We start from the raw sequence: 56,653 nt of genomic DNA on the forward strand, positions 1-56,653 counted from the left end.
CGCAGCGTACGGACCGCCGTCACGCGCGATCTCGCGCATGCACGCAACAACATCGTCATGGTCATCGGCCCCACGCCGTCCGCCGGCAAGAGCTTCGTCGCCGCGAATCTGGCGATCCTGCACGCGGAAGTCGGTCAGCGTGTGGTGCTGATCGATGCCGATATGCGGCGTGGCCATCTCGCCTCGCTATTCAACGAGAGCAATCGTGGAGGCCTATCCGAAGTGCTGGCCGAACGCTTGCCGTTGCGCAATGCGTTGCGCTCCACCCGCATCGAAGGATTGACGTTCCTGTCGTGCGGCGCGCGCCCGGAGAATCCCGCCGCGCTGCTGATGAAGCCGCGCCTGAAGGATGTTCTTGAGCGGCTGTCGAGCCAGTTCGATCTGGTGATCATCGATACGCCGCCTTTCCTCGCGGTCACCGACGCCTCGATCGTCGCGAACGAGGCGGGCGCATCCCTGCTCGTGCTGCGCTCTGGTATGCAGAGCGAGGAGGAGATCGCCGACACGATCAGAAAGGTGGAACGCGCGGAAGGGCGCATCGCGGGCGCTGTGTTCAACGGCATACCGCTGCGTCGAAGCACGAAGAATTACGGCTACGAAACGAACTATGCCAGCGATTTCGGCGAAAACGACGCCGGGCAGCAAGCGCCGCGAGGCGCCTGAGCGTGTGGGGACCTCAACGCGGTAACGCGCGTTCGCGATGGCGTAAAACGGAGAACCAGATGGCCTTTGCAATCAACGGAAAGTTTACTTCGCAGTCCATCACGGGGGTTCAACGCGTGGCGTATGAGCTGACGCGGGCCATGCAGATGCGCGCCGCGCCCGGCGACGAACCGGAATTGTTCGTGCCACAAAACGCGGTCGAGCCCGGGGCGCTGCTCAGACCGCAGCGGCGCTTTCCGTGGCTGCGTGGCACGTTGTGGGAGCAGATCACGCTGCCGATCGCTGCTCGCGGGATCCCGCTGCTCAGTCTGTGCAATACGAATCCGCTGTTCAAGCACAGTCAGGTCGTGATGGTTCACGACATGGCCGTCTTCGACGTGCCGGAAGGCTTTTCGAGGAAATTCCGGCTCTGGTATCGGATCGTCTTCACGCTACTGCCGCGCACGCATCCGATCGTTCTGACGGTGTCGACGTATTCGAAAAGGCGGATCTGCCATCACCTGAAGATCGACGAATCGCGTGTGAAAGTGGTGGCGCCCGGCGCGGATCATCTCGACCGGATCGTGGCTGACACGTCGGTGCTGCAACGGCTCGAATTGAACAAGGACGCGTATTGCGTGATCGTCGGCAGTCTCGACCCGCGCAAGAATCTGCGCGGCGTGCTGGACGCAATCGCGCGGCTCGGGCATCTGCGCGACGTGAAATTCGTCATCGTGGGAAAACAGTATCCGCGCATCTTCAGCAGTGCCGGCGTCGAGCATCCGCTGCAGTCGCGGCAGGTGGTGTGGGCCGGATTCGTGTCCGACGAGGAACTGAAGGGACTCTACGAGAACGCTGGATGCCTCGTGTTTCCGTCGTTGTACGAAGGCTTCGGCCTGCCGCCTCTGGAAGCGATGTATTGCGGCTGTCCGGTGATCGCGTCGGCGCGTACGTCGATACCGGAAGCGTGCGGGAATGCCGCGATGTACTGCGACGCGGCCTCCGCGGACGACATCGCCGCAAAGATCGAGCAGATGATGAGCGATGCCGATCTTCGCCAGCAATACCGCAGCGCTGGGCTGCTGCATGCGCGCGAGTTTCGCTGGGAGCGCGCGGCGCAACAGGTGCTCGAAATCCTCGATGTAAAGACCGGCGAGCGGCTGCCTGAACTGGCACCGCGCGCGTCAGCGAGCTAGCGATGGATGGCCACGAACATGGATCGCATGAAGACCCGTGCTGGCAGAAGACGTGCATTGCGCACACTCGCCGCGTTGGCGGCGGGCGCGGCCGCGCCATTGTCGGATATCAGGCCCGCTCTCGCGTTGGTACAGGACCCTGCGCACGCGCGCGCGCGCGGCCGCATGATGAGCGATCTGATCGGCGTGAACGGCTGGGCCGGATCGGTTGCCGACATCGAGATGTGGCGAGCGATGGGCATCACCTGGGGGCGTGACACGGTCGGCCCGGGCCAACCTGATCGGCGCGGCGAGCCGATGCGCATCGACAAAACCAGCTCGGCGTACGATGTCGACCTGCCGTCCAGACTGTTGCGAAATGAACGCAATGGAATCGGTTCGCTGCTGATGCTCGGCTTTACGCCGAGATGGAATGCGAGCGTGCCGGGCGAAAACAATTCGGCACCCGTCGACGTGGATGCATGGAAGCAGTACGTCGACGCGGTGGTCCGCAAGTATTCCGCGCCGCCTTATAACCTGCGCTATTTCCAGATCTGGAACGAGGCGGCTGGAAAATTGTCCGGCGGCTTGCAGCAGTCGGTGTTCTGGCGCGGCCCGGGGTTCAGCAAGGACGAAAAACGCTCGAAACCGTATGAACGCGCGATGCAGGATTACGTCGAGCGGGTTCATATTCCGGCCGCCCGCATCATTCGCAGTTATCACGCGTACGTGGTGTATGGCGGCTGGCCCGACCAGGGCGGCCTCGATAACTTCTACCGCTGGCTCGAATATCGCAGTCCGGAATTGAAAGAGCGCATGCTCGATTGGGTCGACTATATCGACACGCACTATTTGCCGGTTGCCGACATGGAACCGCTGTACCAGAGGTACGTGAAGAACGGTCCCGCGCGCGGCATCTGGCAAACCGAGATCGGCAACGAGTACATCAAAGACCCGCACTATTTGCCGCGCTATTTCTTCGACTTCGCGGTGTGGGCGCTCGGCAGGAATTGGGACGATCCGAACAAGTACGTCTCGATGATCTATCACTGGGAGGGCTATGAACCGTATCGTCTCACGCACCCCGGTCCGCCTGAACGAACCTACAACGTTTCCGGTCGAAGCTTGGTCGTGTTGCGACAAACCGTGGGTGGGCATCTGGCGAGTTTTTCGAAACCGCTGCAATGCGGTCCGGGTGTTGCTGCAAATGCTTTGGTTTCCGGCAACGACCTGGTGATGCAGGTGAGCAGCAGCCCGGGCTGGCAGAACATTTCCATCGGCGGGCTGCAGGCGCTGCGCTCGCATGCGATAAAGGCCGATTTCATCGACGCGGTGAGTGGCGAGGCGAGCGCACCGGACAATGTTGCATTGAGTTGGGACAACGATTTGATGAACGTGCGATTCAAGGTACCCGACAAGGTGAATGGTGCTGGCAACAATCCGCCCAAACATCTGGCTTATCTGGTGGTTCGGAGTGCGGCGCAGGCAGTGGCATAGCGAGATTTCGCGAACTTTACGGCCGCCGGGAGCCGGCGGACCGAACCTGATGGATAGTGTTGACACATCATGAGACAGGTCACCATTGCGATTTGCAATTACAACTACGAGCACTATCTGGCGGCGGCGATCGACTCGGCGCTCGCGCAGGACTATCCGGCGACCACGGTCATGATCGTCGATGATGGATCGACCGACGGGTCACGCGCGATCATCGAAGGCTACGGCGACCGCGTCGTGTCGATGTGCAAGAAAAATGGCGGACAGGTGTCCGCCTACAACTGCGCAATCGCGTCGCTCACCACCGAGTTTGTGATCTTTCTCGATTCGGATGACGTGCTGTACCCATCCGCAGTCACCGAGGTCATGCGCTTTTTCGAGGACGGCGAGTGGGCCAAGGTGCAATTCCGCCTCGACGTGATGGACAGCAATGGAGAATTGACGGGTGCCTACGTGCCGAATAGCGAGCCGCCCCCCGACTGCAGCGGTCTGCTGCGCGGCGGTTGGCTCTATCCGTCGCCGCCCGCGTCTGGCAACGCTTACCGGGTGAGTGCGCTCAAGCAGATCTTCCCGGTCCCCGAAGAGGGCGTGAATCGCTATGGCGCGGACTTTTACGCGATCTATGGCGTCGCGCTGGCTGGACCGATTGCGACCTTGTCGAAGTCGCTAGGCGGCTACCGTGTGCATAACGCGGGCAGTGATACGGTGTCGTTCGCAAACTCGGAACAACTGACGAAAGCGCCGCGCGCGTTCAACATGCGCTGGGCCATTCTGCGCAATATTGCAAAAGACCGCCTCGACATTGAATTACCGGCCACATTTCTCGACTTTTCACACGAGAAAGCGACATTCTGCTCTTCCGTTTATCGCGCGACGTTTTTCAGGCGTTGGCACTGGATGCTCCGCGATTCGCGCAACTACCTGCACACGATCATTGCAAATCCGTTCTGGAGCCTGAAGAAGAAGCTCGGCACCCTCGTACTGTCGAGCCTGTGTCTCGTGCCGTACTCGCCGCTGTCGGATTTCGCGGTGCGTTATATCGCGAACCCGCTTGCGCGCCGTCGCATCGCCGGACGCTAGGCGAAGGAGGACGGCATGGATAGACGAACGAGCACCAACCTGATCGTATTTGTGTACGCCGGCTATTTCATGAGGTACGTGTACCTCATGATCGTGGTGCCGTTCTATGGCAGGGTGCTTGGCGTGGCCGAATACGGGCGGGTACTCGCGTCGATGTCGCTGATGAACGTGATATGGATGTTCGTCAGCTTCGGCTTCACCTTCGTCGGCATGCGCGAGGTGGCGAAAGCGCAGTCGACCCAGGAATGCAATGCGATCTATTCGCTGCATGTCAGCGCGCGGCTCGCACTCGCCGTGATTGGCGCGGGCATAGGAATCGTTGCGACGTTCTGCTCACCGTTGTTGGCGGAGCAGCCTCTGATCGGCATGCTCGCAACCCTGCTAGGGATCGTGTCGGCGTGCAATCTCGGCTGGCTGTTTCAGGGGCGGCAGCAGATTCGCACGCCGATCATGATCGAAGTGTTCGGCTTCGCGCTGAGTCTCGTGCTGGTACTGGCGCTCGTCAAAGGTCCGAACGACGCCGTATGGGTGTTGGCGAGCCTGCTGATTGCGGGCGTCGCGTCGCTGCTCATTGCGTATGGTTTGACGACGTGGCAACTCGGTTGGCCGCGTCTGGCGTTTTCCGGCGTCCTGCCGCTCGTGCGCAGGTCGACGATGCTGTTCTGCTTTTCGTCCGGCTCCGTCGTGCTGACGGCATCGTCGACGTATTTGCTGACCTTGTTCTCGACGCCCGCGGAGGTCGGCTATTTCGGCGCGGCCGAGCGTTTCGCGACGATCGGTCTGAGCCTGATGGCCCCCGCCGCGCAAGTCTTTATTCCGACGATAACCCGGCAACTCGCGCAAGGCGACAAGGCGGGCGCGCATGTAACGACGCGGCGCGGCGCCTTGTTGCTGCTCGGCTATGGCGTGCTCGTGCTCTGCGGCGCATTGACGCTTTCGCCTTTCGTGTTGCCGCTGATTCTCGGCGCCGCGTTCGAGCCGAGTGTGCACGTATTGCAGGTATTTGCATGGATGTTCCCGTTCGCGGCCTTCAATGAGTTCGTCGCGTTCTATGTATTCGTACCGCGCAGGAAAGACCGGGTACTCGCGATTGCAGGCGTCGCCTCAGCGCTGGTCAATCTCGCGGCGGCGCTCGTTCTCGCGCCGCGTTTCGGCGCGATTGGCATGGCCTCTGCTCGGGTGATCGGCGAAGCAGCGCTCTCGGTCACGCTGCTCAGCGTGCTGATTCGCCTCGAGCTGGTCGGGCTGTTGCCCGGCGCCGAGCGGGCGCTCGCGCGGGTGCGGGTGGTGTGTGGGCTTCGTACGCAGGCGGGCGGCGCAAAAGACGATTGAAGTGGCGCGTGGGTGTGCGGGAGTTTGGGTGGATTGTCACAGGAGGTCGAAGTGAAAGTCGCTATTGTTCACGATTGGCTGGTAGTGTCCGGCGGCGCCGAGAAAGTGTTGAAGAACATCATCGAGTGCTTCCCGGATGCGGACGTCTTTTCGATTGTCGATTTTCTCGAAGACCGCGATTGCGTGAAGGGGAAGTCCGTCAATACGTCCTTCATCCAGAAGATGCCATTTGCGCGAAGACGATACCGCGCCTATTTGCCGTTGATGCCGATTGCTATCGAGCAGGTGGATCTGTCCGGCTACGATCTCGTCATTTCGAGCTCCCACGCGGTCGCCAAAGGCGTGCTGACCGGGCCGAACCAGGTGCACATCAGCTACATTCATTCGCCGATCCGCTATGCGTGGGATCTGCAACATCAATACCTGCGCGAATCCCATCTCGACAGAGGACTGCGCTCCGCGTTGGCGCGAGTGCTGCTTCATTACATTCGCGGCTGGGATTCGCGTTCTGCGAACGGCGTCGATCATCTGCTTGCTAATTCCCAGTTCATTGCACGGCGAATCAGAAAGGCCTATCAGCGTGAAGCGACCGTGATCTATCCGCCTGTCGATCTGGCGAATATGTCCATTGGTACGGAGAAAGAGGATTTCTACGTGACGGCGTCGCGGATGGTGCCTTATAAGCGTATTGATCTGATCGTTCAGGCTTTTTCGCAAACGCCCGAGCGCAAGCTGGTCGTGATCGGCGACGGTCCCGATATGAAGAAAATCAAAGCGGTGGCCGGCGACAACGTCAAGATCCTCGGGCATCAGCCGTCCGACGTGCTGGTCGATCATTTGCGGCGCGCGCGTGCATTCGTGTTTGCGGCGGAAGAGGATTTCGGCATTTCCGTGGTCGAAGCGCAGGCATGCGGTACACCGGTGATTGCCTTCGGCCGCGGCGGCGCGCTTGAATCGGTAGTGGGATTGCCGCTCGAGCGGCCCACCGGGGTCTTCTTCGGCGAGCAAAGCACCGCGTCCTTGCTCGAAGCAGTTACCCGTTTCGAGAGCAACGCCGCCTTATTCGATGCACGTGTGTGCCGCAAGAATGCCGAGCGTTTTTCGTCTGAGAACTTCAAGAAGGCGCTGATGGGCTTCGTCGATGCCCGGCTCCCCTATGCGTGCGTCGAGCAGTTCCTTCCCTATGCGCCGAGTCAGTCGCTGCCGGCCGAAGAGCGTCATCTTGCCGACGTTGCGCCGTGAGTCGGGCGCCGCGGCACGGGCTGTGTAGCTCGCGCACCCACGACGCCCGCCTTGCGCGCACCGCGCGGGCCGGGCCTGAATGCAGTGACCGCCAGCGGACGCGCGGCTAGCAGCAGCGAGATTACAAGAGAAAGAATCAATACATTCGACGGCGTGACCAGCCGATGTTCGGTTGCCGACATCACCAGCAGGCATACCGACGAAATCTCGACGAAGCGGAACGCCGCGAAGTGGCGGCCCCCCTCGACCAACGCGGCATACGCCGCCCCCTGCTTGCTCCATTCCACCAGTTTCCAGAAGAACGCGAGGATCAGCGTCAAGCCCACGACGCCGAGCTCGGCGAGGATATTCAGGTACGAGTTGTGAGCGTGTGAGTCGCTGTGCTCGATCACGATGTCGGACGGTACCGCGAACAGATGAAAGTACGAGGTGAGGCTGCCGATATGGTCGTCGAACGAGCCGAAGCCGAGACCGACGAGCGGGCTTTGCACGAAATACGCGAGCGCTCGTGGCCATAGCCACTCGTAGCGGATGTTGAGGTTGTTGACCTTGGCGTCGTTGGCGTGAATCGCGAACGTATAGCCCATGTAGTCGACGTTCGGCTGGGTATGGTAGATCGCGATGGCGGCCGAGGCGATCAGCAGCACGGCGATCAGCGTACCGAGAATCCAGCGCTTGCGGCCAAAGTACAGGTAGGGCAGAACGGCCACCGCGCCGAGCAGCGAGCCGCGGCTGTAGGTCGAAAACAGCATCAGCACCGTGCAGAAGAGCAGCGCGATTATCAGCTTGCTGCGCTTTTGCAGGTAGCACGCCACACCCAGACAGAACAGCATCGCCAGGAAGCCGCCGGCCGCATTACGGGCAATGAAATAGCTGCCGAAGGTGTCGTTAGGGTGAATAAAGATGCTGAACAGCCCGTTCGTGGCGATGTAGTACGCGTACATCGGCAGATTGATGACGACTGCGAAGATGAACAACGAACGCAGCACCTTATTCAGATCCCAGCGGTGCGCATACACGCAACCGGCAAAAATGGGCAGATAGGAGATGAAGAAATTGCCGTCGCGCCGATAGAAGTCGAATTCGAGGAACGACTGCGGATCATAGAGCAGCGTCGAGATGAACGCGAGCACCGTGAAAGCGGTGAGCGGCGTGATGAACGCGGGATAAGTGCGACCGTAGAAGCGCCATGCCAGCAATACCAGCGGGACGAAGCCTATCGCACTGATGGGCACGAAGTTCGTGACTGTCATAAAAAGTGCGAGTAGCGAAAGATAGGCCATTGCAACTCCAGAAAAACGGATGGCGCGCCGGTTGGGGTTGTGCCCATGCGCTGGATGATGGCGAGATTGGGAACAGCGAAAGACTTACAGTGTGGCCGTGCGGGATCACACAGCTGTTTGTCTTTGACAGGAATGCCACGGGACGTTCATTAAACGGTAGCACGTGTCGCTGCTTATTTCCATCGTGCACACTGCAATAGAAGTGCAAGCTCGTTCGCAAGCTTGCGAAATACGGTCCGCGAGCGCCGCCAAAACTTCCGCGCTTCGCGCCAGATGCCCTGTGTCGCAAGGCGCTCTCACTATGATGAATTCATCGGGGCACGGCGTCGACCAGATCCGATGTACGTCGTTGCCACATTCGTTCTTTCGTTTTCAAATCGTTTTCCGGTCGTCGTTGTCGAGCAGACCACTGCGATTCGGCCAGTCAGTTTCCGTACTTCCAGCTCGCGCCGGATTTGCCGTCGGCGCGTGCCTCTATCACTGTGAACTGAACTACTGGTCTGGTCCGTTTGACGCGGACGCCCTGTCGATAAATCAAATCAGACGGTATTTGCGTGGATCGCGGCACACCGCGTTGTTCGGTGTCGTCGAGGAAAACGCGTTCCCGAGCCGGTTTCAATGCGAAGGAGTTTGCGATGGGTAAGGTTAACGCGGCAGCAGCCGCAGTGGATGTCGAAACGATTCGACAGGATGCCGCCGAGTCGGAGTTCCCGACGCTCGTGCAGGTGATTCTCGCCGGTGGTTCCGGCACCCGGTTGTGGCCGGTGTCGCGCGAACAGTTTCCCAAGCAACTGATCGACGTGATCGGTAAGCAGACTTTGCTGCAAGCGACCATGGGGCGCATGGCGGGCTTCGATGCCGCATGGAACGTCGCGGCCGATCCGGTGATCGTCTGCGGCACCGAGCATTATTTCGCCACTTACGAACAGGCGCGCGAGATCGGCGTGAACGCGCGGATCGTGGTCGAGCCTGCGCGTCGCGATACGGCGCCGGCACTGACGCTTGCCGCGCTGACGGCATGCACTGAAGACGGAGATGCGATTCTCGTCGCGATGCCAGCCGACCATGCGATCGCGAATCTGGAAGCGCTGCATCACTCGCTCCAAATCGCCGCAACGCATGCGCGCAACGGCGCGATCGTTACGCTAGGCGTGCCGCCCGAACGGGCCGATACGGGCTTCGGTTATATCCGGCTCGGCGATGCATTGCCCGACGGCGCGCGTCGCATCGAGCGCTTCGTGGAGAAGCCCGCGGCGGAACTCGCGGCCCAGTACGTCGCGTCGGGCAATTACTGGTGGAATAGCGGCATCTTCGTCGTGCGGGCGTCGGTGTGGCTTTCGGTCATCCAGCAGTTTCAGCCGGACATGCACACGGCCTGCATTCAGGCGTATCGCGACGCGAAGAAGACTGAAGAATGCATCATGCCGGACGCCGACGGGTTTCTCGGTTCGCCGTCCGACTCGATCGACTATGCGGTGATGGAACAGCTAGGCAAACCTGAGTCGGCGTTTTCGGGCGTGGTGGTGCCGCTCGAAGCGGGGTGGTCCGATCTCGGCTCGTGGGATGCCGTGTGGCAAGCGATGGAGAAGGACGAGTGCGGTAACGCGGCCAGCGGCCGCGTGCTGTTCGAAGGAGCCACCGCGACCTACGCACGCTCGCAAGGAGGCAGGCTTCTCGCTTGCGTCGGCACCGACAACATGATCGTGATCGAAACCGACGACGCGGTGCTCGTCGCGGATCGCTCGCATGTGCAGGACATCAAGGGACTCGTGTCGCGGATCAGGGCCGAGAAGTCACCGGAAGCCGATGCTCACAGAAAAGTCCGTCGCCCGTGGGGTTTCTATGACTCGATCGATCATGGCGAGCGCTTTCAGGTGAAGCGCATCGTCGTGATGCCGGGTGGCCGTCTGTCGTTGCAGATGCATCATCATCGCGCCGAGCATTGGGTGGTGGTGTGCGGCACTGCGCTCGTCACGCGTGGAGAAGAGCAGTTTCTCCTCGGCGAAAACGAATCGACCTACATCCCGCTAGGTGTTCGCCATCGGCTCGAAAATCCGGGCCGCGTACCGCTGCAGATCATCGAAGTACAGTCCGGCACTTATCTCGGCGAAGACGACATCGTGCGTTTCGACGACAAGTACGGGCGTTGTGGCTGATGCGACGAAGTCGACCTGATACGTCCTATGAGGGGGCTGTGATGCGATTGCTGACTGGTCTGCTGGCGAGAGCGTTCGACGTCGCGATGATCGTGGCTGGGGCCTTCGCGGCCTCACAGGTGCGCTTCGACGGCGGCTCGCAACGGAGCTTCGATTTCGCGTTCGTCGCTTTTGCCGCCGCGTTTGCTCTCGCGGTCTTTCCGGCGCTCGGCGTATATCAGTCCTGGCGGGGCCGCTCGAAAAGAGTGCTGGCGAGCCAGGTGGCGCTCGGCTGGCTCGTCGTGCAGGCGTGCGCGATGGTGCTGATGTTCTCGCTGCACCGGATCGACATCGTGTCGCGGCTCTGGTTCGTGTACTGGACCGGCATTTCGGGCGCCGCGATGATGTCCGGCCGGCTGGTCACGCATGCGCTGCTCGGCCGCATGCGCCATGCGGGGATGAACTTGCAGCAGGTCGCGGTGGCGGCGTGCGGCGATCATTGCGACGAGATCATTCGCAAGATCGAGACCTCGCCCGCTGCCGGCTTTCGCGCGAATGCGTTGTATAACCTGCACCCCGACTGTTGTGTGCCGCCGCACCCGTCGGTGCAGATGTTCGAAGAACAGTCCGCGTTCGCTCGCTACGTGCGCGAGCAGCAGATCGGCGAAGTGTGGCTGGCACTGCCGCTCACCGAGGAGCGCGCGATTCTCAAGCTGGTGGCGGAGTTTCGCAACGACCTGATCAATGTGCGCTTCATGCCCGACGTGCGCTCGCTTGCGCTGTTCGAAGGCAGCATGACCGAGTTGCTCGGCTTGCCGACGATCAATCTCGCCGCGTCGCCGCTGCCGCCCAACGCGTTGGTGCAGAAAGACCTGTTCGACCGTCTGTTCGCGCTCGTCGCTTTGATCGCGATCTCGCCGATCCTGCTGGGCTGCGCGATAGCCGTCAAACTGAGTTCGCGCGGGCCGGTGTTCTTCAAGCAGCGCCGCAAAGGCGCCGACGGCCGAGTATTTACGATCTACAAGTTCCGCACGATGCGCTTGCACGAGCAGAAGCCGGGCATTCTCGAACAGGCGACGCGCGGCGATCCACGCATCACCAGCGTCGGTGCGTTCCTGCGCCGCACGAGTCTCGACGAACTGCCGCAGTTCTTCAACGTGCTGCGCGGCGATATGTCGGTGGTAGGGCCGCGTCCGCATGCGCTCGAACATGACGATCTCTATCAGAACATCGTGTCGGGCTATATTCAGCGTTATCGGATCAAACCCGGCATTACCGGCTGGGCGCAGATCAACGGATATCGCGGCGAGACCGATCGCCTCGAAAAAATGGAAGGCCGTGTTGCACACGATCTGTACTACCTGCGCAACTGGTCATTCTGGCTCGACATGAAGATCATTCTGGCCACGATTTTCAAGGGGCTTCATCATCCAAACGCGTACTAAGCATGATGCTATCCGGAGTTGAAAACGTAGTGAGACGATCAGCAAAGCGGGTCTCGCTTTACCGCTTTCACCACGATCACGGCATGCAGGCGAGAAGAATATTGGAGCGACTGGAAAGCAGATATGGCAAGGCCGACCCGAACAACCTGCGGCTCGCGGACGCCTATGCGCGGGACGTGTTCGGCGACCCGGTCTACGCGCCCTGGCTGCGCGTTTATACCGCGTTTTGCGGCACATTCAAGGAAGGCTGGATTCCGGACAACTACTATGGGATCGTCGTCGTGCCGCATCTGAAAGGCTGGTACGGCAAGATTTCGAGCCTTAAGCCGATTTCACGGCTAATCTTCGACGGCGACGAATTGCCGGACCTGGCGTACTTTGCCAACGGGCTGTTCTTTACGGACAAAAGCGTCGTGGTACCCGAGCGCGATCTGAAGGACGTCGTGTTCGAGCATACCGAGCGCGTCGCCTTCAAGCTCGACGGTTCCGGACAGGGCAATGGTGTCTACTTCTTCGACCGTGCCCACTTCGACCCCGCGGTCATCAGGTCGCTCGGCAATGGCGTGATTCAGACTTTCATCGACCAGCACAGTTTGTTCACTGCGTTTGCTTCGAAACCGGTGGCGACGTTGCGCTTCACGACTGTGGTGGACGACGCCGGCCGCATTTCCGTTCGAGCCTGCTACTTGCGGCTCGGCAGAGCCGAAGATACGCATGTGCTGGCGAATCGCGAAATATGCGTGTCGGTCAATCTGGAGACGGGCGAACTGTGCGACCTGGGGTATATGAGCGACTGGGGCGCGGTGGACGCGCATCCGGACTCGGGCGTGCACTTTGCGGGCGTGAAGATTCCGTGTTTCGACAAGTGCATGGCGACGGTCCTGCGCCTGCACAGGAAGATTCCGTTTGCGCGCTGCATCGGCTGGGATCTCACGGTCGACGCGAACGACCAGGTCAAGTTGATGGAGTGGAACGGCAAGCACAACGACGTCAAATTCAGCGAGGCGACGCAAGGCCCGTGCTTCGCGGATCTGAACTGGGAACGGCTCAGGGCCGAACCTGACTTGGGACGACTGCCACCGGTCTGACCGGGCAGGACAATAAACGCAGCGGGAGACGCGACGTGAGCGAACAGTTATGGTGCGTCCACATCGAAGGGCTGAACGACTTCATTGCCGTCGATTCGGAGGAATCGGCGCGGCACGAGGCGTCGGCGATCAATGCGTATATCGATCGCGCCGACAGAAGGTCGCGTGCCGCGCGTTTGCGCGCGGTGGTGGTCGAATGGCCGTTCAGCGCCGACGGTCACGCCAGAGCGCTCGACACCGACTGGCACGATCTGCAGCATATGCCGCATAGACAGCAGGCTGCGGCGCGCCCCGACAGCGTGCTGTCGAATCTCGCGCGGCGCGTCAAGGAACTGCTGGGTGTCGCACGCGCGGACAGGGACGATGCCTGAACCGTGGCGATGGCAAACCGCGTTATGCGGGCAGCAGCACGTCCTCGATCAGATCCGCGTTCACCGCGCGAATCCTGCGGTCGACAAAGTAACCGCCGCCTTCGACGTAGCGCAAGTACAGTCGCCCGCACGTCGAGCATTGCCATACGCCGCAGCGGTTGTACGGGAAATAGCGCGGCGCGATCGGCGCATCGGCCGACCAGTAGCTCGTTTTATTGGGCAGATATTCGCTGAAGGTCGGCTCGGGATCGTCTTCCGGCATCAACGTGCCGATCTCCTCCAGCAAGGTTTCGTCGAGTGAAAGCGGTTGCGATTGCCAGCCGTCGAGGGGAGTGCGCGTGCATTCGCAAGGCGCGGCGGCGGGTTGTTGTTCCTGGCGCCGCTGCGCCGCGCGCGCGAGGTCGAGAAGGGTTGCAGTGTTCAGGTAGTGCGCCATGTGGCTAGTAGCAAGGGGTTCATGAGCCGTTCATCATCCGGTCGCGCTGCGTCGCGAATCGCACCGTCGATCACGAGCAGGTCGCTGGGGTGGCAGAATTCGAACGCGCGATGAATCGCGAGATTGTCGCCGGGGCGTGTATGGGTCGTCAATGTGGTGCCGGCCAACGGCTTGGGCCGATGATACGGCCGCAAGCCGATCGCGCCGCTTGCGCTCGCTACGTTGCCGCTGAGCAGCGACACCGCGAGCTCGCGCAACGCTTCGAGCGTGGCTGGGCTCGCTTGCGACGCGCATGGAAGTTTACGCGTTGCATTGATCCTGCCCGTTCTCAGGGTCTCGATGCTCGTCAGCTAACCGCTGCGATCAGGAAGGGTTCACGGTGCCGGCTCATGTAGCCGCTCTGGGACGCGGCTGGAGATCGGTTTCTCCGCGAGAATGACGAAGCACTGCCATGAGACACCGTGCGCTCCCGCCAACGCAGTGATGGCGGGAGCGGTGTTAGGGTTTGCGCGGAAGCGGGGCGAAATGTTCGCCGTCACGTCGGTTGGTGACGACATAGCCATCTCGCTTGCGTATCTTCAGAAAGAAGAGCACTGGCGCCGTATTCGGATCGCCACCGCATTCGAGCGTATGGTTCTCGTGAACCCCGACGATGAAATAGTTCTTCTCATCCGAGACGTCGAATAGCAGGCATTGGGTTCGGTTGGAGGAGAGGTGATGCGTTTGGGTGACTTTCGCTGCCCGCTCCGCGGCCTGATCCGCGGTGGAGATCGCTTGCGCCGATGCCGCTGCATGCGCGCTGGCGAGCAGCAAGGCGAAGGTCACCATTCTTGCCCGCATGGTTTTTGCCGGTTCAACGAACGTCATATTGATCAAGTTTGCGTGATTGAATGATACTGATCAATTTAGAGCCGTACTGAGGGTCGGTCGCGTAATGGTTGCGGGCTATTTCAGTAGCGAATCCAATGCTGTCAACATGCAGGAAAGCGGAGCGGAAGCGGGCGTTGTGTTTGAGCATGGCGGCGTAATCGTCCGCGGCCTCGGCATAACTACTATAGGCCCTGAAGGTGCCCGTGGTTGCGACGGATACGCCGTTTACGGTTTCATGTGTACTGAACGTTGTACTTTTTCCATTTGGTGAGCGGCCTTTGATACCGAAGTATGCATTGCCGCTGACGGTCCTCCCCCAGTTACTTTCCAGCGCGGATTGCGCAAGGACTACACCTGCTGGTATTCCGTATTTGCGCTGTATATTCTGCGCGGTGGAAAGGTGGTCATGAATGAAGTTGGAAACATAGGTATCGCCTACGTTCGCGTTGTTCCGACGGTGTTTGGGCATATATGGCTCCTGAATCCCCACAACGGGAACCCCCGAAGCTAACGTGATACTTGACTGTTGGCTATGGGCGAAGGATGAAAGTGACAACCCGCAGTGATCGCTGTATCCAAGCCGGCTCCCTCGCCCGAATCTGGTAGGCCTGAATGCGAGCGGCGAATTGCGTTTCACAGAAGCCCTCACCCCGCGCGAATCGAATCGATGACCAGTTGCATCGCCGGCGTGACGCGCCGGTTTCTGCGCAGAATCAGCCCATACGGTGCGAGCCGGCCGCGCAACGGCGTCGCGACCGCGGCGATCGCATCGAGCGCGACGTAGTACTGCGCGACCGAACTCGGCAGCACGGCGAGCATGTCCGAATCGCGCAGCAACGACAGCGTGGTCAGGATCGACGACGTCTCGACCGTGCTGACCGGCGGCGCGACCCGCGACTCGCGAAACGTTTGATCGATGACCTGGCGCATCGGGCTCGGATGCGGCTGGATGATCCACGGATAGCGTGCAAGGTCCGCCAGCTTCGGCGGCGTCCGAGCTTGTTTGCCTGTTTTCACGGCTGGATGATCGGGCCGCACGACGATCGACAGCGCCTCTTCCGCCAACGTCTCGAAGCTCAGGTCGAGTGCCGGAAAACCATCGGGAATCCGACCGATCACTATATCGAGCTGATCCTGTTGCAGCGACTGCACCAGCACGTCGCTGGTGTCGATCGTGACCGCCATCTGCAGGCGCGGATGCGCCTCCTTCAGCTTGACGATCGTGTGCGTCAGCAATTCGGGCGACGGCGCCATCACCGCGCCGATGCGTACCTTGCCGATGTCGCCGGCCTCGATGCCGGCCAACTCCTCGCGCAGTTCGTCGAGATCCTCGAACACGACACGCGCATAGCGCATCACGGCCTCGCCGAAGATCGTCGGCTCCATGCCGCGCGCATGTCGCACGAATAGGGATACGCCGAGCGTGTCTTCGAGTTCCTGCAAGGCCTTGGTCGCTGCGGGCTGGGTCATCGCGAGATCGTCCGCGGCGCGCCGCAGCGATTCGGTTTCCGACAGCGCGACCATCAGTTGCAGATGACGTAGGCGCAGACGCTTGCGGATGGTAGAGGCGGGCGGGATCATGAGCGATAACTTTAAGGAATCGGCCGATACGAATTATTCAGTGGTCAGTTATCGGATAGTTTCGCACACTAGCGCTTATCGCAGAACGGCGATCGCGACGCCGTTCGCGTTGACAAGACCAAACTGGAGACGACGCATGACGATGACCGCGAGCCCCGCGCTCGACAGCGCGATTACCAAAGCGCGCACGAGGCTGCTGCCTTTTCTGATCCTGATGTACGTACTGGCGTTCATCGACCGCGCGAACGTCGGCTTCGCGAAGAACGTGCTACAGGCCGACACCGGCTTGAGCGACGCGGCGTTCGCCTTCGGCGCCGGCATTTTCTTCGTCGGCTATGCGGTGTTCGAAGTGCCGAGCAATCTGCTGATGTACCGCTTCGGCGCGCGCGTCTGGATGAGCCGCATCATGGTCACGTGGGGCATCGTGTCCGCGTGCACCGCCATCGTCGACAGCGCCACGAGCTTCTATGTGCTGCGCACGCTGCTCGGCATCGCCGAAGCCGGTTTCTTCCCCGGCATCATTCTGTTCCTGTCGAACTGGTTTCCCGCGAAAACGCGCTCGCAGACGATGGGGATGTTCTATTTCGGCTTCCCGCTCGCGCTGTTGCTCGGCAGCCCGATATCGGGTCTGCTGCTCGATGCGGGCAATCCGTTTGGCATGCATCCGTGGCAGTGGCTCTTTGTCGTCGAAGGGCTGGCGGCGTCGGTGGTAGGGGTCGTCGCATACTTCTATCTGACCGACCGGCCCGTCGAGGCGCGCTGGCTCGATCCCGATGAGCGTGATGCGCTCGATCACGCGTTGCGCCAGGAAGACCGCCAGAAGCTCGCGCATGGTCCGGCTTCGGTGCTGGCGGCGCTGCGCGATTCGCGCGTGCTGTTCTGCGGCCTGATCTACTTCGCGGTGCAGATGAGCGTGTACGGTGTCGTGTTCTATCTGCCGACGCGCATCGCCGGGCTTGCGAGCGGTGGCCATGTCGGCGTCGAGGTCGGACTGCTGACCGCGATTCCGTGGATCGCCGCGATCATCGGCACGTTCTGTGTGACGCGCTACGCCGACCGTCACGGTCATCACCGTATCTGGGCCGCGGCGATGCTCGCGCTCGCGGCGTTCGGCATTGCCGCTTCGGCGATGACGTCGTCGGTGACGCTGGCGATTGCCGCGTACTGTTTCGCCGCGATCGGTTTCGTCTGCGTGCAGCCGCTGTTCTGGACGCTACCCACCGGTTACCTGGGCGGCGCCGCGGCCGCGGGCGGCATCGCGTTGATCAATTCGATCGGCAATCTCGGCGGCTTCGTCGCACCGAACCTGAAGGGGCTAGCCGAGCGCGCGATCGGCTCGTCGCAGGCGGGGATGTTCTCGCTCGCGGTGGTCGGCCTGATCGGCGCATTGCTGCTGCTGACGTTCCGCTTCACGTCCGCTGCCGCTTCCAGTTCCATCTCTCATCGCAATGGCCCGCTCGGCGAACGCACGGGCCACTGACTCACCGACTCTCAGAAGGAAATCGTCGAACATGAAGATCAAGCATATCCGTACACGTGTTTTCGAGTGGAAAGGCAAAGTCGTCCCGCCGCAAGCGCATTTCTGCACGAACGCGGTCGATATTCTGTACGAGCGCGGCGACGCGATGGGTTCATTCCGCTTTCACGGCTGGCTCGTCGTCGAAATCGAATGCGACGACGGCACGGTGGGCATCGGCAATTGCGCGCTCGCGCCGCGCATCGCGAAGCAGATCATCGACGAATACCTTGCGCCGATCGCGATCGGCGAAGATCCGTTCGACAACGAGTACATCTGGCAGAAGATGTATCGCCGCACGCTCGCCTGGGGCCGCAAAGGCATCGGCATGGCGGCGATCTCCGCGATCGATATCGCGCTGTGGGACATCATGGGCAAGGCCGTGAAAAAGCCGGTGTTCAAGCTGCTCGGCGGCCGCACGAAAGAAAAGATCTGGTGTTACGCGTCGAAGCTCTATAACAACGACGACCGCGATGCGTTCCTCGGCGAAGCACAAGGCTACCTGGACAGCGGCTTCACCGCGATGAAGATGCGCTTCGGCTACGGCCCGAAAGACGGCCCGAAAGGCATGGCGAAAAACATCGAACAGGTGCGTCTGTTGCGTGAACTGGCCGGCGACGAAGTCGACATCATGCTCGAATGCTATATGGGCTGGACGCTCGAATACGCGCGCAGAATGCTGCCGCGCCTCGCCGAATTCAATCCGCGCTGGATCGAGGAGCCGGTGATCGGCGACGACATCGAAGGCTATCAGGAGCTGAAGAAGATGAACCTGATGCCGGTGTCGGGCGGCGAGCACGAGTTCACGAGCTACGGCTTCAAGGATCTGCTCGAACGCCGCGCGATCGACGTGATCCAGTACGACACGAATCGCGTGGGCGGCATCACGGCCGCGCGCAAGATCAATGCGATGGCCGAAGCGTGGTCGGTGCCGGTTATCCCTCACGCGGGACAGATGCACAACTATCACCTGACGATGTCGAGCACCGCGAGTCCGATGTCGGAGTTCTTCCCCGTGTTCGACGTCGAAGTGGGCAACGAATTGTTCTACTACATCTTCGAAGGCGAGCCGCAACCGGAAAATGGCTATCTGCAACTGTCGGACGACGTGCCGGGCCTGGGCATCCAGTTGAGCGACAAGCATCTTGCCGATTTCAACATCGTCGAATGAATCGACAGACCCGAGGAAAGTATCGTCACGCTGATGGCGATGGAGCGAGCTACCTAAGGCGCGTCAGCGTTTCCTGCGCGGCCCGGTCGAAGCACGCACCACCAGCTCGGGCGGCGGCCCGAGCACCATCGACGGCTGCCGCTCCGGCGTCTGGATCAAACGGATCAGACTCTGGATCGACAACTCCGCGACAGCCGCGGTTTGAATCGCGACCGTGGTCAGCGCCGGATGCACCTGATGCGCGAGCTGAATGTCGGTGATGCCGATCACCGACACGTCGCCGGGAACCGAACGGCCGAGCGTGATCAACGCCTGGATCGCGCCGATCGCGAGCAGGTCGTTGGTCGCGAAGATCGCGCTAAGTTGCGGGCGATTCGCCATCAGCGCCATGCAGGCGGCGAAGCCGGCGTCGATCGAGTCGCGAATTTGCAGCACCGCGGCCGCGTCGGCTTCGATGCCGGCCGCGCGCATCGCCGCCCGAAAACCGTTCGAGCGCGCGTCCTGCAAGCCGCCGCAGCCGTCGCCGATCAGCAAGCCGATCTCGCGATGGCCTAGTCCGAGCAGATGCCGCGCGGCCAATTCGCCCGCGCGCGCGAAGTCGACCGCGATGCACGGTAGCGCGGGCGGCGACTCTGGGTGCTCCCACATCGCGAGCAGAATCGGCGCGCTATTATGATCGCTGGTCTCGAGGACCTCAGCGAAGGCGAGCTGCATATCGGCGGGCGACTCGTCAACGACGTGCCGGCCGCCGAGCGCGGCGTCGCGATGGTGTTCCAAAGCTATGCGCTGTTTCCGCACATGACCGTGTTCGACAACATGGCGTTCGGATTGAAGCTCGCGAAGCAGCCGAAGGACGTGATCGAGCGCAAGGTGCGCGAAGCCGCGCGGATTCTGGAACTGGACAGCCTGCTCGACCGGCATCCGAAAGCGCTGTCGGGCGGCCAGCGGCAGCGCGTCGCGATTGGCCGCGCGATCGTGCGCGAGCCGGGCGTGTTTCTGTTCGACGAGCCGCTGTCGAATCTCGATGCCGCGCTGCGCGGTCAGACGCGCGTCGAGATCGCGCGTCTGCATCAGAGGTTCGCGAACGCGAGCGTGGTGTACGTCACGCACGATCAGATCGAAGCGATGACGCTCGCCGATCGCATCGTGCTGCTGCATGCGGGCGCGGATGCCGAGCGCTTCGGCAGCATCGCGCAGAGCGGTGCGCCGCTCGAGCTGTATCACCGGCCGAAGTCGCGCTTCGTCGCGGGCTTTATCGGCTCGCCGCGCATGAACTTCATCGATGCAGCGGTCGAATCGATCGAGCCGGGCCGCGTGACGGTGGCGCTGGCGGCGGGCGCGCAAAAGCTCGTCGCGGACGTCGATGGAGAACGGTTGCAACGCGGCCAGCCCGTCACGCTCGGCGTGCGCCCGGAGCATCTGCGGCTCGACGGCGACGAACAGTTCATTCAGTGCGCGACCGTGGTGTCGGAGCGGCTCGGCGAGCACAGCTATATCCACGCGGACCATGCAGGCGGCACGCTGATCGCGAAAGCGCCCGGCGATACGCCGCTCGTCGCTGGCGAACGCATCCGCGTTCACGTGCCGCCCGCTGCTTGCCATCTGTTCGACGAACAGGGACTCGCGCTGCGGCGTAGCACGTTCGAACCGGAACGCGCGGCCGCCTGATCGAATTCCGCCATAGAGCGGGTTACATCGCCGGCCACGCTGCGTAGCCGGTCAACAAGGTAGACAAGGAGACATAGATGATTGCTCTTCGCCTTCGCCGTCTTGCCCAGGTGTCGATCGCCGCCGCCGTGGTGGCCGGCGCGCTCGGCAGTGCCGTGGTCGACGCGGCTACGCTGAACGTCAACGTATCGGCGCGCGGTAATCAGCGCTCGACCTGGCAGGACGCATTCGATCAGTTCAAGAAAGCCAATCCCGACATCGACCTGAAAATCACCTACGTGACCGAGGAAGCGTACAAGGTGCAGATGGGCGGTTGGCTCGCGACCGATCCGCCCGATGTCGTGTCGTGGCACGACGGCGAGCGGATGGCCTATTACGCGCAACGTGGTCTGCTCGAAGATCTGAGCTCGGACTGGGCGAAGAACGGCTGGGCGCAGCAGTATGCGTCGGTCAAGGACGCATCGACGTACAAGGGCAAGCAGTATGCGGCGCCGCTCGGCTATGACGCGTACGGCTTCTTCTATCGCAAGGATCTGTTCGAGAAGGCCGGCATCAAGAGCGAGCCGAAAACGTGGGACGAACTGCTCGAAGCCAACAAGAAGTTGAAGGCGATCGGTGTCGCGCCGATCGCGGTGGCCGCACGTGATAGCTGGACGCTGGCCGCGTGGTTCGATTATCTGAATCTGCGCATCAACGGCAACGAGTTCCATCAGAAGCTGATGGCCGGCGAAATTCCGTACACCGATCCGCGCGTGAAGAAGGTCTACACGACGTGGAAGACGCTGCTCGACAACAAAGACTTCATCGACAACGCGCTGTCGTACGACGTCGATTCGATCGGCCCGATCCTGAACAACGGCAAGGCCGCGATGATGCTGATGGGCACGTTCTTCTCGGCGAGCTTCCCGCCGTCCGTCAAGGATCAGATCGGCTTCTTCCGCTTTCCGGTGATCGACGCAAACGTGCCGATGGCAGAAGACGGTCCCGTCAACGTGCTGCTGATTCCGGCGAAGGCAAAGAACAAGGCCGACGCGCGCAAGCTGCTCGCGTTCATGGAAACGCCGAAGATCAACGCGGAACTCGCAAAGGGCTGGGGACAGTTGCCGTCGAACAGCCAGGCCGCTCCGCCTGAAGATGCGATTTCGAAGGTCGGCTTCCAGACGCTCGCGAACACGAAGGGCGGCATCGCGCAGTTCTACGATCGCGACATGCAGAAGGAAATGGCCGACGAAGGCATGAAGGCCATGCAGCAGTTCTACAGCGATCCGTCGCAACTCGACAGCGTGCTCGCTCATCTCGAAGCGACCCGCAAGCGCATCTACCAGAAGTAAGTCCCACGGCGCCGGCCGCTTGAGTGCGGCCGGCTTGCGGGTCCCGCTTCTGGGTCCTGCTTCCGGATCAACTCCGCCTTCGATTTCCGACGAGGCCGTTCCATGTCTCATACCGCAGCGCGCCGCCTGCCCGCGGCGCGGCACCGTCGCGTCTCGACGACGCGTCGTCATCAGCATCGCGCCGCGTTTTTCTTTCTGCTGCCCGGCTGTGCGTTGTTCACGCTGTGCGTGATCTATCCGATCATCAGCAGTATTTCGCTGAGCTTCTACAACTGGGACGGCATGACGCCGAAGACCTTCGCGGGTCTTGCCAACTACGTCGAGCTGTTCCAGTCCGATACGTTCTACACGGCGCTGAAGAACAACCTGATCTGGCTTGCGCTGTTTCTGCTCGCGCCGCCTCTCGGTCTGCTGTTCGCGCTGTATCTGAACCAGCATGTGCGCGGCATGCGCGTCGTGAAATCGCTGTTTTTCGCGCCGTTCGTGCTGTCGGGCGTCGTAGTTGGCCTTGTGTTCAGCTGGTTCTACGATCCGACATTCGGGCTGCTGCGCTTGATCGTCGGTCGCGGCATTCCGGTGCTCGGCGATCCTCACACGGTCACGTTCGGCATCATCTTCGCCGCGCTGTGGCCGCAGGCACCGTTCTGCATGATCCTGTATCTGACCGGACTCACCGGCATCAATCCCGAGGTGGTCGAAGCGGCGCGCATGGAAGGCGCAAAAGGGCTGCGACTGCTGTGGCACGTGATCCTGCCGCAACTGCGGCCCGCCACCTTCATGGCGGTGGTGCTGACCGTGATCGGCGCACTGCGCAGCTTCGATCTGATCGCGGTGATGAGCGGCGGCGGTCCGTTCGACAGTTCCACCGTGCTCGCCTATTTCATGTACGACGAGGCGATCAAGTATTACCGCGAAGGCTATTCCGCCGCGATTGCGGTCGTGCTGTTCGCGATCATGCTCGTCTATATCGTGTTCCATTTGCGCCGCATGCTGCGCGAGGAACGCTGATTCTGTGTACGTCAGGAGTACCAGCTCATGTATCCGCTTCCCGTCGAACGCTGGAAACCGCTGAATCGCACGCTCTACAAGGCCTCGCTGCCGCTTGCGCTGTTTATCTGGCTGCTGCCGATGCTCGCCGTTTTGCTGACCTCGATCCGCTCGACGGACGAGTTGTCGCAGGGCGACTACTGGACATGGCCGAAACACTTCGCGCTGCTGGAGAACTACGGCACCGCGCTCACGCAAACGCCGATGCTGCATTACTTCGCCAATAGCGTGCTGATCACGGTGCCTTCGGTGATCGGCGCGATCGTGCTCGCGTCGATGGCGGGTTTCGCGTTGGCGACGTATCGCTTTCCGGGCAACACGGCCGTGCTGTTGGCGTTCGTCGCCGGCAATTTCGTGCCGATCCAGATCCTGATGATTCCCGTGCGCGACATGGCGCTGAAGTTCGGCCTGTTCAACACCGTGTGGGCGCTGGTGATCTTTCATGTGTCGTTCCAGACCGGCTTTTGCACCTTGTTTCTGCGCAATTTCATCAAGCAGCTGCCGTTCGAGATGATCGAGGCCGCGCGCGTCGAAGGGGCGAGCGAGTGGACGATCTACCTGCGCATCGTGCTGCCTTTGATCCGCCCCGCGCTCGCCGCGCTCGCGATCCTCGTGTTCACGTTCGTGTGGAACGACTACTTCTGGGCGCTGTGTCTCACGCAAGGCGACGACGCCGCGCCGATCACAGTCGGCGTCGCCGCGCTGAAAGGGCAATGGACGACCGCGTGGAACCTGGTCGCGGCGGGCTCGGTGCTGGCCGCATTGCCTTCGGTGCTGATGTTCTTCGGGATGCAAAGGCATTTCGTCGCCGGACTCACGTTCGGCGCGAGCAAGGGCTAACCGGCGCCTGAAACACGATTGAAACGACGGCTCGACGTCAACTCACCACGAGACTTTCACATGCAACTTGGTGTCTGCTACTACCCGGAACAATGGCCGCGCGCGATGTGGGCCGACGACGCGCAACGTATGGTCGAACTCGGCATCACGCATGCGCGGATCGCCGAATTCGCGTGGAGCCGCATGGAGCCGCGCGCCGGCGAATACGACTGGCAATGGCTCGACGAAGCCGTCGACACGCTGGCCAAAGCGGGCCTGCAACTCGTGCTCGGCACGCCGACCGCTTCGCCGCCGAAATGGCTCGTCGACGCGCATCCGGACGTGCTGCCGGTGCGCGCGGACGGCACGCGCTGGAATTTCGGCTCGCGGCGTCACTACGATATTTCGAGCGACACGTACCGGCGCGAATGCGTGCGCATCGTCACCGCGATGGCGCAGCGCTACGGACGGCACCCGTCGATCGTCGCGTGGCAGACTGATAACGAACTCGGCTGCCACGATACGGTGCCGAGCTATTCGGCCGCGGCTTTGCAGCGCTTTCACGCGTGGCTGCAACGGCGCTATGCAGCGATCGGCGCGTTGAACGACGCGTGGGGCAACGTGTTCTGGAGCATGGAGTACCCGTCGTTCGACGCGATCGGTCTGCCGACGCTGACGCCTACCGACGCCAATCCGATCCATCTGCTCGACTTCCGCCGCTTCATGTCCGACGAGGTCGCGAGCTTCCATCGCGAACAGATCGACGTGTTGCGCGAGCATGCGCCGAACGCGGATCTGCTGCACAACTTCATGGGCTTTTTCACGACCTTCGATCACTATCGCTTCGCCGCCGACAACGCGATCGACATCGCCGCATGGGATAGTTATCCGATCGCGCGCACCGAATCGATCGCATTGCCGGAGGAGCAGAAGGCGCGCTTCGCGCGTACCGGACATCCCGACGTGTCCGCGTTCGATCACGACCGCTACCGCGGCATTGGCGGCGGGCGCTTCTGGGTGATGGAGCAGCAGGCCGGTCCGGTGAACTGGGCGTCGTGGAATCCGGTGCCGGCGTCGGGCATGGTGCGGCTGTGGGCTTACGAGGCGTTCGCGCATGGCGCGGAGCTGGTGTCGTATTTCCGTTGGCGCCAGTGCCCATATGCGCAGGAGCAGATGCATTCCGGGCTCAACCTGCCGAACAACGAACTGTCGCCGGGCGGTCTCGAGGTGCAACGGGCCGCGCGTGAAATCGCGGGCAGTACGGCGCTGTCGACGCTCGCCGCGCCCGCACGAGCGGCCACCGCGCTGGTATTCGACTACGAGACGCAGTGGATATTCGACATCCAGCGTCACGGCAACGGCTTCGACTATCAGACGCTCGCTTTCGACTACTACGAGTCGCTGCGCGAACTCGGGCTCGATGTCGATATCGTGTCGGGCCGGGCAGATCTTTCAGGCTACCAGCTAGTCGTGGTGCCGAGTCTCGCGGTGGTCGACGCCGCACTCCTCGAGCAGATCGCGCGTTCGAACGCGCAATGGGTGTTCGGCCCGCGCAGCGGCTCGAAAACCGACGCGTTCGCGATTCCGGGCAATCTGCCGCCCGGCGCATTGCAGCGCGTGCTGCCGATCCAGGTGCTCGAAGTGGAAACACTGCGCTCGACGCTCGCGCCCGCGCTGTCGCTCGACGGCACGACGGGTCACGCGCTGCACTGGCGCGAGCATGTGCGCGCCAATGGCGAGACACGCATTGCCGCGCGCTTCGACGATGCGTGGCCCGCGCTGCTGATGCACGGCAACGTTCGCTACGTGGCCGGCTGGCTGTCGCATGAACTGCATCGCACGGTGTTGCGGCAGGCGGCGCGCGACGCGGGACTCGATACGCAGATGCTCGCCGACGGACTGCGGCTGCGCCGCCGTGGCGGCCTGACCTTCGCATTCAATTTCGGCGCGCAACCGGTGCAGGTGCCGGCGCCGCGCCATGCGACGTTCGTGCTCGGCGAGCCGCGCCTGAATTCCTGCGACGTTTGCGTGTGGAAAGACGCGTGACGTGGTGCGTGCAGCATGACGCAGCGCGGCGTCACGTTCGACGTGATCTGCCTGTCGTAGTACCCGGAGTGGCAGGGCTCATTCAGCGACCTGCAGGCGTGTTCTGGTAGGAGCCGGAGTGGATTCCGACGCTGAACGTCGGCTGGAAAGTCGGCGCCGGCGATCAGTGGGACAACAACACGCTGTTCGATTTCCACGGCAATGCGTTGTCGTCGCTGGAGGCGTTCCGGCGGCGTTAGCGCATCGCGGGCGACACACCGGCATTACTGTGCCGGCGCTGCCTGCCCCTTGTGCTGGTTCACGCACTCCGACGTGATCGCCATGCTCGCCTGATCGGGCGTCATGTGGGGCGCGTCGGGGCGGTAGATCTTTTCGATGATCGCATCGACGGCCGCGCGGTCGGACGGGTCCTTGTAGTAGCGGGCGGCCTGGTCGAGCGCCTGAGCTTTGGTCTTCTTGTGGGCGCGCCACGACGCGACCTGGCCGGCGATGTCGCCGAGCGCGAAACATTGATTGCTGATGGTCTGCGCAACGGCCTGAGTGGCCGGCTGCGCGACGCACAGCGCGACGAGCGCGGATACGACGACGCGTTTCATTACCGGAATCCTGAGATGAGACGGCGGCGGCGCGGAAGCGGCGGTGGTCGCCGCGCCGGGCCGCGCGCGGAAAAATTGTTGCGTAGTGTATCGGGAAGTGGGCCGGGGCGCTTTTTGCCGCGGTGGATCACAACGCCGCAGGCGAACGGGCGTGACGTCGTTGCGTCACAACGGCAGCGGCCGATCCTCGAAAATGCTCTTCATGACCAGCGTCGACGACAGTCGCAGCACGCAGGGCAGCGTCAACAGATAGCGGTCGTAAAGCACCTGGAACGCCTTCAGATCGCGGGTGACGACGTGCAGCATGTAATCCGGATCGCCAAACAGGCGCTCCGCCCGGGTGATCTCCGGGATGTCCGACAGCGCGCGTTCGAAAGACTCGATGTTTTGGCTACTGCCTTCCCGTAACGTCGCGAACACGATTGCCGAGAAGTTCAAACCGATCGTTGCCGGATCGATAACCGCGCGATAGCCGCTGATGACCCGGGCTTTCTCCAAAGCCCGCAGGCGCCGCTGGCACGGCGAAAGACTCAGACCGATCCGCTCACTGAGTTCAGTGACGGTAAGTCGTCCATCTTGCTGCAATTCAGCAAGAATCTTGCGGTCAATCTCGTCCATATGAAAAATTCTAGCGCAGAGCGCTTTGTAGCGGCAAGAAAGAGGGAGCACCTTCGACAGCCAAAGCCGTAACATTCCCTCCGTTCAAAAATGCTCGTCGGGGAGAAGAAGGCTGTGGAAGTGAGCTTGTTGACGGCCTTTTGGCTCGTGTCCTTTTCGTTGGTGCTGGTACCCGGCGCGGACTGGGCCTACGCGATCTCGGCTGGATTGCGCGAGCGGGCGATTGCGCCCGCCATCGCCGGCATGTTGTCCGGCTATCTGGCGATCACTGCAGTGGTGGCGGCCGGTGTCGGCGCGCTGGTCGCCAAGGCGCCAGCGGTGCTGGCCGTGTTGACGTTCGTCGGGGCGGGCTATCTGCTGTGGGTCGGCGGCAATATTCTTGCTCGCCCCGCGGTGCCGACGGTAGCGGCCGAGCGCGCACCCGGCGCGGCGTTGGACTGGTCCATCCGCGGCTTCGCGGTGAGCGGCCTCAATCCGAAAGCGCTGCTGCTGTTTCTCGCGCTGCTGCCGCAATTCACGCGTGCGACCGACGCGTGGTCGATTCCGGTGCAGATCGGCGCGTTGGGCCTGCTGCACATGGCCAATTGCGCGGTGGTTTATTCGGTCGTCGGACTCGGCTCGAAGGCGGTTTTGCGCACGCGTCCGAGCGTCGCGCGCAGGGTTAGCCAGGTTTCGGGCGCGGCGATGGTTCTGATTGCCGTGCTGCTGTTTGTCGAGCAGCTCCTCGCGTTCAAATAGGCGCGAGATTCCATGCGTTCAGCCAGATAAAAAGCCGCCCTGCGGATCGCAGGGCGGCTTCTGGGTCACCACTCGATCGAACCGTTACCGGTCCGCTAGTGGACGCATTTCATTGCACGCTCAATGGCCGAACGATTGCGTCTTCGGCGCACCCGCTTCCGACGCATGCGGGCGTGCCGCCTGCTTGATCAGCAGCGCGACGCACGACAGCGCACCCGCGGCCGCGATCGTCGTGAAGATGCCGCCGAACGAGAAGTGGCGGCGCGTCAGCTCGGCCACGAGGAACGAGCCCGCGATGCCGCCGAAGCGGCCGACGCCGAGCATCCACGCGACGCCCGTGCCGCGGCCCGCGGTCGGGTAGAACGCGGCGGCGAGCGCCGGCATCGACGATTGCGCGGTGTTCATTAGCACGCCGGCGATGAACACGATCAGCACGAGCGCGCCGACGTTGCCGGCCGCCTGACCGATGAAGTACACGCTAATGGCGGTCAGCGCATAGCAGACCGCGATGACGCGGTTCGCGTTGAAGCGGTCCATCAGCACGCCGGCCAGCACCGCGCCGACGCCGCCGAGCGGGAACAGCGCGGAGATCAGCGTCGCGCGTTGCGGCGTGAGGCCGGCGTCCTTCAGCAGGATCGGCATCCAGTTGATCGACGCGTAGAAGATCACGAGGCCCATGAAGTACGCGAGCCACAGCATCACCGAGCCGACGATGTACGAGCGCGACAGCACGACGCCGAGACCCTTGCCGCCGGTTTGCGGCGCGGTTTCGGTCATCGTGAAGCCGACGGCCTGCACCGCGTCGCCGGAAATGCGAGCAAGCGCCGCGCGAATCCGGTCGGCCGGCTTGTTGTTCGCGACCATGTAGCGGACCGACTCCGGCATCTTGGCGAGCAGCAGCACCAACAGGAGCAGCGGCGTGACGCCGCCGAGGATCAGCACGCTGCGCCAGCCCAGATGCGGAATCATCCACGCGGCGAGGAAACCGCCGAACGCGGCTCCGAGCGGGAAGCCGCAGAACATCAGGTTGATCACGGTGGCGCGGCGGTTGTCCGGACAGTATTCGCCCATCATCGTGACCGCGTTCGGCATCGCGGCGCCGAGGCCGACGCCGGTGATGAAGCGCAGCACGGTCAGCTGGTCGATGCTGGCCGAGAACGCCGACGCGAGACAGGCAAGGCCGAACAGCAGCACCGAGCCGACCAGCATCGAGCGACGCCCGAGGCGGTCGGACAGCGGGCCCGAGCCGAGCGCGCCGCACGCGAGGCCGAACAGCGCGGCGCTCAGCACCGGCGCGAGCGCGGGCTTCTGGATGCCCCATTCGGTGACCAGCGAAGGCGCGATGAAGCCGATCGCAGCAGTGTCGAAACCGTCCAGCAGGACGATGACGAAGCACATGAAAAAGATCAGCCACTGGAACGGCGAAAACGGATGCTCGTTAATGAAGGTTTGAACGTTCACAGCGGGGCTGCGGTTCATGATGGTCTCCTGACAGCGAAAGGCCCGACACGACGAGCGATTCTTCTCAAACTGTACGCCGTCTGGCAACGGCGCACGCTGCCTGCAGCGGCCGAATTGGCCATGCATCGGCAATGAATCATACCCGGACGGATCGGCTTGACGGAATCGCGCCGGGCGAGGAATGTTGTTCGTATACAGAACGCTGATTCTCTACGCGAACGCGCGCCACTGTAAGGAATGAAATCAATCCGGTCAACGGGGGAATACCCGAGTTTTCGCGCTGTCGATGCGTGGCAGGGCGCCGCGCTGCAAACGGGCCGGAGAAAGGGCCAGGCGCGCCAAGCTCAGCGCCGAAACAAGCGGCAAACGGCTTCGAGAGACCCGCCGGTCAGCTCGTCACCGCTGGATGAGCCACCGTCCGCTCGATTCGTCCCAGCCGCACGACGGTCACACCGGGGCGCAACTGCCGCAGCGAAGGCATTACGAGCATGCAGTTGTCGTAGGGGGTGCGCACCTCTTCGCCGTTGGACCAGCCGATCACGGCGCCTGCCTTGGCGAAAACCTCGAGGCCGGTGTACGCCGCCGCGAAGCTGAAGTCCATGCTGGTCGCGACGACCGGCTGTGTCACGCGCACGATGCTCTGCTCGGGCGGCAACGGCGCGAGCCACCCCGGCGGCAGATCCGTCTCGTCCACCATGCCGGCCAGCAACAGGAAACGCGCGGTCGTGTCGCGTGCGACCGCCACCGCACCGCGCTCCCAATGCTGGCCGCATTCGATCAGCAGCGCGTTCTTCGGGCTCGCGGCATCGCCGAACCCTTCGTAGTCGCGCATGCGGCGGCCTTCGGGATGCCCTTCGTCGCAGATCACTGTGGCTGGCGTACGGAGCCGCACCGCGAGGTCGATGCCTTTTTGCAGCGGTCCCGCGACCATCAGCGGCTTGCACCGCTCGTGCATCGAATGCAGGTCGAGCAGCGCGTCGACCGTGTCGATCACCGGGCGCATCGCACGCGCGCGCTTCAGTTCGCTCGACGTGCGCGACGTGTCGTCGAGCACCGCCGCCGTCCACACGCGGTTCAAGTCCTGATCGACGAAGCGCGCGGCGTCCGGATTCGCGGGATCGAAACGCCGGTACGCGGCGACGTTCGCGAACGACAGCGTGAGCCGCCCGCGTCGCGGCCGCAGCGCGCGGCGCAGCAACTCATCGATGACGATCGCACCGCACACTTCATTGCCATGTGTGAGCGCGTTGATCATCACGTGCGGGCCGGGCACGCCCGAATCGAACGTGTGAACGTATGCGATGCCCGACGACGACTGCTCGTGCTGCGCAATATCGGGGAATTCGACTTCGATCGGATAGGCTTCTCGGCTCATAGCGGCGTCCCTGGTGAATGGCATGGGTAATCTTTCCGTAAGACGTCGCTATGTACGGCGCCTTGCGCAAAAGACAGTAAATGTTCTTCCGATATGTGCTCACCGTATCCCGCGACATCGACAAAATCGTGAACAGATATCAATGAGGTGTGGATACGATGCGCATTTTCAGCGTGTGCGTTCGCGTATCGCCCAATACCGGTTGCCGAGAAAGCCCGCGATCACGTAGACGGGAATGCCGCACAGTTGCGCGAGGTAGGGCGCGTGCCGTCTTTGCTTCATATCACGCGAGTTTCGCAGCAATCGCCTTGCCGACTTCGCTCGTGCTTGCGTTGCCGCAGAGGTCGCCGGTGTGCGGACCCTCGATCAGCGTCGCCTCGATTGCTTTCAGGATCGCGTCGTGCGCCTCGCGTTCCTTGCCGCTGGAATGACCGAGGAAGTCGAGCATCATCGCGGCCGACCAGATCATCGCGATCGGATTCGCGATGTGCTTGCCGGCGATGTCGGGTGCCGACCCGTGCACCGGCTCGAACAGCGACGGAAACTTGCGGTCCGGATTCAGGTTGCCCGATGGCGCGAGGCCGATCGTACCCGTGCACGCGGGGCCGAGATCGGACAGGATGTCGCCGAACAGATTGGTCGCGACGACCACGTCGAAACGGTCCGGGTTCAGCACGAAGCGCGCGCACAGGATGTCGATGTGCTGCTTGTCCCACGTGACGTCCGGATATTGCGCGGCGATGCCGGCTGCGCATTTGTCCCACCACGGCATGCTGATCGCGATGCCGTTGCTCTTCGTCGCGACGGTGATTTTCTTGCGCGCGCGGCGCCGCGCGAGATCGAACGCGAACTTCAGCACGCGCTCGCTGCCGTGCCGTGTGAACACCGACTCCTGCAGCACGAACTCGCGCTCGGTGCCTTCGAACATCACGCCGCCCACCGACGAATACTCGCCCTCGGTGTTCTCGCGCACGATCCAGAAGTCGATGTCGCCGGCCTTGCGTCCCGCGAGCGGCGACGGCACGCCTGCAAATAGGCGCGCTGGACGCAGATTCACGTACTGGTCGAACTCTCGGCGAAACTTCAGCAGCGACCCCCACAGCGAGATGTGATCGGGCACGGTGGCGGGCCAACCGACCGCGCCGAACAGGATCGCATCGGCCGATTGAAGTTGCGCTTTCCAATCGTCCGGCATCATCTTGCCGTGCTTCGCGTAGTAGTCGCAGCTCGACCACTCGATGTGCTGATACTCGAGTTCGATACCGAAGCGTTGCGTCGCGACCTCGAGTACGCGCAGCGCTTCGGGCATCACTTCGACGCCGATGCCGTCGCCGGGGATCACGGCAATCCGGTATTTGTTCGACATGCTGGTCTCCTCCTTGGGGAATGGGTTAGGGATTCGGTGACGGATATTTTATTCGTGGCGCGTTCGTTCGTGCGGTTTGTCGTTAGGGCGGAGGCGGGGATGGATGTGCATATTGATCCGATGACTTGAGAATCTGCGCGACGAGGAAGGCGCGGCACGCATCTCATGCGAGGCTGAACGAGGGGTTTTTTGGGATGGTGTCTTGTTGCACAATCGGGCCTCCTTCATTGGCTGTGAGGCACGATGACTTCACTTTCCCTCGGTTCTTTCCATGAGGTCCGTGAAAGGCGGCACGGACATTTCTTCTCGATCAGTCTTTACAGATCGTTCAACCTTCACATCGAATCTAACTGGTTGTTTGACGTTGACCGGTGGTTCCATTTTGCATTGCCGGCGAGCGTGCCCCGCGAGTCGCACGATGACATCGTACAGGGCATGGAGGAAGCGCGCGCAGCGTGGCTGCGATATAGCCCATCCATGCTGCTGTCGCACCAGTCGTACGAGTTGCGCGATATGCTCGGCCGGAGTCACAACCGCTTTCATATGTACAGGATGAAAGACGATGAGGTTGCGAAAGCCCTGTACAACGAGGTGAAGGGCGGTAGTCTGATCTTTGTCCCTGAGCGGGACGAGATGCGAAAGTGCGTGCAGGCGATACGGGAGCAGCGGGAGATGGCTTCGCGGCCAGCCCCAGCCCGCCCCCAACCGGCTAGCACGGAAATGGCAAGCTTGCTGTATGGCAAGAACCCGCGCGCGCCGCAGAATCTCAGCAATGCCCAGCCGTTCGACTATCAGCCCGACATGCCGGATGGCGACGCTATGCAGCTCGCCGGCGCCGATGGTCGGCCCGGTAACAATCAGGCACAGAACAAGCAATTTAAGGCGGTAGTCAAGGCACTTGGACTGAACAAGGATCAGGCACGCCGCCTTCATTACGATATCCAGGAAGATGATCTTGAATTTCACGGCATGATGGAGCGCGCCCTAGACTTGTTTGGAGACAAATCGGAATGATCGATACAAAAGAGCAGGTAGCACGTCACCTTTCCATTTTGATCGGGCTTGACGTTAGCGGAGTGGCGCACGCGACTGACATGCTTACGTTACAGTTCGGGCCGCTTCGGGAGGTAAGAACAAGCAGAGGCAGCATCAAGCGTCTGGGCGATTGGGCGCTACATATTCAGTGTGACTGGCGCATCGAGCAAGGAAGCGCGATCGTTGCGTCTTACTCGGACTTTGCAGCAGCAGAAGAGAGTACGAGAAGAACAACACAACGCATCCGCGATCTCCTTGTGACTCAAGGCCCAATAGCTGTTTTGGATATCGAGGCGGGCGAGGACGGTGATGCCGTCATTTTGCTGACGGGAGGTATGTGTCTAGTAATTCTTGCGGATGCGATACCAGACGATGAAGACTGGCGCCTATTCCCGTCGAATCCCGATGCGAAGCACTTTGTGATCGAAGGCGGCAAGGTCGATCCCTCGTCCTTGTAGTGACTCGGCGGCGAGCGGCAGCAGGTCGTTCGGCGCCTCGCGCGTCGGTGGTAGCGCGATGCCAAGGATAGTCGTAGCCCGTACTGCATCTCGCTTTGCAAAACGCAGGCATTCCAGAACTATCAACAGTGCAGAGGATATTGATGGCTACTCATCCGCCGTATTCCGTGGTTTTAACCTATACAGAGGACCGTCAACGGCTCACAGTGCAAACCGTTGACCCCGTCAGGCTAGCTCCTCTGCTGGCCGGGAACATCGAAATGCCGAACCTTCTCGATGAGTACGATTTCAAACTCGACGACGAATTTGCGCGCAGGCTCGGCGTTGCAATACTCAACGTGATTGCGCTCGGACAGCCTGACATCAAGCAGTACATGTCGGTTACGCAAGAGCCGATCGACAAGCCTTCACAGACGTAGCCTGCCGCCCGCGTACTCACGCGCTGTGCGAGCAACGGGCAGTCGCGAACTATCAAACCTGCTGCTGCGCGTCCGGTGCGCGCGTCAGGAACGATCAGCTCACGGCCCGAAGCCGTGCCGGGCACGTAGCCAGCGTGTATTCCAGCGGAGGGACTGAAATCGCAGTGGAGTTTGACTTCATGAACGTTGAATCATTGTGATGCCTTTTTGCCGCAACGAAAAATGATAGACAGGCTCAAGGACTTCGGCCATTTCCACGACTGGTATATCAAAGCTCTCGTGGTTCCGGATAGGCATAAACTAATTGTTATGTTGGAAGATGAAGGGAAGCGAGCAACGGCAACTTTTAGCGGAACTAGTCGCTGCACCGTTGAACATTTCAGCGTGGCCAATAACATTGTCTTTGAGATAAAGATTCTCACGCCAGGGGACACGAATTACGATCTCGCGCGCGCCATGCTTTCTAAAAGCGAGCGATTTTCGAAGACACCCGGGTCGCAAGTAGCACTAGTCCTCGCAACTGCCGGCGCTGAGCTGGCTGTGGAATTCGAGACGCTCGAGATCGACGCTGGGTAGGTGATTCGTGCGATGCCAACGCAAGGCGTCAAAAGCGCAATGCGTGATGCATCAAGGAGGCCGCATGATAGTCTGGCAGCCGATTGTGCGAGAGATGAAGCCACGATAGGCGACGGCCCAAAATGAAGTGCGTCGCACCTCATACACGGAAAGCAGTGGTAGATTCTCCTTCCTCTTGCGGGCGGCGAGCACATTGTCCACCGCGCTCACTTGGGAATTCGTTTTTCAGGGAGATGACACGGCAGCAGATACGCCGCGCGCAAACGACGCAATGAAGATGAGCCCAGAAGGTTACGCTGCACTGAGGGTCAACGAGGGCATGGTCATGCGCTATTACAACGATGCGCCCATCAACGGAAACTGCCATGGGGCGTGGGAACACTGGCGCACTTCGGACCCTGCACACCTGCAGGGTTGCAGCGCGCGGTCTTACCTGAGCAGGTGAACGCTATCTTGACGGCGCGCGTTCACGACGCCGAGCGGCTCGTTAGGGCCACGGTCACAGAGTACGCACTGACTCAAGCGCAGTTCGACGCGGCAGTCTCTTTCGCATACAACTCGACGAATCGGAATACACGAGAGGCGTTGGACCCTGCAAATCGGGGCGATATGGAAGCGGTTGCGCAGCATATGTCTCTCAATGTGATGGTAACCCCACGCGATCGGCGGGGGCGCCCGATTGGCTCGCCGCGCAGGAGCCAGGGACTTGCGAATCGACGAGTGCGGGAATCGGCGCCCTTCAGGAAGCAGCGGCCGTGATGCTCAAATCACTGTACTTGGTGTTAGCAATTTGCCTGACTGCCACCACCTGCTTCGCGGCCGGGCCCACGACCACCCCATCATCATTCAACGGAAAATGGACCGTTACCGATGTGGTCGGATACAGCGACGTTTCCGGTGGCATACCCGAGGCAAAAAGACTGCTCGGCAAGGTGCTGAGCATATCGACCGATCAGATCGAATTCGCCGGCGAGCGCTGTCGTCCGCACGGCGGTTTCAGTGTCCGCACCGTCGATACCGCGCCGAAGCTCAAGGGCTATTACGGTATCAACCTCGACGATACGGGCTTGCCCCAGAAGACCCTACTGCTGGACAGCGACAATTGCGCGGCCATATTCCGCATGGATGCGCATCGCGTCGTATTCGGCTGGAACGGCGTGATCGTGCGGGCAGTGCAGCCGTAGCTCCGGCGCACCGTTGGCAACCACGCCCCACACCTACCGCCCCCCATTCAACTTGCGCCACAACGTCGTCTTGCTGATGCCCAACGCGGCGCAAGCCGCATCGCGATCGCCTTCGTGAGACGCGAGCACCGCGCGGATTTCATCGGCCTCGACATGACGGCTGCGCTCGCGCAGCGTCAGCGCCGCCGGCTTCGTGCGCGCGATGGGCTCGACGACTTCCGGCGCGATCACGCGCAGCATGTCGCGCGTGACGAGCGCCGCGCTGGCATCCGTGCCCGCGTCGCTATCGGCGAGTTCAACCACGATCCGCTCGATCACGTTCTGCAACTCGCGCACATTACCCGGCCACGCATAGCGCCGCAGCGCCGCGCCCAACCCTTCGAGCATGCGCGCGGCGCTCTGCGCGTCGGGCACGCGCGCGGCCAGCCTCGGCTCGCGCGCGGCCGCCTGGCGCAACAGTTCGGCGGCGAGCGGCAGCAAGTCGTTCGGCCGCTCGCGCAGCGGCGGTAGCGCGATGCTGAGGATGTTGAGCCGGTAGTACAGATCGGCGCGGAAACTGCCGGCCGCGACGGCGTCGGTCAGCGCGCGATGCGTCGCCGCGACCACGCGGATATCGACGCGCATCGGCTCCGTCGATCCGAGCCGCACCACCTCGCGCTCCTGCAACACGCGCAACAGGCGGCTCTGCAACGGCAACGGCATCTCGCCGATCTCGTCGAGAAACAGCGTGCCGCGATGCGCGACCTCGATCAGCCCCGCCTTGCCGCCCCGGCGCGCGCCGGTGAACGCACCTTCCTCGTAGCCGAACAGCTCGCTTTCGAGCAGCGCCTCCGGAAACGCGCCGCAATTGATCGCGACGAACGCGAAGTCGCGCCGCGCGCTCAACTGATGCATGCTCTGCGCGACCATCTCCTTGCCGGTGCCGCTCTCGCCGAGAATCAGCACGGTCGCGTCCGACCTCGCATAACGCGCGACCAGCGCGCGCACCCGTTCGATCGATTCCGACGCGCCGACGATATCGTCGAGCCGGTAGCGCGCGGTGAACTGCTGCACACGTTGCCGCGCGCGCAACGTGCGATCGAGCCGCTCGACCGCGCGCGATTCCTGAAACGTCAGCACGGTGCCCGGCGCCGCGCCGCTGCTCGCGAGCGGTCCGCGATGCACGACATAGCTCGCGCCGCGTACCGTGCAGAAGCTGTCGCCCTCCGCGTCGGGCAGACTGCCCGCGAGATCGGGCGCGAGTTCGAGCAGCGCGCGGCCGACGGCCTTCGCGGCATCGATGCCGAGCACGCTCGCGAGACGCTGGTTCATCAGTTCGACGCGGCCTTGCGCATCGAGCGCGACCACGCCGTCGCGCAGATGCTGCAGCAACGTGTCGAGCCGCTGACGTCGCACGGTTTCGCGGCGCGTCGCCTGCGCGACTTCGAGCGCGGTGTCGAAGCCGGCCCGCACCGACGCGCGCGAGTACAGAAACACCGCGTCCATGCCCGCGTTGGCGGCGAGATCGGTGACCATGCCCGGGCCGACCACCACGTCGATGCCGCGGTCGCTGAGATCGAGCACGACGCTCTCGGCGTCCTGCGCGGACTGATACGACGCGAACGTGACGTCGAGCGCGTACGCGGCGGTGAAACGGCGCACTTCGTCGGGGGTGTCGCCGTGCGTGACGAGCGCGACGCGCGCCCCTTCGCGACGCGCGCGGGCGAGCGCATGCATCACGTCGTAGCCGGTCGGGCTGATGCGCACGACCGGCACCGACACGCGCGTCTTCAGATACGCGCCATTCGAGCCGCCCGCTAGCACGACATCGGGCCGCGCGGCGCCCGCGCCTTCGATTTCGCGCACCGCGTCTTCGAACGCGTGCGACACGATGCGAACGTCCGCGCGATCCACGTATTCGCCGGCGATGTCGAAGAACAGATCGCGCAGGCGGCTGATGCTCAGCGCCCAGACGCGCGGACGCTGTGGCGGTTCGTAAAGAGAGGTGCTCAAGGTGGGCGGCTCGCGACGGCGGGTTGGTTCGGAGGCTCCATTATGCGAGCATTCGTTCCCAATTTGAAATTCGCAGTTCCATTAATGAAATCGAGTGTGTGGCGAGCCCGCGTGATTGGTTCGCCACACCTGCGTCAAATCAGGCACTTAGCAGGCGGCGTGCGGGCTGGCCCATTCCTTGCGTTCTAGGCAGCCCAGTCAAGGCAATGCGCCAAATTCCAATCCTTTCCCGGAGACAATCCAAATGAGCGAAGCAGACAACAGCACGCCGAACACAGGCGCTTTCAAGCCGAAAAAATCCGTCGCGCTGTCGGGCGTGACCGCGGGCAACACCGCGCTGTGCACGGTCGGCAAGACCGGCAACGATCTGCACTATCGCGGCTACGACATTCTCGACATCGCCGGCGCGTGCGAATTCGAGGAGATCGCTTACCTGCTGGTCCACGGCAAGCTGCCCACGCAGGCCGAACTGACCGCCTACAAGACGAAGCTGAAGTCGATGCGCGGCCTGCCCGCCAACGTGAAGGCCGCGCTTGAATGGATTCCGGCCGCCGCGCATCCGATGGACGTGATGCGCACCGGCGTGTCGGTGCTCGGCACGGTGCTGCCGGAGAAGGACGATCACAACCTGCCCGGCGCGCGCGACATCGCCGACAAGCTGATGGCCTCGCTCGGCTCGATGCTGCTGTACTGGTATCACTATTCACATAACGGCAAGCGCATCGAGGTCGAAACCGACGACGATTCGATCGGCGGCCATTTCCTGCATCTGCTGCATGGCGTCGAGCCGTCGAAGGCGTGGGTCGAGGCGATGCACGTGTCGCTGAACCTGTACGCGGAGCACGAGTTCAATGCGTCGACGTTCACGGGCCGCGTGATCGCGGGCACGGGCTCGGACATGTATTCGGCAATCACCGGCGCGATCGGCGCGCTGCGCGGCCCGAAGCATGGCGGCGCCAACGAAGCCGCGTTCGACATCCAGTCGCGCTACCAGACGCCCGACGAAGCCGAAGCCGACATCCGCCGCCGCGTCGAGAACAAGGAAGTCGTGATCGGCTTCGGCCATCCGGTGTACACGATCTCGGACCCGCGCAACAAGGTCATCAAGGAAGTCGCGAAGAAGCTGTCGAAGGAAGCGGGCAACATGAAGCTGTTCTCGATCGCCGAGCGCCTCGAATCGGTGATGTGGGAAGCGAAGAAGATGTTCCCGAACCTCGACTGGTTCAGCGCGGTGTCTTATCACATGATGGGCGTGCCGACCGCGATGTTCACGCCGCTGTTCGTGATCTCGCGTACGGCCGGCTGGAGCGCGCACATCATCGAGCAGCGCGTCGACAACAAGATCATCCGGCCGAGCGCGAATTACACCGGTCCGGACGACCTGCCGTTCGTGCCGCTGGCGAAGCGCGTTTGACGTGAGCCTGGAGCGGCACGCATCGCGCGGCCGCTCCGCTGGAAGCATCGAACAACCGCAAATCAGCAACCCGTCAGCAGCGAGCTAAACTACCTGCACTGCCCGTCCGGCCGCGCGAGCGACGCGCTCCCGGAGGCCTCCGGCATACCGTCTGGCGGCCGATAACCGTCCTGTCCCTACGTCATGAATACTGCCAACCGCAAACGCCTTCCGGGCACCGAACTCGACTTCTTCGATACGCGTGCCGCGGTCGACGCGATCGAACCCGGCGCCTACGACAAGCTGCCCTACACGTCGCGTGTGCTCGCCGAAAACCTGGTGCGCCGCTGCGATCCGGTGACGCTGACCGCTTCGCTTAAACAGATCATCGAGCGCAAACGCGAGCTCGACTTTCCGTGGTTCCCGGCGCGCGTCGTGTGCCACGACATTCTGGGCCAGACCGCGCTCGTCGACCTGGCGGGCCTGCGCGATGCGATCGCCGCGCAAGGTGGTGATCCGTCGCTCGTGAATCCGGTGGTGCCGACGCAGCTGGTCGTCGATCACTCGCTCGCCGTCGAGTGCGGCGGTTTCGATCCGGAGGCGTTCGCGAAGAATCGCGCGATCGAAGACCGCCGCAACGAAGACCGCTTCGACTTCATCAACTGGACCAAGCGCGCGTTCCGCAACGTCGATGTGATTCCGCCGGGCAACGGCATCCTGCATCAGATCAACCTCGAACGGATGAGCCCGGTCGTGCAGGTGAAGGACGGCGTCGCGTTTCCCGACACGCTGGTCGGCACCGACTCGCATACGCCGATGGTCGATGCGCTCGGCGTGATCGCGATCGGCGTCGGCGGCCTCGAAGCGGAGAGCGTGATGCTCGGCCGTGCGTCGTACATGCGGTTGCCCGATATCGTCGGCGTGGAGCTGAGCGGCAAGCCGGGCGAGGGCATCACTGCGACCGACGTGGTGCTTTCGTTGACCGAATTCCTGCGCAAGCAGAAGGTGGTCGGCGCGTACCTGGAGTTCTATGGCGAAGGCGCGGCGAACCTGACGCTGGGCGATCGCGCGACGATCGCGAACATGGCGCCCGAGTTCGGCGCGACCGCCGCGATGTTCTACATCGACGAGCAGACCATTCGCTATCTGAAGTTGACCGGCCGCGACGACGAACTCGTCAAACTCGTCGAAACGTACGCGAAACACACCGGCTTGTGGGCCGATACGCTGAAGCACGCCGAGTACGAGCGCGTGCTGAAGTTCGATCTGTCGACCGTGGTGCGCACGCTCGCGGGGCCGTCGAATCCGCATCGCCGCTTGCCGGTGTCGGAGCTGGCCGCGCGCGGCGTCAGCGGCAAGGTCGAGAACGAGCCCGGTCTGATGCCGGACGGCGCGGTCATCATCGCCGCGATCACCAGCTGCACCAACACGAACAATCCGCGCAACATGATCGCCGCGGGCCTCGTCGCCCGCAACGCGAACCGGCGCGGACTCGTGCGTAAGCCGTGGGTCAAGAGCTCGCTCGCGCCGGGCTCGAAGGCGGTCACGCTGTATCTGGAAGAGGCAGGGCTGCTACCGGAACTCGAACAGCTCGGCTTCGGCGTGGTCGCGTATGCGTGCACGTCGTGCAACGGCATGTCCGGCGCGTTGGACCCGGTGATCCAGAAGGAAGTCATCGAGCGCGACCTGTATGCGACCGCCGTGCTGTCGGGCAACCGCAACTTCGACGGCCGCATCCATCCGTATGCGAAGCAGGCGTTTCTCGCGTCGCCGCCGCTGGTGGTCGCTTATGCGATCGCGGGCACGATCCGCTTCGACATCGAAAAGGACGTGCTCGGCGTCGATGCCGACGGTCATGCGGTCACGCTGAAAGATCTGTGGCCGTCGGATGCGGAGATCGATGCGATCGTCGCCTCGAGCGTGAAGCCGGAGCAGTTCCGCAAGGTGTATGAACCGATGTTCGCGCTGTCCGCCGACACCGGCGCGAAGGCCGACCCGCTGTACGACTGGCGCGCGCAAAGCACCTATATTCGCCGTCCGCCGTACTGGGAAGGCGCGCTCGCCGGCGAGCGCACGCTCAAGGGCATGCGCGCGTTGGCCGTGCTCGGCGACAACATCACGACGGACCACCTGTCGCCGTCGAACGCGATTCTGCCCGACAGCGCGGCCGGCGAGTACCTGACGAAGATGGGCCTGCCCGAAGAGGACTTCAACTCGTACGCGACGCACCGCGGCGATCACTTGACCGCGCAGCGCGCGACCTTCGCGAACCCGACGCTGAAGAACGAGATGGTGATCGAGAACGGCCAGGTGAAGGCCGGTTCGCTCGCGCGCATCGAGCCCGAGGGCAGGGTCACGCGCATGTGGGAAGCGATCGAAACGTATATGGAGCGCAAGCAACCGCTGATCGTGATCGCGGGCGCAGACTACGGCCAGGGTTCGTCGCGCGACTGGGCCGCGAAGGGCGTGCGGCTCGCGGGCACCGAAGCGATCGTCGCGGAAGGCTTCGAGCGGATTCACCGCACGAACCTCGTCGGCATGGGCGTGTTGCCGCTCGAATTCAAGCCGGGTGTGAATCGCCTGACGCTCGGCATCGACGGCACCGAGACCTTCGACGTGATCGGCGAGCGCAAGCCGCGCGCCGATCTGACGCTGGTGATTCATCGCCGCAACGGCGAGCGTGTCGAAGTGCCGGTGACGTGCCGGCTCGATACGGCCGAAGAAGTGTCAATCTACGAAGCCGGCGGCGTGCTGCAGCGTTTCGCGCAGGACTTTCTCGAGTCGGCCAGGGCGGCGGCTTGATGGTTTGAAGCGAGTTTTGCACTGAACGTCACAGCAGAAGAGGGCGATGCGGCTCGATACGCCGCATCGCCCTTCCTCATCAAAGAACAGGTCACATCAGGACACTTTCATGCGCTCACCCCAGATCAGGATTCCGGCCACCTACATGCGCGGCGGCACCAGCAAGGGCGTGTTTTTTCGTCTGCAGGATCTGCCCGAGGCCGCGCAACGGCCGGGCGCCGCGCGCGACGCGCTGCTGATGCGCGTGATCGGCAGTCCCGATCCGTACGGCAAGCAGATCGACGGGATGGGCGGCGCGACGTCGAGCACCAGCAAGACCGTGATCATCTCGCGCAGCAGCCGGCCCGATCACGACGTCGACTATCTGTTCGGTCAGGTGTCGATCGACAAGGCGTTCGTCGACTGGAGCGGCAATTGCGGCAACCTGTCGGCCGCGGTGGGACCGTTCGCGATCAGCGCGGGCCTCGTCGATGCGAGCCGCGTGCCGCGTGACGGCGTCGCGATCGTGCGGATCTGGCAGGCCAATATCGGCAAGACGATCATCGCGCATGTGCCGATGACCGATGGCGCGGTGCAGGAAACCGGTGACTTCGAGCTCGACGGCGTGACCTTCCCGGCCGCCGAAGTGCGGCTCGAATTCATGGACCCGGCCGCCGACGAAGAAGGCGCGGGCGGCTCGATGTTCCCGACCGGCAACCTCGTCGACGACCTGGAAGTGCCCGGCGTCGGCACGCTGAAGGCAACGATGATCAACGCGGGCATCCCGACGATTTTCGTCGACGCCGAAGCGATCGGCTACAAGGGCACCGAGTTGCAGGACGCGATCAATAGCGACGCGAAAGCGCTCGCGATGTTCGAGACGATCCGCGCGCACGGCGCGCTGCGCATGGGGCTCATCAAGAATCTCGACGAGATCGCGACGCGCCAGCACACGCCGAAGATCGCGTTCGTCGCGAAGCCGGTCGACTACGTGGCGTCGAGCGGCAAGCCGGTGCGCGCGGGCGACGTCGATCTGCTGGTGCGCGCGATGTCGATGGGCAAGCTGCATCACGCGATGATGGGCACGGCGGCGGTCGCGATCGGCACTGCGGCGGCGATCGCCGGCACGCTCGTCAATCAGGCGGCGGGCGGCGGCGAGCGCGAGTCGGTGCGCTTCGGGCATCCGTCGGGCACGTTGCGCGTCGGCGCGCAGGCGAGCCTGAAGGACGGCGAGTGGGTCGTCACGAAGGCGATGATGAGCCGCAGCGCGCGCGTGTTGATGGAGGGTTGGGTGCGGGTGCCGCAGCCGTCGCATCCGCCGCTGTGAACCGACGCGTCATCTACAATGGCCGCTCGAGACGGCCGCTCCCATAACGACTCCCAGCGGCCGGCTCAGACCCGACGCAGAGGAGGCACGATGCAGAACAGGCTGGACGCCGACGCAACGAATTCCGCTGACGCGGCGCGCGATAACGCGCGTGCCAAACGCGCGGTGCTCGTGATCGCGATTGCCCAATTGCTCGGCACCTCCTTGTGGTTCAGCGCGAACGGCGCGATGCGCGATCTGCAGATCGCGTGGCAATTGAGCGCGTCCGGGATCGGCTGGCTGACGAATGCGGTGCAGGCCGGCTTTATCGTCGGGACCTTGCTGTCGGCGACCACCGGACTCGCGGATCGCCTGTCGGCGAGCAAGGTGTTCGCCGTCTGCGGCGTGCTCGGCGCGACCCTGAATGCGCTATTCGCGCTGTGCAGCAGCGGGCTCGCGTCGGCGCTCGTGTTTCGCTTCGGCGTGGGCGTCGCGCTCGCGGGCATCTATCCGCTCGGCATGAAACTGCTCGTGACGTGGGACCCGCGCCGCGCCGCGCAGACGCTTGCGTTGCTCGTCGCGATGCTGACGCTCGGCACGGCGTCGGTGCATGCGATTCGCGCGTTGCTCTCGGGCGTGCCGTGGCAAACCGTGGTGCTCACCTCGTCGGGGCTCGCGGTGATCGGCGCGCTGCTGGTGTTCGTGCTCGGCGAGGGGCCGCACGCGCGGCGCGCGGGCAACCGGCGCTTCGGTCTGTCGGCGGGCGTCGGACAGGTCGTGCGCATCAGCGAGTTTCGCTCGGCCGCGCTCGGCTATTTCGGTCACATGTGGGAGTTGTACGCGTTCTGGACGCTGACGCCGCTCCTCGTGCAGCGCGCGTTCGCGAGCGGCGCGCCGGCGGCACCGGGTACGGTCGCGTTGTGGTCGTTCCTGATCATCGCGATCGGCGCGCTCGGCTGCCTGTTCGGGGGCAGACTCAGCCAGGCGGTCGGCAGCGCGCGCACCGCCGCGCTTGCGCTGACGATATCGGGCACGCTGTGCGCGATTTATCCGCTGACCACCGGGCTCGGCACCGCCGCGCAGCTTGCGCTGCTACTCGTGTGGGGCATCAGCGTGATCGCCGATTCGCCGCAGTTTTCTGCGCTCTCCGTGAAGGCCTGTCCCGCCGACAAGATCGGCGGCGCGCTGACGCTGCAGAATAGCTTCGGCTTTTTCCTGTCCGCATGCTCGATCCTGTGGTCGACGAGCGTGTTTCACGCGCTCGACGTGCGCGTCGCGTGGCTGCTGCTGCCGGGGCCGATCATCGGTCTGATCGCGATGTCGCCGCTGCTGCGCAAGCACCCACGCTGGTGACGCTCGCGGCGCGTTACTTGCCGCCGTGCTTTTCCTGCCAGCGCCGCATGAACGCGATCTCGTCATGCTGCGCCTTGATGATGTTGCGCGCGAGTTTCTTGATCTCGGGGTCCTTGCCGTATTTCAACTCCGCCTGCGCCATCTCGATCGCGCCCTGGTGATGCGGAATCATGTGCGCGACGAAATCCCGATCCGCGTCGCCTATGTATTCGGGGGCGCTCATGTCATGCATCATGCGATCATCGGCGGCCTTGAAGGCTTGCGTCGATGCGCCCGCGTCCGCATGCGCCGAATCCTGCATATTCATGCCGGGCATGCCTTGATGTTGCGCGTGAGCGGGCAGAGCCGCCGCCGCGAATGCCAAACCGCCGAACACACAGAGAGCGCGCGCCGCGCGAAGATTTTTCATATTCGATTTCCGTTGTTGAAAAGAGTGGCGACGTGATCCGCGCGATTCTAGCGGTCACGTCGGACATCGTGGGGCTTCCCACCGTGGTAAGGTCAAGCGAAGGCAAAGCAATGCACGCCTATAATGAAATGCTACCGGATCACCAATCCAGCATCATTGGCAGCATCACTCACTCGACGAGGCTGACCGTATGTACATCGCGATGAACCGCTTCAAAGTGGCGCCGGGCTCCGAGGACGCCTTCGAGCATCTGTGGACCACGCGCGACACCCATCTGAAAGAGGTGCCGGGCTTCGTGGAATTCCATTTGCTGAAGGGACCGCGCAAGGACGATCACGTGCTCTATTCGAGCCATACGATCTGGCGCGACCACGCGTCGTTCGAGGCATGGACCAGGTCCGACGCGTTTCGCGCCGCGCATCGCAGTGCCGGTAACGAAAGCCGCGTACTGTATCTCGGCCACCCGGAATTCGAAGGCTTCGAGGTCATCCAGACCGTCAAATAGCGCAGCGCTCGCGGGCACGGCGCATGCGCGTCCGACACCTATCACGCATCACTCATCGAGGAACGAAAAACATGAAAGCCGTCAGAATCGGTTCCCCCGCCACCGTCGATGGCCTGCAGGTCGTCGATCTGCCCGATCCCGGTCAGCCCGGGGCCGGGCAGATTCGCGTGCGCATTCGCGCAAGCTCGTTGAACTACCACGACTACGGCGTCGTCAGCGGCAATCTGCCGGCCGAAGCGGGCCGCATTCCGATGGCCGATGGCGCGGGCGTCGTCGAAGCGGTCGGTGCGGGCGTGCGCGAGTTCAAGCCCGGCGATCATGTCGTGTCGTGTTTCTTCCCGCACTGGGAAAACGGCTCGCCCGCAGTCGGCGATTTTTCGACCACCCCTGGCGACGGCATCGACGGTTACGCGCGCGAAGCCGTCGTGCTGCCGAGCCACTACTTCACGCACGCGCCGGCCGGCTATAGCCACGCCGAAGCGGCGACGCTGACCACGGCGGGGCTGACCGCGTGGCGTGCGCTGGTCGTCGATGGTCAGTTGAAGGCGGGCAGCAGCGTGCTGGTGCTCGGCACCGGCGGCGTGTCGATCTTCGGCTTGCAGATGGCGAAGGCGATGGGAGCTTCGGTGATCGCGACGTCGTCGTCGAATGCGAAGCTCGCGAAGCTGCGCGAACTCGGTGCCGATCATACGATCAACTATCGCGACAATCCCGAGTGGGGCAAAGAAGTGCGTCACATCACCAACGGGCGCGGCGTCGATCACGTGATCGAAGTGGGCGGTCCAGGCACGCTGCCGCAGTCGATCACCGCATGCCGCATCGGCGGGCATATCGCATTGATCGGCGTGCTGACCGGCCGCTCGGGCCCGGTGCCGACCGCGCATCTGATGGCGCGGCAACAGCGTCTGCAAGGGCTGATCGTCGGAAGCCGGCAGGATCAGATCGACATGGTGCGCGCGCTGGAGACGACCGGCATCAAGCCGGTGATCGACAGCACGTTCGAGCTGGACAAGCTCGCCGACGCGTTCCGGCACGAGGCATCGGGTGCGCACTTCGGCAAGATTTGCGTGGCGATCTGAGGATGGAATGCTCGCGCGCGGCCCGGCATGGCGCGCGCGGCCGTTCTAGCTCAAGAGTGCCTCGCGAGGTCCGCGAAACAGACTCGCGTCGCCTCGCAGGCCTGCGTGAACCCTTCGTCGTAACTCGTGAAAAACACCGTGCGCGTCGTGCCGAGCGATCTGAACAGTTCCGCGAGCACCGTGCGCGCGGACGCGTCGAGTCCGCCGGCAGGTTCGTCGGCGATCAGCACTCGGGTGTCGCCGAGCGCGGCCGCCGTCAGAAACACCTTTTTGCGGCTGCCATACGACATCTGCTCGAAGCGTTTGTCCAGATGCGGTGCGAGGCCGAAGCGTTCGGCGAGCGCGAGCACGTCGTCGGTCAGCGCGGTGTGTCGCGCCGACGCGATCTGCCGCAGATAATCACGGCCGGTCTGATCGGGCCAGCTCATGCTGTCTTCCGGCACGTACGTGAGCAGCGCTTGCGCGGCATGCTGCGCGGTACGCAGCGAATGGCCGCCGAGCCATACGTCGCCGCTATCGGCTTCGAGCGCACCGGCGAGGATCGCGAGCAATGTCGATTTGCCGCTGCCGGATTCATCGTTTAACGCGACGCAGCCGGACGTCGTGTCGAAGTGCAGTCCTTCGAACAGGACTCGGTCGCTATAGCGCTTACTGAGGTTGTCGAATCGAAGCATAGGTTGGCGCGCAAAGGGCGATGTGAACGCGGCGCAGGATTGCGCCGCATTTCGTGCGGGTAATTTCGCGCCAGTGTAGCAGCGTGCACCTGCTTCTTTTGCGCCGTTACGCAGCCGGCGATGTCTCCAGCAAGAACTCCACCATCCGATCGCATACGCGTTCGAACATCTGTGTGCCCGTCACGGTCGGGCAGCCGCGCACGCGTGCCGCTTCGATCAGCGGCGTGAGCGGCGGTTTCGTGACGACATCGCCGACGAAAGTCGTGGCCGGCAAGCGCGCGACGTCGATCGGTAACGGATCGCCCGCGCGCATGCCGAGCGGCGACGCGTTGACGACCACGTCGTACCCGGTCACGTCCAGTTCGGCCGCCGCGCCGTGCGCCGTACCGCGGCCGAGCGCATTGAGCCGCGCGGTCAGCGAGCCGGTGCGTTCGACGTCGTTGTCGCGCACGTCGAGCGAGCCGACGCCGCTCTGAATCAACGCATGGCCGATCGCCGAGCCCGCGCCGCCCGCCCCGACCAGCAGCGCGCGTTTGCCCTGCAACTCGCAGCCCGCGGCGACGAGCGCGGCGACGAAGCCGGTGCCGTCGAACATGCCCCCATGCCAGCCGCCGTCGGCATTGCGGCGCAGCGTGTTGACCGCGCCGAGGAACGCGGCTTCCTCGGCGAGCGTCGCGCAATAGCTGCCGGCGCTGAATTTGTGCGGCACCGTGATGATCACGCCGTCGACGTTGCGCATCTGCGCGATGCCCGCGAAAAACGCGGGCAGATCGGCGGGCGCGACGTGCGCGGGCACCACCAGCGCATCCCTGCCGGCCGAACGCAACGCGGCGGTCACACCGGACGGCGAACGCACCTGCGCAATCGGATCGCCGACGATGAAATACACGCGCGTCGCGCCGCTCAGACCCGCGTCGAGCGACGCCGCGAACGAAGAGTTTCCAGCCTGCTGCATAGTCGAATCTCCTGAGATGGGTGCCCGTTCGCATCGTGCCCGATGCGGGGTTCGATGTGTTGCTGTTGTCGAGTGGGTTCAGAAAACTTTGCTTTTTCTCAATACTGGAATAGTATTCCAATAACAAAGCAAATTCTAGATATTGCGAAGAATACGGAACCGCCGCTGCGGCTGGATGCAACGACGAGCACACAAGGAGCAGCAGATGGCGGAGACATTGAGCGATTTGCAGCAGAACGAAGCCTTCGACGTCGTGGTGATCGGCGCGGGAGGGGCGGGCATGTCGGCGGCGCTGTTCGCGGCGATCGACGGCGCGCGCGTGCTGCTGGTCGAAAGCACCGAATACGTGGGCGGCACGACCGCGTACTCGGCCGGCACCACCTGGATACCGAATTCGCCGCACGGCCCGTCGATCAATCCCGACGACAGCAGCGCCAACGCCGAGGGCTTTTTACGCCGCGCGGTCGGCGAGCGCAGCAGCGAAGCGTTGCGTCGTGCGTTCCTGCAGGCGGGGCCGCAGGCGGTCGCGCATATCGAGGCGAATTCGGACGTCAAGTATCGGGCGCGGCCGTTCCATCCGGACTATCTGTCGGAGCTCGAAGGATCGACGCTGCGCGGCCGCGCGCTCGAACCGCTCGCGTTCGACGGCCGCAAGCTTGGCCGTCACTTCGCGCTGATCCGTCCGCCGATCCCCGAGTTCACGGTGCTCGGCGGCATGACGGTCGATCGCGACGACGTCGGGCATTTGCTGAATATGACGAAGTCGTTCCGGTCGCTGCGCCATGCGGTGAAACTGCTTGTACGGCATGCGCGCGACCGCATCAGCTGGCCGCGCGGCACGCGTCTCGTGATGGGCAATGCACTGATCGGCCGGCTGCTCTCTTCGCTGCTCGCGCGCGACGTCACAGTGCTCGTGAGCACGAAGCTCGAAGCGTTGCGCACGAACGCGAGCGGCGCGATCGACGGCATCACGCTGAGTCAGAACGGGCAGCGCCGGCAAATCTCGGTCACAGGTGGTGTGATTCTCGCGAGCGGCGGTTTCAACCGGCATCCGCAACGGCGCCGCGCGATGCTGCCGGATGCGGACCTCACGTGGTGCCCGGGCGCGCCGGGCCATACCGGCAGCGCGCAGGATCTCGCGCTCGCGGCGGGCGCGCGCTACGGCGAGGGCGCGCTCAGCAACGGGTTCTGGGCGCCGGTGTCGATACGCCAGCGCGCGGACGGCACGACCGCGGTGTTCCCGCACTTCATCATGGATCGCGGCAAGCCCGGCATGATCGTCGTCAATCAGCAGGGGCGGCGCTTCCTGAACGAAAACACGTCGTATCACCTGTTCGGCATCGCGATGCAGGAAGCACATCGCAAGACCCCATCGGTGCCTGCCTACCTCGTCACCGACGCGGACGGCCTGTGCAAATACGGTCTCGGCATGGTGCGGCCGGGCGGCAAGGGCCTCGCGCCGTTTCTCGCGGACGGCTATCTGACGCAATCCGCGACGCTCGACGAACTCGCTGCCAAGCTCGGCATCGACGCGGCCGGTCTCGCCGACAGCGTCGCGCGGATCAACGACTACGCGAAAACCGGCGTCGACCAGGAATTCCAGCGCGGCACGACCGACTATCAGCGCGCCAACGGCGACGCGAACCGGCCCGGCCCGAATCCGTGCCTCGGCCCGATCGTGCGCGCGCCGTTTTACGCGGTGCGGCTTTATCCCGGCGATATCGGCGCCGCGACCGGCCTCGTCGGCGACGACAAGGCTCGCGTGCTGAATCGCGACGATCATCCGATCGGCGGCCTGTACGCGTGCGGCAACGACCTGCAATCGGTGATGGGCGGTGTCTACCCGGCACCCGGCATCACGCTTGGACCGGGGCTCGCGTTCGCGTATCTGGCGGCGCGCGATGCGGCGATGCGCGCCAAAGCCGCGCGGGGCGATGCGGCGTCGTTCGTTGCGCGCGGCACGACTGAGACCGCCAACGAAAAGATCGTCTGACGAACCAGGGGCACGCCTGGTTCGAACCAGGTTAAGAAGTGGAATAGTATTCAACAAATGCAGCATCACGGAATTTTCCCAACCGACGAAGCGAATGGCGATGAAGCGCGAACCGATCCTCGAATGCGATGTACTGGTGCTGGGTTCCGGCGCGGCGGGACTGTCTGCCGCGGTGACGGCAGCCACGCAAGGTCTGCGCGTGATGGTGGCCGAGAAGGCCGACGTGTTCGGCGGCACGAGCGCATGGTCGGGCGGTTGGATGTGGATTCCGCGCAATCCGCTCGCGACGCGCGCGGGCCTCGTCGAAGAATCCGAAGCATCGCGCACCTATCTGCGCAACGAACTCGGCTCCCACTACGATCCCGACAAGGTCGACGCGCTGCTCGATCGCGGTCCGGAAATGATCGAGTTTTTCGAGCGCGAGACGGCGGTGCGTTTTATCGACGGCAATCGTATTCCCGACTTTCATACGACGCCGGGTGCAATGACAGGTGGCCGATCTGTCTGCGCGATGCCGTTCGATGGCCGCGAGCTCGGTTCGCTGATCGAGCGCTTGCGTCCCGCGCTCGACGTGGTGACGCTGAAGGGCATGGCGATTGCGTCGGGCCAGGACCTCGCGCATTTCTTCAATGCGACGCGCTCGCCGCGTTCGGCCGTGCATGTGCTGCGCCGGCTCGCCGCATTCGCGAGAGACAAGTTGCGCTATGGCCGCTCGATGCACCTGGTCAACGGCAATGCGCTGGTCGCGCGTCTGCTGAAATCGGCGTATGACCGCGCGGTCGATTTGCGTACCAGCGCGAAAGCGGTTGCTTTGCTGCGCGAAGGCGGGGCCGGGGGCGGGCGCGTCACTGGAGCGCGCGTCGAGATCGACGGTGTCGCTCACGAGGTGCGCGCCGCGCGCGGCGTCGTGCTCGCATGCGGCGGTTATCCGCATGACGTCGCGCGGCGCGCGCAAACCTTCGCTTATACGCCGTCGGGTCGCGAGCACTGGTCCGCCGCACCACTGACCAATACCGGCGACGGCATTCGTCTCGGCGAAGCGGTCGGCGCGCATTTCGACGCGTCGCTGGAAACGCCGGCGGCGTGGGCACCGGTGTCGCTGGTGCCGCGCAAGAGCGGCGAGGCCGCGGTCGCGTTTCCGCATCTGATCGAGCGCGCGAAGCCGGGCGTGATCGCGGTCACGCGCGCGGGTCGGCGCTTCGTCAACGAGGCGTCGTCGTATCACGACTTCATCAATGCGCTGATCGGCACGACGCCGAAGGGCGAGGAAGTCTGCGCATGGCTGATCTGCGATCACCGCTTCCAGCGCCGTTACGGGCTCGGCTTTTCGAAGCCGTTTCCATTCCCGACCGCGCCATATCGCCGCTCCGGTTATCTGCGGCGCGCGCACAGCCTCGCCGAACTCGCAAGCCAGTGCGGCATCGATCCCCAAGGACTTCAAACGACCGTCGCCGCCTACAACAGCTACGTGAAAGACGGCTTCGATCCGCAGTTTCACAAAGGCTCGACGCCATACAACCGCGTGCAGGGCGATGTACGCCACCAGCCGAACCCCTGCAACGCGCCGCTCGAACGCGGTCCGTTCTATGCGGTGAAGCTGCTGCCCGGCAGCCTCGGCACGTTCGCCGGTCTCGCGACCGATGCCGCCGCGCGCGTGCTCGACGACGCAGGCCAGCCGGTGCCGGGTCTGTACGCGGTCGGCAACGACAGCGCGAGCATGATGGGCGGCTGCTATCCAAGCGGCGGCATCACGCTCGGACCCGCGATGACTTTCGGGTATCTGGCGGGGCTGTCGCTCGCCGGCGCGGCGCAGGCCGATGGTACGGCCCGTGCCGCGCACACCGAACCCACTCCGAATTCCTCCATCCCGTCACAAGGACGCATCTGATGACTCTCTACGACCTCGTTACGCTCACCGTCAAGATCGGCACCAACGCACAGGTGTTCGAAAACATCCAGGCCCACGGCGACGCACCGGGCTCGAAGCTGCTCGGCTGCTGGTACTCCGATATCGGCACGCTCGGGCAGGTGCTGGTGCTGCGCGGCTTCGATTCCGAAGCGTCGCTGATCGCCGGGCGCAAGCGTATGCTGCTCGAAGGCGATCCGTTCGGCTGCGGCGAATTCATCACCGACGTGAAGATCGACAGCTATGCGCTGTTCCCCTTTCTGCCGCCGATCGAGCCGGCCGTGCACGGCGGCATCTACGAGATGCGCGTGTACGGCACCAAGCTCGCGAGCTTGCAGCACACGATCGACGCCTGGGAAAAGGCGGTGCCCGAGCGAGCGCGGCGCTCGCCGCTCGTCGGCGCGATGTACGCGCTCGACGGCGCCGTGCCGCGCTTCCTGAACATCTGGCCGTATGCGAGCGTCGACGAACGTTCGCGGATTCGCGCCGAAGCGGTGAAGGACGGCATCTGGCCGCCGAAGGGCGGCCCGGCCCATCTGACGACGATGGAGTCGACGATCTGCGTGCCGGCGCCGTTCTCGCCGCTGCGCTGAACTCGAGGAAACGACATGACCCCGCCCAACTCGCGCGAGCTGTCGCTGTCGGCGTTGACCGTGCTCGAACTGAGCCCGCCGCAGATGGTCGAGTGCGCCGCGCAGGCCGGCTACGACTGCGTCGGCCTGCGCCTCGTGCCCGCCACCGATCACGAGGTGCGCCACGACATCATTAGCCCGCGCGCATTGAAGCGCGAAACGCTCGCGCGTGTGCGCGACACCGGCGTCAAGGTGCTCGACGTCGAAATTCTGCGCCTGAAGCCCGACACCGACGTAGACGCATTTCTGCCGATGCTCGACACCGCCGCCGAACTCGGCGCACGCTACGTGCTGGTCGCGGGCAACGATCCCGACGAAGCGCGCACCGCCGAGCGGCTTGCACGATTGTGCGAGCTGGCCGAACCGCGCGGCCTCGCGCCGTCGCTCGAACCGATGCCGTGGACCGACGTGAAGGACGTCACGCAAGGTGCGCGCATCGTGAAGGCGGCCGCGCGACCCAATACCGGGCTGATCGTCGATCCGATCCACTTCGATCGCGCGGGGACGCCGACGGATACGTTGCGCGCGTTGCCGCGCGAGTACTTCGGCTACGTGCAGTTCTGCGACGCGCCGGCCGAACGGCCAGCCGATCTCGACACGTTGCTGCATCAGGCACGTTGCGAGCGCATGATTCCGGGCGAGGGCGGCCTCGATCTCGCCGGCATTCTGCGCGCGCTGCCCGACGATCTGCCGATCAGCCTCGAAGTGCCGATGCAGCAATGGGCGAAAACCGCCTCCGCGCTCGAACGCGCACGCAGGCTGCGCGAGGCGACACTCGCTCTGCTCGAACGGACTTATACGGCGACGCCGTCATCCATCACGTCATGATGTAACCGCAAACCGCAGTTCACCCCCGGCTGGTCCTTCACGAAAGCCGGAACCGGCGCCCGCCGCGCCCTTGAATTCCAATGTGGAATCATGTTCTCATGTGGGATTCGAATCGAATGAGAGTGGATCATGGCAGGGAATCTCGAGCGGGCGCTGGCCATCATCGAATTGCTGGCGAAGCAGGGCGGCAGCATGCAGCTGGCCGCGATCGCCGACACGCTGAACATCCCGCGCAGCGGCACGCATCGGCTGCTCGCGGAGCTGAGCGACGAAGGCTACGTGCGTCAGGATGAGCACGGCGAGTACGTGCTTGCGCTGAAGCTGGTATCGCTCGGGCTGATGTGGCTGTCCACGGCCGGCGTGCTCGATATTTCGCAGCCGGTGCTGGATCGGCTCGCGAGCGCGTCGGGCGAACTCGCGCGCCTGGGCGTGATCGAGGACGATCACATTACGTTCGTCGGCAAGGCGCAGGGCGCGCGCTCCGGGCTGCGCTACGACCCGGACATGGGCAGCAGTCCGCCGCTGCATTGCACCGCGAGCGGCCAGGCGTGGCTCGCGACCATGAGCGACGAGGAAGCGCTCGAACTCGTGTCGCGCCAGGGCGGCATCGGCAAGGCGGGCCCGCGCGGGCCGAAGGCGCCGAAGACGATCCAGCAGTTTCTGCAGGACCTGGCCGGCGCGCGCAAGCGCGGCTACGGCATCGCGAGCGAAACCTACGAGGCGGGCATGACGTCGATGGCCGCCGCGATCCGCCATCCGGTGACCGGGCTGGTGGTCGGCACCGTCAGCCTCGCGGGGCCGACGAGCCGCCTGCCGGACGCGCGGCTGAAAGAACTCGCGCCGGCGCTGCTCGAAGCCGCGTCGGACATGAGCGCGGCCACCCTCAGCTCGCCGTATTTCAAGCGCACGCCGCGCGTCGCGCGGCCAGTGGCGGTCGTGCGGCCGGTCGAGCCGAAGCGCAAGGGCCGGCCGCGCGCGGCCTGAGCGCTGCCCATCCGAATCCATTCGCGAGTTCCACGATCTGAAGCAGCGGGCAGCGCACCAGCTCGTCCGCCGCTTCGCGCAGCCGGGCAATCCCGTGCGCCGAGCCGTTTGCGCATGCAAATACGGCCATACCAGTCGGCATTTCTGACGCAAGCGCCGAATTTTGAGACGCACGGTCAAGCCGTGCCCCAAAAGTGCGCTAACGTCACACGCGTAGATTGCAGATTGCTTTCGGCGTGAGCGATCGATGCGGCGAGGTCATCGGGCCAACAGGCAGGACGCGGGGGGAGCGAAGATGAGCCTTACGAGCAGGCAAACAGCCGCGCAACGCGGCGGGCGGCTACCGGCGAGGTTCGCGGATAGCCATTTGCAGCATCTCGAGAGTGTGCTCGGCTACGCGACGCGCAAGCGCGCGACGCAATCCGGTGAACTCGACCACGTCTATTGGGAGCGGCGCATCCGCGCGCTCGAGGATACGCATCATCTTGTCGAGAGCCAGCGCTCGCGCATTGCGAAGCTGCTCGGCATGTTGCGCTAGCAGGCGCAGGCCAGCGTCGCGCGGCGCACGGCGGCCTGAGATGTCGGGGTGGTCCGCGAGGACCGAAGCAGTGGAGGAGAGTACCGTCGACGCCGCTCGGCGCCGACGTCAAAAAAGCAGAACCTGAGAGAAAAGCGGCGATGACGCGAACGGGCCCGCAGAGGCCCGTCGCGCATCCGCCCGATATGGCCGCCGGATTTCAAAATCCTGACTTAATCGCGAGCTGTTTTTTCAGATCAATTATGTCTTTCTAAATCGCGGTTTTCCCAGTAATTCTGACTGATCTTAATTGGGGTGCGGTTAGATATAGACATTGAAAACACGCGCCGCTTTTTACACTGATAAACTGTGCGCCGGAGCCAATGCGGCGACGCCTTTCGCGCGCTCGCCGCATCCCCCTTCCGGCATGTCGACGGCCGGATAGACGGTACAAATAGGCCTTTTCCGCGAATTTGACAGACGCGTAACCTGGGCATACTGCCTTCGGCAACCGCGGCTCACCGGGACGCACTTCTTGTCGTCCTTCTGGATTGTCCTTTAAGCCACCCTCCGTGTGGCGCTTCGCCTCAGCCGATTTTCCGCAGACTCCACCTTGCGCTTTCGACAGGTAATTTTGACAGACAGCTTGATTCAGTAAGGGCTTGTTCAAGTCCTCATTTTGGAAATGACTCATGAAGCCGGGAAATAATTCGCTTGCGAAAAAACGCGCACGCAAAATTGCGTTGGCGGCTGTGGCGGTGCTGATCGCGGTGCTGGTGGGTTGGGGCGGCTGGTATTTCCAGCATCGCGCCGTGCCGCAGGCCCCGGCGCTGAACGGCATTGCGAGCCAGATGCGTCACGATGCGTCCGCGTGGACGCATCAGGAGAAGGACGCGTCGACGATGCTGCGCGACATTCACGACGCGAACGTCGCGGCGATCGGCGTGAGTCCCAACGCGATTCTGGTGTCGCTGCGCGACGGCTCGAAGTACTTCGTCACCGATCACAACGCCACCTTCTCGCACGCGCTGCTGCTCGGCGAGCGCTCCGACGCCGCCGCGTATCAACTCGTGTGGCTGCCCGACGTCGATATTCACAGCGATGGCGCGCGCTGGACGCAACTGTTCGAGCAGTTGCGCGACGTGCTGAGCATACTGCTGCCGCTCGCGCTGATCGGCGGCATGGCGTGGTTCATGCGGCGCGAGATGAAGGGCGGCGCGACGCTGCTCAGCGAAACGCCAACGCTGCGTTTCGACGACGTGATCGGCGCGAACGAAGCGAAGGCCGCGCTCGCCGATATCCGTGGTTACCTGTCCGATCCGAAGCAGTTCTCGTCGCTGGGCGTGCGCGCGCCGTGCGGCATCCTGATGGTGGGTGCGCCCGGCGTCGGCAAGACGCGGCTCGCTCAGGCGCTGGCCGGCGAATGCGGCGCGAACTTCATTTCGATCACCGGCAGCTATTTCAGCGCGAAGTACTACGGCGTCGGCATCCAGAAGGTGCGGCACCTGTTCGAACTCGCGCGCAAGAACGCGCCGACGGTCATCTTCATCGACGAAGCGGACGGTCTCGCGAAACGCACCGATACCGGCGGTGGCCCGGTCGAAGCCGAAAGCAACCGGATCATCAACCAGCTGCTCGCGGAGATGGACGGCTTCGAATCGAACGAGGGCGTGATCGTGGTGGCCGCGACCAACCATCCCGACAATCTCGACGAAGCGTTGCGCCGCCCCGGCCGTTTCGATCGC

The 56,653-nt window shown here is 63.3% G+C and carries 50 protein-coding genes and 3 pseudogenes (2 of these 53 only partly in view); 37 read left to right on the plus strand and 16 right to left on the minus strand.

Features of this window, described 5'->3' with window-relative positions; translation table 11 throughout:
* The 6 genes from AB3X95_RS16860 to AB3X95_RS16885 all read left to right on the plus strand — a co-directional run.
* On the plus strand, positions 1-663 hold the 3' portion of the coding sequence (locus AB3X95_RS16860) for a polysaccharide biosynthesis tyrosine autokinase (RefSeq protein WP_368622111.1). Its footprint begins 1,587 nt before the window's first position; only the last 663 of its 2,250 coding nucleotides appear in the window; its start codon lies off the left edge, out of view; its stop codon occupies positions 661-663.
* Between the two features lie 59 nt (positions 664-722).
* Complete coding sequence (locus AB3X95_RS16865; RefSeq protein ID WP_368621961.1) at positions 723-1,838, plus strand: glycosyltransferase family 4 protein; 1,116 nt, start codon at positions 723-725, stop codon at positions 1,836-1,838.
* A 6-nt stretch (positions 1,839-1,844) separates the two neighbouring features.
* Positions 1,845-3,314 (plus strand): hypothetical protein, encoded by a 1,470-nt coding sequence (locus AB3X95_RS16870; RefSeq protein WP_368621962.1) that lies wholly within the window; start codon positions 1,845-1,847, stop codon positions 3,312-3,314.
* Positions 3,315-3,383: 69 nt separating this feature from the next.
* Positions 3,384-4,394 carry a glycosyltransferase family 2 protein gene (locus AB3X95_RS16875; RefSeq protein WP_368621963.1) on the plus strand — a complete coding sequence of 337 codons (1,011 nt, stop codon included), beginning with the start codon at positions 3,384-3,386 and terminating at the stop codon, positions 4,392-4,394.
* A gap of 15 nt (positions 4,395-4,409) precedes the next feature.
* Entirely contained in the window at positions 4,410-5,726 is a 1,317-nt protein-coding gene (locus tag AB3X95_RS16880; protein WP_368621964.1) for a lipopolysaccharide biosynthesis protein, read from the plus strand.
* Between the two features lie 51 nt (positions 5,727-5,777).
* On the plus strand, positions 5,778-6,968 hold the full coding sequence (locus AB3X95_RS16885; protein ID WP_176120647.1) for a glycosyltransferase family 4 protein: 1,191 nt from the start codon (positions 5,778-5,780) through the stop codon (positions 6,966-6,968).
* On the opposite strand, the gene AB3X95_RS16890 is transcribed toward AB3X95_RS16885, so the two are convergent.
* Positions 6,944-8,251, minus strand: coding sequence for an O-antigen ligase family protein (locus AB3X95_RS16890; protein ID WP_368621965.1), 1,308 nt, complete (start codon positions 8,249-8,251; stop codon positions 6,944-6,946). The two genes, AB3X95_RS16885 and AB3X95_RS16890, sit on opposite strands and share 25 nt — an antisense overlap.
* Positions 8,252-8,886: 635 nt before the next feature.
* Here AB3X95_RS16890 and AB3X95_RS16895 point away from each other — a divergent pair.
* The 4 genes from AB3X95_RS16895 to AB3X95_RS16910 are packed head-to-tail and all read left to right on the plus strand — an operon-like array spanning position 8,887 to position 13,290.
* Entirely contained in the window at positions 8,887-10,407 is a 1,521-nt protein-coding gene (locus tag AB3X95_RS16895) for a mannose-1-phosphate guanylyltransferase/mannose-6-phosphate isomerase (RefSeq protein WP_368621966.1), read from the plus strand.
* A 41-nt stretch (positions 10,408-10,448) separates the two neighbouring features.
* Positions 10,449-11,831 (plus strand): undecaprenyl-phosphate glucose phosphotransferase, encoded by a 1,383-nt coding sequence (locus tag AB3X95_RS16900; protein ID WP_176120650.1) that lies wholly within the window; start codon positions 10,449-10,451, stop codon positions 11,829-11,831.
* Between the two features lie 2 nt (positions 11,832-11,833).
* A complete protein-coding gene (locus tag AB3X95_RS16905; protein WP_176120651.1) occupies positions 11,834-12,919 on the plus strand; it encodes a sugar-transfer associated ATP-grasp domain-containing protein in 1,086 nt (361 codons plus the stop codon).
* Between the two features lie 35 nt (positions 12,920-12,954).
* The gene (locus AB3X95_RS16910) at positions 12,955-13,290 is read left to right on the plus strand and encodes a hypothetical protein (protein WP_176120652.1); all 336 of its coding nucleotides are present in this window, start codon (positions 12,955-12,957) and stop codon (positions 13,288-13,290) included.
* Between the two features lie 22 nt (positions 13,291-13,312).
* On the opposite strand, the gene AB3X95_RS16915 is transcribed toward AB3X95_RS16910, so the two are convergent.
* The 5 genes and pseudogenes from AB3X95_RS16915 to AB3X95_RS16935 form a co-directional block, all read right to left on the minus strand.
* The gene (locus tag AB3X95_RS16915; protein WP_176367538.1) at positions 13,313-13,726 is read right to left on the minus strand and encodes a hypothetical protein; all 414 of its coding nucleotides are present in this window, start codon (positions 13,724-13,726) and stop codon (positions 13,313-13,315) included.
* A 59-nt stretch (positions 13,727-13,785) separates the two neighbouring features.
* Positions 13,786-14,043: pseudogene (locus AB3X95_RS16920) on the minus strand (RraA family protein); the annotation flags it as partial.
* Between the two features lie 181 nt (positions 14,044-14,224).
* Positions 14,225-14,593 (minus strand): hypothetical protein, encoded by a 369-nt coding sequence (locus AB3X95_RS16925; RefSeq protein ID WP_176120654.1) that lies wholly within the window; start codon positions 14,591-14,593, stop codon positions 14,225-14,227.
* Positions 14,580-15,065 (minus strand): glycoside hydrolase family 73 protein, encoded by a 486-nt coding sequence (locus AB3X95_RS16930; protein ID WP_176120655.1) that lies wholly within the window; start codon positions 15,063-15,065, stop codon positions 14,580-14,582. Before AB3X95_RS16930 ends, AB3X95_RS16925 begins: the two co-directional genes overlap by 14 nt.
* Before the next feature lie 176 nt (positions 15,066-15,241).
* Complete coding sequence (locus AB3X95_RS16935) at positions 15,242-16,177, minus strand: LysR family transcriptional regulator (protein WP_176120656.1); 936 nt, start codon at positions 16,175-16,177, stop codon at positions 15,242-15,244.
* A gap of 136 nt (positions 16,178-16,313) precedes the next feature.
* On the opposite strand from AB3X95_RS16935, the gene AB3X95_RS16940 reads away from it, so the two are divergent.
* Both AB3X95_RS16940 and AB3X95_RS16945 read left to right on the plus strand, forming a co-directional pair.
* Entirely contained in the window at positions 16,314-17,657 is a 1,344-nt protein-coding gene (locus AB3X95_RS16940; protein WP_368621967.1) for an MFS transporter, read from the plus strand.
* Positions 17,658-17,688: 31 nt separating this feature from the next.
* The gene (locus AB3X95_RS16945) at positions 17,689-18,864 is read left to right on the plus strand and encodes an L-rhamnonate dehydratase (RefSeq protein WP_176367542.1); all 1,176 of its coding nucleotides are present in this window, start codon (positions 17,689-17,691) and stop codon (positions 18,862-18,864) included.
* Positions 18,865-18,927: 63 nt separating this feature from the next.
* Here the strand turns inward: AB3X95_RS16945 and AB3X95_RS16950 are convergent, their stop codons facing one another.
* Entirely contained in the window at positions 18,928-19,512 is a 585-nt protein-coding gene (locus tag AB3X95_RS16950) for a LacI family DNA-binding transcriptional regulator (RefSeq protein WP_368621968.1), read from the minus strand.
* 24 nt (positions 19,513-19,536) lie between these two features.
* On the opposite strand from AB3X95_RS16950, the pseudogene AB3X95_RS16955 reads away from it, so the two are divergent.
* The 6 genes and pseudogenes from AB3X95_RS16955 to AB3X95_RS16980 form a co-directional block, all read left to right on the plus strand.
* A pseudogene (locus tag AB3X95_RS16955) lies at positions 19,537-20,532 on the plus strand (ABC transporter ATP-binding protein); the annotation flags it as partial.
* 77 nt (positions 20,533-20,609) lie between these two features.
* Positions 20,610-21,863, plus strand: a complete 1,254-nt coding sequence (locus tag AB3X95_RS16960) for an ABC transporter substrate-binding protein (protein ID WP_368621969.1) — start codon at positions 20,610-20,612, stop codon at positions 21,861-21,863.
* Between the two features lie 102 nt (positions 21,864-21,965).
* Positions 21,966-22,871: a carbohydrate ABC transporter permease gene (locus AB3X95_RS16965; RefSeq protein ID WP_176367545.1), complete on the plus strand. Its 906-nt coding sequence runs from the start codon at positions 21,966-21,968 to the stop codon at positions 22,869-22,871.
* 27 nt (positions 22,872-22,898) lie between these two features.
* A complete protein-coding gene (locus tag AB3X95_RS16970) occupies positions 22,899-23,750 on the plus strand; it encodes a carbohydrate ABC transporter permease (RefSeq protein ID WP_176107607.1) in 852 nt (283 codons plus the stop codon).
* A 60-nt stretch (positions 23,751-23,810) separates the two neighbouring features.
* Positions 23,811-25,775, plus strand: coding sequence for a beta-galactosidase (locus tag AB3X95_RS16975; RefSeq protein ID WP_368621970.1), 1,965 nt, complete (start codon positions 23,811-23,813; stop codon positions 25,773-25,775).
* 12 nt (positions 25,776-25,787) lie between these two features.
* Positions 25,788-26,014 (plus strand): annotated as a pseudogene (locus tag AB3X95_RS16980) (glycosyl hydrolase 53 family protein); the annotation flags it as partial.
* A gap of 24 nt (positions 26,015-26,038) precedes the next feature.
* Here the strand turns inward: AB3X95_RS16980 and AB3X95_RS16985 are convergent.
* Together AB3X95_RS16985 and AB3X95_RS16990 are read right to left on the minus strand one after the other, a co-directional pair.
* Positions 26,039-26,371 (minus strand): hypothetical protein, encoded by a 333-nt coding sequence (locus AB3X95_RS16985; RefSeq protein ID WP_176367548.1) that lies wholly within the window; start codon positions 26,369-26,371, stop codon positions 26,039-26,041.
* Positions 26,372-26,536: 165 nt separating this feature from the next.
* A complete protein-coding gene (locus tag AB3X95_RS16990; protein ID WP_176110538.1) occupies positions 26,537-26,989 on the minus strand; it encodes an Lrp/AsnC family transcriptional regulator in 453 nt (150 codons plus the stop codon).
* 90 nt (positions 26,990-27,079) lie between these two features.
* On the opposite strand from AB3X95_RS16990, the gene AB3X95_RS16995 reads away from it, so the two are divergent.
* Entirely contained in the window at positions 27,080-27,727 is a 648-nt protein-coding gene (locus AB3X95_RS16995) for a LysE family translocator (protein ID WP_368621971.1), read from the plus strand.
* Positions 27,728-27,847: 120 nt separating this feature from the next.
* On the opposite strand, the gene AB3X95_RS17000 is transcribed toward AB3X95_RS16995, so the two are convergent.
* The 3 genes from AB3X95_RS17000 to AB3X95_RS17010 form a co-directional block, all read right to left on the minus strand.
* Positions 27,848-29,206, minus strand: a complete 1,359-nt coding sequence (locus tag AB3X95_RS17000) for an MFS transporter (protein ID WP_368621972.1) — start codon at positions 29,204-29,206, stop codon at positions 27,848-27,850.
* A 370-nt stretch (positions 29,207-29,576) separates the two neighbouring features.
* Complete coding sequence (locus AB3X95_RS17005) at positions 29,577-30,563, minus strand: succinylglutamate desuccinylase/aspartoacylase family protein (RefSeq protein WP_368622112.1); 987 nt, start codon at positions 30,561-30,563, stop codon at positions 29,577-29,579.
* Between the two features lie 283 nt (positions 30,564-30,846).
* Positions 30,847-31,929 carry a tartrate dehydrogenase gene (locus tag AB3X95_RS17010; protein ID WP_368621973.1) on the minus strand — a complete coding sequence of 361 codons (1,083 nt, stop codon included), beginning with the start codon at positions 31,927-31,929 and terminating at the stop codon, positions 30,847-30,849.
* A 243-nt stretch (positions 31,930-32,172) separates the two neighbouring features.
* Here AB3X95_RS17010 and AB3X95_RS17015 point away from each other — a divergent pair, with 243 nt between their 5' ends.
* From AB3X95_RS17015 to AB3X95_RS17035, 5 genes are all read left to right on the plus strand, one after another.
* The gene (locus tag AB3X95_RS17015) at positions 32,173-32,943 is read left to right on the plus strand and encodes a hypothetical protein (protein ID WP_368621974.1); all 771 of its coding nucleotides are present in this window, start codon (positions 32,173-32,175) and stop codon (positions 32,941-32,943) included.
* Complete coding sequence (locus AB3X95_RS17020; RefSeq protein WP_368621975.1) at positions 32,940-33,422, plus strand: hypothetical protein; 483 nt, start codon at positions 32,940-32,942, stop codon at positions 33,420-33,422. The genes AB3X95_RS17015 and AB3X95_RS17020 overlap by 4 nt, the downstream gene beginning before the upstream one ends.
* Before the next feature lie 143 nt (positions 33,423-33,565).
* Positions 33,566-33,841 (plus strand): hypothetical protein, encoded by a 276-nt coding sequence (locus AB3X95_RS17025; RefSeq protein ID WP_368621976.1) that lies wholly within the window; start codon positions 33,566-33,568, stop codon positions 33,839-33,841.
* Positions 33,842-34,063: 222 nt separating this feature from the next.
* On the plus strand, positions 34,064-34,417 hold the full coding sequence (locus tag AB3X95_RS17030; protein ID WP_176120672.1) for a hypothetical protein: 354 nt from the start codon (positions 34,064-34,066) through the stop codon (positions 34,415-34,417).
* A gap of 758 nt (positions 34,418-35,175) precedes the next feature.
* On the plus strand, positions 35,176-35,601 hold the full coding sequence (locus tag AB3X95_RS17035; RefSeq protein ID WP_368622113.1) for a hypothetical protein: 426 nt from the start codon (positions 35,176-35,178) through the stop codon (positions 35,599-35,601).
* Between the two features lie 33 nt (positions 35,602-35,634).
* Here the strand turns inward: AB3X95_RS17035 and prpR are convergent, their stop codons facing one another.
* Positions 35,635-37,593 (minus strand): propionate catabolism operon regulatory protein PrpR, encoded by a 1,959-nt coding sequence (prpR, locus tag AB3X95_RS17040; RefSeq protein ID WP_176367553.1) that lies wholly within the window; start codon positions 37,591-37,593, stop codon positions 35,635-35,637.
* Between the two features lie 244 nt (positions 37,594-37,837).
* Here prpR and prpC point away from each other — a divergent pair, with 244 nt between their 5' ends.
* The 4 genes from prpC to AB3X95_RS17060 all read left to right on the plus strand — a co-directional run bounded on the left by prpC (position 37,838) and on the right by AB3X95_RS17060 (position 44,426).
* Entirely contained in the window at positions 37,838-39,007 is a 1,170-nt protein-coding gene (gene prpC / locus AB3X95_RS17045) for a 2-methylcitrate synthase (RefSeq protein WP_368612329.1), read from the plus strand.
* Between the two features lie 183 nt (positions 39,008-39,190).
* Positions 39,191-41,788 (plus strand): Fe/S-dependent 2-methylisocitrate dehydratase AcnD, encoded by a 2,598-nt coding sequence (gene acnD / locus AB3X95_RS17050; RefSeq protein WP_368621977.1) that lies wholly within the window; start codon positions 39,191-39,193, stop codon positions 41,786-41,788.
* 109 nt (positions 41,789-41,897) lie between these two features.
* A complete protein-coding gene (gene prpF / locus AB3X95_RS17055) occupies positions 41,898-43,094 on the plus strand; it encodes a 2-methylaconitate cis-trans isomerase PrpF (RefSeq protein ID WP_368621978.1) in 1,197 nt (398 codons plus the stop codon).
* Positions 43,095-43,184: 90 nt separating this feature from the next.
* A complete protein-coding gene (locus AB3X95_RS17060; RefSeq protein ID WP_368621979.1) occupies positions 43,185-44,426 on the plus strand; it encodes an MFS transporter in 1,242 nt (413 codons plus the stop codon).
* A 13-nt stretch (positions 44,427-44,439) separates the two neighbouring features.
* Here the strand turns inward: AB3X95_RS17060 and AB3X95_RS17065 are convergent, their stop codons facing one another.
* Positions 44,440-44,835 carry a DUF305 domain-containing protein gene (locus AB3X95_RS17065; protein ID WP_368621980.1) on the minus strand — a complete coding sequence of 132 codons (396 nt, stop codon included), beginning with the start codon at positions 44,833-44,835 and terminating at the stop codon, positions 44,440-44,442.
* Between the two features lie 190 nt (positions 44,836-45,025).
* Between AB3X95_RS17065 and AB3X95_RS17070 the strand changes: the two genes are divergently transcribed.
* Both AB3X95_RS17070 and AB3X95_RS17075 read left to right on the plus strand, forming a co-directional pair.
* Positions 45,026-45,340 carry an antibiotic biosynthesis monooxygenase gene (locus tag AB3X95_RS17070; RefSeq protein ID WP_176120679.1) on the plus strand — a complete coding sequence of 105 codons (315 nt, stop codon included), beginning with the start codon at positions 45,026-45,028 and terminating at the stop codon, positions 45,338-45,340.
* Positions 45,341-45,411: 71 nt separating this feature from the next.
* A complete protein-coding gene (locus AB3X95_RS17075) occupies positions 45,412-46,419 on the plus strand; it encodes an NAD(P)-dependent alcohol dehydrogenase (protein WP_368621981.1) in 1,008 nt (335 codons plus the stop codon).
* 50 nt (positions 46,420-46,469) lie between these two features.
* Here AB3X95_RS17075 and AB3X95_RS17080 read toward each other — a convergent pair whose 3' ends face one another.
* A complete protein-coding gene (locus AB3X95_RS17080) occupies positions 46,470-47,093 on the minus strand; it encodes an ATP-binding cassette domain-containing protein (RefSeq protein WP_368621982.1) in 624 nt (207 codons plus the stop codon).
* 106 nt (positions 47,094-47,199) lie between these two features.
* Positions 47,200-48,048 carry a shikimate dehydrogenase gene (locus tag AB3X95_RS17085; RefSeq protein WP_368621983.1) on the minus strand — a complete coding sequence of 283 codons (849 nt, stop codon included), beginning with the start codon at positions 48,046-48,048 and terminating at the stop codon, positions 47,200-47,202.
* Between the two features lie 205 nt (positions 48,049-48,253).
* Between AB3X95_RS17085 and AB3X95_RS17090 the strand changes: the two genes are divergently transcribed.
* From AB3X95_RS17090 to AB3X95_RS17120, 7 genes are all read left to right on the plus strand, one after another.
* The gene (locus tag AB3X95_RS17090) at positions 48,254-50,041 is read left to right on the plus strand and encodes an FAD-dependent oxidoreductase (protein WP_368621984.1); all 1,788 of its coding nucleotides are present in this window, start codon (positions 48,254-48,256) and stop codon (positions 50,039-50,041) included.
* A gap of 100 nt (positions 50,042-50,141) precedes the next feature.
* Positions 50,142-51,929 (plus strand): FAD-dependent oxidoreductase, encoded by a 1,788-nt coding sequence (locus tag AB3X95_RS17095; RefSeq protein WP_368621985.1) that lies wholly within the window; start codon positions 50,142-50,144, stop codon positions 51,927-51,929.
* A complete protein-coding gene (locus tag AB3X95_RS17100; RefSeq protein ID WP_368621986.1) occupies positions 51,929-52,540 on the plus strand; it encodes an NIPSNAP family protein in 612 nt (203 codons plus the stop codon). The genes AB3X95_RS17095 and AB3X95_RS17100 overlap by 1 nt, the downstream gene beginning before the upstream one ends.
* A 15-nt stretch (positions 52,541-52,555) precedes the next feature.
* Positions 52,556-53,407 (plus strand): sugar phosphate isomerase/epimerase family protein, encoded by an 852-nt coding sequence (locus AB3X95_RS17105; RefSeq protein WP_368621987.1) that lies wholly within the window; start codon positions 52,556-52,558, stop codon positions 53,405-53,407.
* A 129-nt stretch (positions 53,408-53,536) separates the two neighbouring features.
* A complete protein-coding gene (locus AB3X95_RS17110; protein ID WP_176120687.1) occupies positions 53,537-54,391 on the plus strand; it encodes an IclR family transcriptional regulator in 855 nt (284 codons plus the stop codon).
* A gap of 295 nt (positions 54,392-54,686) precedes the next feature.
* A complete protein-coding gene (locus tag AB3X95_RS17115) occupies positions 54,687-54,929 on the plus strand; it encodes a hypothetical protein (protein ID WP_176368361.1) in 243 nt (80 codons plus the stop codon).
* 671 nt (positions 54,930-55,600) lie between these two features.
* Positions 55,601-56,653 carry the 5' portion of an ATP-dependent metallopeptidase FtsH/Yme1/Tma family protein gene (locus AB3X95_RS17120; protein WP_368621988.1) on the plus strand. Its footprint extends 846 nt past the window's final position, so 1,053 of the gene's 1,899 nt are visible here — the first part of the coding sequence; its start codon is at positions 55,601-55,603; its stop codon lies off the right edge, out of view.

It is taken from the genome of Paraburkholderia sp. BR13444 (assembly GCF_040948755.1).
GTDB classification, from domain to species: domain Bacteria; phylum Pseudomonadota; class Gammaproteobacteria; order Burkholderiales; family Burkholderiaceae; genus Paraburkholderia; species Paraburkholderia youngii.

Excerpts from the sequence above, each read along its gene's own strand:
- AB3X95_RS16865 (WP_368621961.1), top strand. The coding sequence starts at position 723 with ATGGCCTTTGCAATCAACGGAAAGTTTACTTCGCAGTCCATCACGGGG.
- AB3X95_RS16870 (WP_368621962.1), top strand. The coding sequence starts at position 1,845 with ATGGCCACGAACATGGATCGCATGAAGACCCGTGCTGGCAGAAGACGT.
- AB3X95_RS16875 (WP_368621963.1), top strand. The coding sequence starts at position 3,384 with ATGAGACAGGTCACCATTGCGATTTGCAATTACAACTACGAGCACTAT.
- AB3X95_RS16880 (WP_368621964.1), top strand. The coding sequence starts at position 4,410 with ATGGATAGACGAACGAGCACCAACCTGATCGTATTTGTGTACGCCGGC.
- AB3X95_RS16890 (WP_368621965.1), bottom strand. The coding sequence starts at position 8,251 with ATGGCCTATCTTTCGCTACTCGCACTTTTTATGACAGTCACGAACTTC.
- AB3X95_RS16895 (WP_368621966.1), top strand. The coding sequence starts at position 8,887 with ATGGGTAAGGTTAACGCGGCAGCAGCCGCAGTGGATGTCGAAACGATT.
- AB3X95_RS16900 (WP_176120650.1), top strand. The coding sequence starts at position 10,449 with ATGCGATTGCTGACTGGTCTGCTGGCGAGAGCGTTCGACGTCGCGATG.
- AB3X95_RS16905 (WP_176120651.1), top strand. The coding sequence starts at position 11,834 with ATGATGCTATCCGGAGTTGAAAACGTAGTGAGACGATCAGCAAAGCGG.
- AB3X95_RS16915 (WP_176367538.1), bottom strand. The coding sequence starts at position 13,726 with ATGGCGCACTACCTGAACACTGCAACCCTTCTCGACCTCGCGCGCGCG.
- AB3X95_RS16925 (WP_176120654.1), bottom strand. The coding sequence starts at position 14,593 with ATGACGTTCGTTGAACCGGCAAAAACCATGCGGGCAAGAATGGTGACC.
- AB3X95_RS16930 (WP_176120655.1), bottom strand. The coding sequence starts at position 15,065 with ATGCCCAAACACCGTCGGAACAACGCGAACGTAGGCGATACCTATGTT.
- AB3X95_RS16935 (WP_176120656.1), bottom strand. The coding sequence starts at position 16,177 with ATGATCCCGCCCGCCTCTACCATCCGCAAGCGTCTGCGCCTACGTCAT.
- AB3X95_RS16940 (WP_368621967.1), top strand. The coding sequence starts at position 16,314 with ATGACGATGACCGCGAGCCCCGCGCTCGACAGCGCGATTACCAAAGCG.
- AB3X95_RS16945 (WP_176367542.1), top strand. The coding sequence starts at position 17,689 with ATGAAGATCAAGCATATCCGTACACGTGTTTTCGAGTGGAAAGGCAAA.
- AB3X95_RS16950 (WP_368621968.1), bottom strand. The coding sequence starts at position 19,512 with ATGTGGGAGCACCCAGAGTCGCCGCCCGCGCTACCGTGCATCGCGGTC.
- AB3X95_RS16960 (WP_368621969.1), top strand. The coding sequence starts at position 20,610 with ATGATTGCTCTTCGCCTTCGCCGTCTTGCCCAGGTGTCGATCGCCGCC.
- AB3X95_RS16965 (WP_176367545.1), top strand. The coding sequence starts at position 21,966 with ATGTCTCATACCGCAGCGCGCCGCCTGCCCGCGGCGCGGCACCGTCGC.
- AB3X95_RS16970 (WP_176107607.1), top strand. The coding sequence starts at position 22,899 with ATGTATCCGCTTCCCGTCGAACGCTGGAAACCGCTGAATCGCACGCTC.
- AB3X95_RS16975 (WP_368621970.1), top strand. The coding sequence starts at position 23,811 with ATGCAACTTGGTGTCTGCTACTACCCGGAACAATGGCCGCGCGCGATG.
- AB3X95_RS16985 (WP_176367548.1), bottom strand. The coding sequence starts at position 26,371 with ATGAAACGCGTCGTCGTATCCGCGCTCGTCGCGCTGTGCGTCGCGCAG.
- AB3X95_RS16990 (WP_176110538.1), bottom strand. The coding sequence starts at position 26,989 with ATGGACGAGATTGACCGCAAGATTCTTGCTGAATTGCAGCAAGATGGA.
- AB3X95_RS16995 (WP_368621971.1), top strand. The coding sequence starts at position 27,080 with ATGCTCGTCGGGGAGAAGAAGGCTGTGGAAGTGAGCTTGTTGACGGCC.
- AB3X95_RS17000 (WP_368621972.1), bottom strand. The coding sequence starts at position 29,206 with ATGAACCGCAGCCCCGCTGTGAACGTTCAAACCTTCATTAACGAGCAT.
- AB3X95_RS17005 (WP_368622112.1), bottom strand. The coding sequence starts at position 30,563 with ATGAGCCGAGAAGCCTATCCGATCGAAGTCGAATTCCCCGATATTGCG.
- AB3X95_RS17010 (WP_368621973.1), bottom strand. The coding sequence starts at position 31,929 with ATGTCGAACAAATACCGGATTGCCGTGATCCCCGGCGACGGCATCGGC.
- AB3X95_RS17015 (WP_368621974.1), top strand. The coding sequence starts at position 32,173 with ATGACTTCACTTTCCCTCGGTTCTTTCCATGAGGTCCGTGAAAGGCGG.
- AB3X95_RS17020 (WP_368621975.1), top strand. The coding sequence starts at position 32,940 with ATGATCGATACAAAAGAGCAGGTAGCACGTCACCTTTCCATTTTGATC.
- AB3X95_RS17025 (WP_368621976.1), top strand. The coding sequence starts at position 33,566 with ATGGCTACTCATCCGCCGTATTCCGTGGTTTTAACCTATACAGAGGAC.
- AB3X95_RS17030 (WP_176120672.1), top strand. The coding sequence starts at position 34,064 with ATGATAGACAGGCTCAAGGACTTCGGCCATTTCCACGACTGGTATATC.
- AB3X95_RS17035 (WP_368622113.1), top strand. The coding sequence starts at position 35,176 with ATGCTCAAATCACTGTACTTGGTGTTAGCAATTTGCCTGACTGCCACC.
- prpC (WP_368612329.1), top strand. The coding sequence starts at position 37,838 with ATGAGCGAAGCAGACAACAGCACGCCGAACACAGGCGCTTTCAAGCCG.
- acnD (WP_368621977.1), top strand. The coding sequence starts at position 39,191 with ATGAATACTGCCAACCGCAAACGCCTTCCGGGCACCGAACTCGACTTC.
- prpF (WP_368621978.1), top strand. The coding sequence starts at position 41,898 with ATGCGCTCACCCCAGATCAGGATTCCGGCCACCTACATGCGCGGCGGC.
- AB3X95_RS17060 (WP_368621979.1), top strand. The coding sequence starts at position 43,185 with ATGCAGAACAGGCTGGACGCCGACGCAACGAATTCCGCTGACGCGGCG.
- AB3X95_RS17065 (WP_368621980.1), bottom strand. The coding sequence starts at position 44,835 with ATGAAAAATCTTCGCGCGGCGCGCGCTCTCTGTGTGTTCGGCGGTTTG.
- AB3X95_RS17070 (WP_176120679.1), top strand. The coding sequence starts at position 45,026 with ATGTACATCGCGATGAACCGCTTCAAAGTGGCGCCGGGCTCCGAGGAC.
- AB3X95_RS17075 (WP_368621981.1), top strand. The coding sequence starts at position 45,412 with ATGAAAGCCGTCAGAATCGGTTCCCCCGCCACCGTCGATGGCCTGCAG.
- AB3X95_RS17080 (WP_368621982.1), bottom strand. The coding sequence starts at position 47,093 with ATGCTTCGATTCGACAACCTCAGTAAGCGCTATAGCGACCGAGTCCTG.
- AB3X95_RS17085 (WP_368621983.1), bottom strand. The coding sequence starts at position 48,048 with ATGCAGCAGGCTGGAAACTCTTCGTTCGCGGCGTCGCTCGACGCGGGT.
- AB3X95_RS17090 (WP_368621984.1), top strand. The coding sequence starts at position 48,254 with ATGGCGGAGACATTGAGCGATTTGCAGCAGAACGAAGCCTTCGACGTC.
- AB3X95_RS17095 (WP_368621985.1), top strand. The coding sequence starts at position 50,142 with ATGAAGCGCGAACCGATCCTCGAATGCGATGTACTGGTGCTGGGTTCC.
- AB3X95_RS17100 (WP_368621986.1), top strand. The coding sequence starts at position 51,929 with ATGACTCTCTACGACCTCGTTACGCTCACCGTCAAGATCGGCACCAAC.
- AB3X95_RS17105 (WP_368621987.1), top strand. The coding sequence starts at position 52,556 with ATGACCCCGCCCAACTCGCGCGAGCTGTCGCTGTCGGCGTTGACCGTG.
- AB3X95_RS17110 (WP_176120687.1), top strand. The coding sequence starts at position 53,537 with ATGGCAGGGAATCTCGAGCGGGCGCTGGCCATCATCGAATTGCTGGCG.
- AB3X95_RS17115 (WP_176368361.1), top strand. The coding sequence starts at position 54,687 with ATGAGCCTTACGAGCAGGCAAACAGCCGCGCAACGCGGCGGGCGGCTA.